Annotated in this window: 59 protein-coding genes and 1 tRNA gene (1 of these 60 running past the window's edge); 23 read left to right on the forward strand and 37 right to left on the reverse strand. The window is 68.1% G+C overall.

The genetic code is table 11. The annotated features are described in order from the left end of the window. From HDA44_RS17375 to HDA44_RS37260, 7 genes are all read right to left on the reverse strand, one after another. Positions 1–1,111, reverse strand: the 5' portion of a protein-coding gene (locus HDA44_RS17375; RefSeq protein ID WP_184835671.1) for a hypothetical protein. The gene continues 26 nt to the left of window position 1, outside the view; 1,111 of the gene's 1,137 nt are visible here — the first part of the coding sequence; its start codon is at positions 1,109–1,111; its stop codon lies beyond the left edge, outside the window. Continuing rightward, entirely contained in the window at positions 1,108–1,788 is a 681-nt protein-coding gene (locus tag HDA44_RS17380; protein WP_184835673.1) for a histidine phosphatase family protein, read from the reverse strand. Before HDA44_RS17380 ends, HDA44_RS17375 begins: the two co-directional genes overlap by 4 nt. A 12-nt stretch (positions 1,789–1,800) precedes the next feature. Further along, positions 1,801–2,727, reverse strand: a complete 927-nt coding sequence (locus tag HDA44_RS17385; protein WP_202887409.1) for a nucleotidyltransferase domain-containing protein — start codon at positions 2,725–2,727, stop codon at positions 1,801–1,803. Positions 2,728–2,830: 103 nt separating this feature from the next. After that, positions 2,831–3,634, reverse strand: a complete 804-nt coding sequence (locus tag HDA44_RS17390) for a phosphotransferase (protein ID WP_202887410.1) — start codon at positions 3,632–3,634, stop codon at positions 2,831–2,833. Between the two features lie 296 nt (positions 3,635–3,930). After that, positions 3,931–4,791: a helix-turn-helix domain-containing protein gene (locus tag HDA44_RS17395; protein WP_184835679.1), complete on the reverse strand. Its 861-nt coding sequence runs from the start codon at positions 4,789–4,791 to the stop codon at positions 3,931–3,933. A 133-nt stretch (positions 4,792–4,924) separates the two neighbouring features. Further along, on the reverse strand, positions 4,925–5,551 hold the full coding sequence (locus HDA44_RS17400; RefSeq protein ID WP_184835681.1) for a DUF2461 domain-containing protein: 627 nt from the start codon (positions 5,549–5,551) through the stop codon (positions 4,925–4,927). After that, complete coding sequence (locus tag HDA44_RS37260) at positions 5,548–5,727, reverse strand: hypothetical protein (RefSeq protein WP_238352479.1); 180 nt, start codon at positions 5,725–5,727, stop codon at positions 5,548–5,550. Before HDA44_RS37260 ends, HDA44_RS17400 begins: the two co-directional genes overlap by 4 nt. Before the next feature lie 62 nt (positions 5,728–5,789). Between HDA44_RS37260 and HDA44_RS37265 the strand changes: the two genes are divergently transcribed. Continuing rightward, positions 5,790–6,263 carry a zinc-binding dehydrogenase gene (locus HDA44_RS37265; protein WP_337906821.1) on the forward strand — a complete coding sequence of 158 codons (474 nt, stop codon included), beginning with the start codon at positions 5,790–5,792 and terminating at the stop codon, positions 6,261–6,263. Here HDA44_RS37265 and HDA44_RS17410 read toward each other — a convergent pair. The 3 genes from HDA44_RS17410 to HDA44_RS17420 all read right to left on the reverse strand — a co-directional run bounded on the left by HDA44_RS17410 (position 6,253) and on the right by HDA44_RS17420 (position 8,197). After that, positions 6,253–7,380 (reverse strand): alpha/beta fold hydrolase, encoded by a 1,128-nt coding sequence (locus tag HDA44_RS17410; protein ID WP_184835683.1) that lies wholly within the window; start codon positions 7,378–7,380, stop codon positions 6,253–6,255. The two genes, HDA44_RS37265 and HDA44_RS17410, sit on opposite strands and share 11 nt — an antisense overlap. Before the next feature lie 41 nt (positions 7,381–7,421). Then, positions 7,422–7,715, reverse strand: a complete 294-nt coding sequence (locus HDA44_RS17415) for a hypothetical protein (RefSeq protein ID WP_184835685.1) — start codon at positions 7,713–7,715, stop codon at positions 7,422–7,424. A gap of 194 nt (positions 7,716–7,909) precedes the next feature. Beyond that, complete coding sequence (locus HDA44_RS17420) at positions 7,910–8,197, reverse strand: DUF1905 domain-containing protein (RefSeq protein WP_184835687.1); 288 nt, start codon at positions 8,195–8,197, stop codon at positions 7,910–7,912. 69 nt (positions 8,198–8,266) lie between these two features. Between HDA44_RS17420 and HDA44_RS17425 the strand changes: the two genes are divergently transcribed. Then, the gene (locus tag HDA44_RS17425; protein ID WP_319039941.1) at positions 8,267–8,785 is read left to right on the forward strand and encodes a GNAT family N-acetyltransferase; all 519 of its coding nucleotides are present in this window, start codon (positions 8,267–8,269) and stop codon (positions 8,783–8,785) included. Here the strand turns inward: HDA44_RS17425 and HDA44_RS17430 are convergent. The 8 genes from HDA44_RS17430 to HDA44_RS17465 all read right to left on the reverse strand — a co-directional run bounded on the left by HDA44_RS17430 (position 8,739) and on the right by HDA44_RS17465 (position 16,703). Further along, entirely contained in the window at positions 8,739–9,899 is a 1,161-nt protein-coding gene (locus HDA44_RS17430; protein ID WP_337906078.1) for a cation diffusion facilitator family transporter, read from the reverse strand. The two genes, HDA44_RS17425 and HDA44_RS17430, sit on opposite strands and share 47 nt — an antisense overlap. Further along, positions 9,896–10,297 carry an ArsR/SmtB family transcription factor gene (locus HDA44_RS17435; RefSeq protein WP_184835689.1) on the reverse strand — a complete coding sequence of 134 codons (402 nt, stop codon included), beginning with the start codon at positions 10,295–10,297 and terminating at the stop codon, positions 9,896–9,898. Before HDA44_RS17435 ends, HDA44_RS17430 begins: the two co-directional genes overlap by 4 nt. Before the next feature lie 50 nt (positions 10,298–10,347). Then, the gene (locus HDA44_RS17440) at positions 10,348–10,986 is read right to left on the reverse strand and encodes a response regulator (RefSeq protein WP_184835691.1); all 639 of its coding nucleotides are present in this window, start codon (positions 10,984–10,986) and stop codon (positions 10,348–10,350) included. Then, positions 10,983–12,137: a sensor histidine kinase gene (locus HDA44_RS17445; protein ID WP_184835693.1), complete on the reverse strand. Its 1,155-nt coding sequence runs from the start codon at positions 12,135–12,137 to the stop codon at positions 10,983–10,985. Before HDA44_RS17445 ends, HDA44_RS17440 begins: the two co-directional genes overlap by 4 nt. Positions 12,138–12,144: 7 nt before the next feature. Beyond that, positions 12,145–12,630, reverse strand: coding sequence for a hypothetical protein (locus HDA44_RS17450; protein ID WP_184835695.1), 486 nt, complete (start codon positions 12,628–12,630; stop codon positions 12,145–12,147). Between the two features lie 120 nt (positions 12,631–12,750). Then, positions 12,751–14,349, reverse strand: coding sequence for an ABC-F family ATP-binding cassette domain-containing protein (locus HDA44_RS17455; protein ID WP_184835697.1), 1,599 nt, complete (start codon positions 14,347–14,349; stop codon positions 12,751–12,753). Between the two features lie 258 nt (positions 14,350–14,607). Continuing rightward, entirely contained in the window at positions 14,608–15,984 is a 1,377-nt protein-coding gene (locus HDA44_RS17460) for a sensor histidine kinase (protein ID WP_238353112.1), read from the reverse strand. Positions 15,985–16,019: 35 nt separating this feature from the next. Beyond that, a complete protein-coding gene (locus tag HDA44_RS17465; RefSeq protein ID WP_184835701.1) occupies positions 16,020–16,703 on the reverse strand; it encodes a response regulator in 684 nt (227 codons plus the stop codon). A gap of 206 nt (positions 16,704–16,909) precedes the next feature. Here HDA44_RS17465 and HDA44_RS17470 point away from each other — a divergent pair, with 206 nt between their 5' ends. The 7 genes from HDA44_RS17470 to HDA44_RS17500 all read left to right on the forward strand — a co-directional run bounded on the left by HDA44_RS17470 (position 16,910) and on the right by HDA44_RS17500 (position 23,979). Then, positions 16,910–18,664 (forward strand): ABC transporter substrate-binding protein, encoded by a 1,755-nt coding sequence (locus HDA44_RS17470; RefSeq protein ID WP_184835703.1) that lies wholly within the window; start codon positions 16,910–16,912, stop codon positions 18,662–18,664. Between the two features lie 4 nt (positions 18,665–18,668). After that, on the forward strand, positions 18,669–19,649 hold the full coding sequence (locus HDA44_RS17475) for an ABC transporter ATP-binding protein (protein WP_184835705.1): 981 nt from the start codon (positions 18,669–18,671) through the stop codon (positions 19,647–19,649). Beyond that, complete coding sequence (locus HDA44_RS17480; RefSeq protein WP_184835707.1) at positions 19,646–20,659, forward strand: ABC transporter ATP-binding protein; 1,014 nt, start codon at positions 19,646–19,648, stop codon at positions 20,657–20,659. The genes HDA44_RS17475 and HDA44_RS17480 overlap by 4 nt, the downstream gene beginning before the upstream one ends. Then, positions 20,656–21,582 (forward strand): ABC transporter permease, encoded by a 927-nt coding sequence (locus tag HDA44_RS17485; RefSeq protein ID WP_184835709.1) that lies wholly within the window; start codon positions 20,656–20,658, stop codon positions 21,580–21,582. The genes HDA44_RS17480 and HDA44_RS17485 overlap by 4 nt, the downstream gene beginning before the upstream one ends. 2 nt (positions 21,583–21,584) lie before the next feature. After that, the gene (locus tag HDA44_RS17490; protein ID WP_184835711.1) at positions 21,585–22,544 is read left to right on the forward strand and encodes an ABC transporter permease; all 960 of its coding nucleotides are present in this window, start codon (positions 21,585–21,587) and stop codon (positions 22,542–22,544) included. A 67-nt stretch (positions 22,545–22,611) separates the two neighbouring features. After that, entirely contained in the window at positions 22,612–23,076 is a 465-nt protein-coding gene (locus HDA44_RS17495; RefSeq protein WP_184835713.1) for a ketopantoate reductase C-terminal domain-containing protein, read from the forward strand. Between the two features lie 27 nt (positions 23,077–23,103). Next, positions 23,104–23,979 carry an NAD(P)/FAD-dependent oxidoreductase gene (locus HDA44_RS17500; protein ID WP_184835715.1) on the forward strand — a complete coding sequence of 292 codons (876 nt, stop codon included), beginning with the start codon at positions 23,104–23,106 and terminating at the stop codon, positions 23,977–23,979. On the opposite strand, the gene idi is transcribed toward HDA44_RS17500, so the two are convergent. Next, a complete protein-coding gene (idi, locus tag HDA44_RS17505) occupies positions 23,956–24,513 on the reverse strand; it encodes an isopentenyl-diphosphate Delta-isomerase (RefSeq protein ID WP_184835717.1) in 558 nt (185 codons plus the stop codon). The two genes, HDA44_RS17500 and idi, sit on opposite strands and share 24 nt — an antisense overlap. A gap of 223 nt (positions 24,514–24,736) precedes the next feature. Between idi and tyrS the strand changes: the two genes are divergently transcribed. After that, entirely contained in the window at positions 24,737–25,936 is a 1,200-nt protein-coding gene (gene tyrS, locus HDA44_RS17510) for a tyrosine--tRNA ligase (protein ID WP_184835719.1), read from the forward strand. Here the strand turns inward: tyrS and HDA44_RS17515 are convergent. Beyond that, complete coding sequence (locus HDA44_RS17515; RefSeq protein ID WP_184835721.1) at positions 25,920–29,093, reverse strand: DUF2961 domain-containing protein; 3,174 nt, start codon at positions 29,091–29,093, stop codon at positions 25,920–25,922. The two genes, tyrS and HDA44_RS17515, sit on opposite strands and share 17 nt — an antisense overlap. Positions 29,094–29,278: 185 nt before the next feature. Here HDA44_RS17515 and gndA point away from each other — a divergent pair, with 185 nt between their 5' ends. Continuing rightward, the gene (gene gndA, locus HDA44_RS17520) at positions 29,279–30,718 is read left to right on the forward strand and encodes an NADP-dependent phosphogluconate dehydrogenase (RefSeq protein WP_184835723.1); all 1,440 of its coding nucleotides are present in this window, start codon (positions 29,279–29,281) and stop codon (positions 30,716–30,718) included. On the opposite strand, the gene HDA44_RS17525 is transcribed toward gndA, so the two are convergent. Beyond that, on the reverse strand, positions 30,676–32,070 hold the full coding sequence (locus HDA44_RS17525) for an MFS transporter (protein ID WP_184835725.1): 1,395 nt from the start codon (positions 32,068–32,070) through the stop codon (positions 30,676–30,678). The two genes, gndA and HDA44_RS17525, sit on opposite strands and share 43 nt — an antisense overlap. A gap of 70 nt (positions 32,071–32,140) precedes the next feature. Between HDA44_RS17525 and HDA44_RS17530 the strand changes: the two genes are divergently transcribed. Then, the gene (locus HDA44_RS17530) at positions 32,141–32,758 is read left to right on the forward strand and encodes a TetR/AcrR family transcriptional regulator (protein ID WP_184835727.1); all 618 of its coding nucleotides are present in this window, start codon (positions 32,141–32,143) and stop codon (positions 32,756–32,758) included. Positions 32,759–32,798: 40 nt separating this feature from the next. After that, positions 32,799–33,260: a DUF6319 family protein gene (locus tag HDA44_RS17535; protein WP_184835729.1), complete on the forward strand. Its 462-nt coding sequence runs from the start codon at positions 32,799–32,801 to the stop codon at positions 33,258–33,260. 168 nt (positions 33,261–33,428) lie between these two features. Here HDA44_RS17535 and HDA44_RS17540 read toward each other — a convergent pair whose 3' ends face one another. Further along, positions 33,429–34,442: an alcohol dehydrogenase catalytic domain-containing protein gene (locus HDA44_RS17540; RefSeq protein WP_184835731.1), complete on the reverse strand. Its 1,014-nt coding sequence runs from the start codon at positions 34,440–34,442 to the stop codon at positions 33,429–33,431. 123 nt (positions 34,443–34,565) lie between these two features. On the opposite strand from HDA44_RS17540, the gene HDA44_RS17545 reads away from it, so the two are divergent. Further along, complete coding sequence (locus tag HDA44_RS17545) at positions 34,566–35,474, forward strand: LysR substrate-binding domain-containing protein (RefSeq protein ID WP_184835733.1); 909 nt, start codon at positions 34,566–34,568, stop codon at positions 35,472–35,474. Positions 35,475–35,484: 10 nt separating this feature from the next. Here HDA44_RS17545 and HDA44_RS17550 read toward each other — a convergent pair whose 3' ends face one another. After that, the gene (locus tag HDA44_RS17550) at positions 35,485–35,643 is read right to left on the reverse strand and encodes a hypothetical protein (protein WP_184835735.1); all 159 of its coding nucleotides are present in this window, start codon (positions 35,641–35,643) and stop codon (positions 35,485–35,487) included. A gap of 227 nt (positions 35,644–35,870) precedes the next feature. On the opposite strand from HDA44_RS17550, the gene HDA44_RS17555 reads away from it, so the two are divergent. From HDA44_RS17555 to HDA44_RS17565, 3 genes are all read left to right on the forward strand, one after another. Continuing rightward, complete coding sequence (locus HDA44_RS17555; protein WP_184835737.1) at positions 35,871–36,407, forward strand: DUF6817 domain-containing protein; 537 nt, start codon at positions 35,871–35,873, stop codon at positions 36,405–36,407. A 21-nt stretch (positions 36,408–36,428) separates the two neighbouring features. Continuing rightward, complete coding sequence (locus HDA44_RS17560) at positions 36,429–37,358, forward strand: alpha/beta fold hydrolase (RefSeq protein WP_184835739.1); 930 nt, start codon at positions 36,429–36,431, stop codon at positions 37,356–37,358. A 375-nt stretch (positions 37,359–37,733) separates the two neighbouring features. Beyond that, positions 37,734–38,141: a hypothetical protein gene (locus HDA44_RS17565; RefSeq protein WP_184835741.1), complete on the forward strand. Its 408-nt coding sequence runs from the start codon at positions 37,734–37,736 to the stop codon at positions 38,139–38,141. 105 nt (positions 38,142–38,246) lie between these two features. On the opposite strand, the gene HDA44_RS17570 is transcribed toward HDA44_RS17565, so the two are convergent. The 9 genes from HDA44_RS17570 to HDA44_RS17610 form a co-directional block, all read right to left on the reverse strand. After that, positions 38,247–38,969: a PIG-L deacetylase family protein gene (locus tag HDA44_RS17570; protein ID WP_184835743.1), complete on the reverse strand. Its 723-nt coding sequence runs from the start codon at positions 38,967–38,969 to the stop codon at positions 38,247–38,249. 54 nt (positions 38,970–39,023) lie between these two features. After that, positions 39,024–40,322: a D-arabinono-1,4-lactone oxidase gene (locus HDA44_RS17575; RefSeq protein WP_184835745.1), complete on the reverse strand. Its 1,299-nt coding sequence runs from the start codon at positions 40,320–40,322 to the stop codon at positions 39,024–39,026. After that, positions 40,319–41,473, reverse strand: a complete 1,155-nt coding sequence (locus HDA44_RS17580; protein ID WP_184835747.1) for an amino acid deaminase/aldolase — start codon at positions 41,471–41,473, stop codon at positions 40,319–40,321. The genes HDA44_RS17575 and HDA44_RS17580 overlap by 4 nt, the downstream gene beginning before the upstream one ends. 61 nt (positions 41,474–41,534) lie before the next feature. Then, a complete protein-coding gene (locus HDA44_RS17585; RefSeq protein WP_184835749.1) occupies positions 41,535–42,179 on the reverse strand; it encodes a hypothetical protein in 645 nt (214 codons plus the stop codon). Positions 42,180–42,289: 110 nt separating this feature from the next. Continuing rightward, positions 42,290–43,543, reverse strand: coding sequence for a M15 family metallopeptidase (locus HDA44_RS17590; protein ID WP_238352480.1), 1,254 nt, complete (start codon positions 43,541–43,543; stop codon positions 42,290–42,292). A 70-nt stretch (positions 43,544–43,613) separates the two neighbouring features. Then, complete coding sequence (dapC, locus tag HDA44_RS17595) at positions 43,614–44,714, reverse strand: succinyldiaminopimelate transaminase (protein WP_184843793.1); 1,101 nt, start codon at positions 44,712–44,714, stop codon at positions 43,614–43,616. A 217-nt stretch (positions 44,715–44,931) separates the two neighbouring features. Next, positions 44,932–45,270, reverse strand: a complete 339-nt coding sequence (locus HDA44_RS17600) for a GroES family chaperonin (protein WP_184835751.1) — start codon at positions 45,268–45,270, stop codon at positions 44,932–44,934. Beyond that, on the reverse strand, positions 45,267–45,530 hold the full coding sequence (locus tag HDA44_RS17605) for a DUF3618 domain-containing protein (RefSeq protein WP_184835754.1): 264 nt from the start codon (positions 45,528–45,530) through the stop codon (positions 45,267–45,269). The genes HDA44_RS17600 and HDA44_RS17605 overlap by 4 nt, the downstream gene beginning before the upstream one ends. A 76-nt stretch (positions 45,531–45,606) precedes the next feature. Beyond that, positions 45,607–46,650, reverse strand: coding sequence for a glucose 1-dehydrogenase (locus HDA44_RS17610; protein WP_184835756.1), 1,044 nt, complete (start codon positions 46,648–46,650; stop codon positions 45,607–45,609). 114 nt (positions 46,651–46,764) lie between these two features. On the opposite strand from HDA44_RS17610, the gene bcp reads away from it, so the two are divergent. The 4 genes from bcp to HDA44_RS17630 all read left to right on the forward strand — a co-directional run bounded on the left by bcp (position 46,765) and on the right by HDA44_RS17630 (position 49,516). Beyond that, entirely contained in the window at positions 46,765–47,232 is a 468-nt protein-coding gene (bcp, locus tag HDA44_RS17615; RefSeq protein ID WP_184835758.1) for a thioredoxin-dependent thiol peroxidase, read from the forward strand. A gap of 358 nt (positions 47,233–47,590) precedes the next feature. Beyond that, complete coding sequence (locus HDA44_RS17620) at positions 47,591–49,192, forward strand: substrate-binding domain-containing protein (protein WP_319039237.1); 1,602 nt, start codon at positions 47,591–47,593, stop codon at positions 49,190–49,192. 51 nt (positions 49,193–49,243) lie between these two features. Further along, positions 49,244–49,324 (forward strand) — tRNA-Leu (locus HDA44_RS17625). Between the two features lie 24 nt (positions 49,325–49,348). Further along, on the forward strand, positions 49,349–49,516 hold the full coding sequence (locus HDA44_RS17630; RefSeq protein ID WP_184835762.1) for a hypothetical protein: 168 nt from the start codon (positions 49,349–49,351) through the stop codon (positions 49,514–49,516). 34 nt (positions 49,517–49,550) lie between these two features. Here the strand turns inward: HDA44_RS17630 and HDA44_RS38085 are convergent, their stop codons facing one another. Further along, positions 49,551–50,786 carry a PEP/pyruvate-binding domain-containing protein gene (locus HDA44_RS38085; protein WP_184835764.1) on the reverse strand — a complete coding sequence of 412 codons (1,236 nt, stop codon included), beginning with the start codon at positions 50,784–50,786 and terminating at the stop codon, positions 49,551–49,553. Between the two features lie 72 nt (positions 50,787–50,858). Between HDA44_RS38085 and HDA44_RS17640 the strand changes: the two genes are divergently transcribed. Together HDA44_RS17640 and HDA44_RS17645 are read left to right on the forward strand one after the other, a co-directional pair. Beyond that, positions 50,859–51,320 (forward strand): DNA-binding protein, encoded by a 462-nt coding sequence (locus HDA44_RS17640; RefSeq protein ID WP_184835766.1) that lies wholly within the window; start codon positions 50,859–50,861, stop codon positions 51,318–51,320. Between the two features lie 182 nt (positions 51,321–51,502). Beyond that, complete coding sequence (locus HDA44_RS17645; RefSeq protein WP_337906082.1) at positions 51,503–52,039, forward strand: transcriptional regulator; 537 nt, start codon at positions 51,503–51,505, stop codon at positions 52,037–52,039. 160 nt (positions 52,040–52,199) lie between these two features. On the opposite strand, the gene HDA44_RS17650 is transcribed toward HDA44_RS17645, so the two are convergent. The 4 genes from HDA44_RS17650 to HDA44_RS17665 are packed head-to-tail and all read right to left on the reverse strand — an operon-like array spanning position 52,200 to position 55,080. Continuing rightward, positions 52,200–52,790 (reverse strand): hypothetical protein, encoded by a 591-nt coding sequence (locus HDA44_RS17650; protein ID WP_184835770.1) that lies wholly within the window; start codon positions 52,788–52,790, stop codon positions 52,200–52,202. Between the two features lie 2 nt (positions 52,791–52,792). Next, positions 52,793–53,398 carry an RdgB/HAM1 family non-canonical purine NTP pyrophosphatase gene (gene rdgB / locus HDA44_RS17655; protein ID WP_184835772.1) on the reverse strand — a complete coding sequence of 202 codons (606 nt, stop codon included), beginning with the start codon at positions 53,396–53,398 and terminating at the stop codon, positions 52,793–52,795. Beyond that, positions 53,395–54,111: a ribonuclease PH gene (gene rph, locus HDA44_RS17660; RefSeq protein ID WP_184835774.1), complete on the reverse strand. Its 717-nt coding sequence runs from the start codon at positions 54,109–54,111 to the stop codon at positions 53,395–53,397. Before rph ends, rdgB begins: the two co-directional genes overlap by 4 nt. Before the next feature lie 9 nt (positions 54,112–54,120). Next, positions 54,121–55,080, reverse strand: coding sequence for a GDSL-type esterase/lipase family protein (locus tag HDA44_RS17665; protein WP_184835776.1), 960 nt, complete (start codon positions 55,078–55,080; stop codon positions 54,121–54,123). Positions 55,081–55,097: the final 17 nt, after the last annotated feature.

Below are 55,097 nucleotides of genomic sequence, written 5' to 3' on the forward strand. Positions count from 1 at the left end.
CCAGCAGCACGGCGTGCGCCAGCTTGACTCTGCTCGTGACCCAGCTCGGATCTCCGGCGACGACTGCCTGTCGAAGCTCCTGGAGAACAGCCTCGTCACAGTGGGCCGGAAGCGACATCAGCGTACGAGCGAAGTACCTGAACAACGCCACCAGCTGCGGGGCCGGTATCGCTGTCTTCTCCTTGAGCGTCATCAGCGGCAGGAACCAGCGCTCGAACGCGGATCGGGTGCCGGCGTCGGCGCGGTACGCGGGGTAGACCTGACTCAAGGTTCCCGCGACGTCGTCGTACGGCGCATGCCCGTGCAGCGCGTACTGCAGCCGGGTGCCCTGATGAGCTCTGAAGTACTGGCCGTAGGCCGCGATGTTCCGTGCGGCGTTCTGAGTGGTTGTCATCACCGCGACGTCGGCCTGCAAGGCCCGCGCGACGGACAGCACCGCGACGTGGAGACCGGCGCGGGGGTCGAGAACCAGGCCGTCGAGTCCCAGCGGCGACAGCTCGATTCCGTACTGACGAGTCCGCGACAGGATCAGGCGCGGAGCACCAATCGGAGCTGTGCGCTGTAGGTGCAGCGGCTGCCGGCGATGCGCGGCGTGAATATTCGAGCGATCCAGGACCGCTCGGCTGTCACCCGCTTCCGCAACCAGGTGCAGAGCGGATTTGGCGCCGATCCGCAGACTGCCGCAGGCACGGCACGCGTGTCCTCCGGCCCCGGTCAGGTGACCGCATTCCCGGCAGGTTCGAACTGTCTCACGGCTCAGCCGCAGGTCTCCCCGCCGGAGCTGCTCCTCGATCATGGCCAACGCCAGTTGGGCGACCTCGGCGTCGGCATCCGTCACGACACCACCAACTGGCGGAGCGCTCGGCAGATACTTCGCGGCGATGAGGTCCGCTTCGAGGTCGCGGCGTCGAGTGGTCGCCGCAGCTGCCATCCGCCGGTGGCGCAGGTCGCCTGCCAGCGTCACCGTGTTCCACAGGTGCGGCACCGGCCGATGACCGAGGATGTCGTTCAGCGTGGCCGCGATCCTGATCCCCACCGCCTTGCCCGGACGGCCCTGAAAGTCGAAGGACCCGTTCTGGACCGGGCCGTTGAGAAACACCGGGCCGTTCATCCGTCGTCCACCATCGGCGTGATTGTCGGGAGCTTGACGAACCTGTAGTTCCGCAGCTCGTAGCGGAGAATGGCCGCGTTGGGCGTTTTGGCCTGCTTCTCCTCAGCGAGGATCTCCGGCAGCGGCCGGCGTTCGAGCAGCGACCTGGCGGCGACGACCGCCGTCTGGTGGGTGAAAGCAACCACGGAACTGGCACCCGCAAGGTCACTTCTGGCTAGGTCGATGAACTCGGCGGCGCGATGAGTCACTCCGTCGGCCAGCGACTCACCGCCCGGGGCGACCCACTGATGCTTACGTAGCCTGCGCTCCGCCGCGAGCTCGGGATAGGCGACGTACAACTCGTCCTTGGTCATGTAGGTGGCGTCGCCGTAATGCTGCTCATCCAGTAGCGACGTACGCCGCGGCCAGGGCGCGCACAGGTCCGGGAACGCGATCAGCGCGGTGTCGATGGCCCGGCGGTAGGTTGAGGTGTAGACGTTCCGGCGGGCCCGGCCAAGCGTCGGCAGGACGGCGCCGAGCCACTGGGCCTGCAGGAAACCCCGGGGCGTCAGCCCGACGACCTGCCGCGAAATCAGCTGGGCAGCGAATCCGTCGTACGGGCGCGGATCCTGGTAGAAGCCGTTGTACTTGTCGGCATTTTCAACGGACTCGGCGTGCCGGACGATGAGAAGTACCATTTCGCCGCCGCCTCAGGTCACCAGGTTGGCAACATACAGCGCGCTGACGTTCCACGGCGTCAGCTCGATACCGAATCCGTTCAGGATTCCGCCTTGGGTGTGGACCAGCTTGCCGGACAGGTGGACCGTGTCGCCAGCCCGGAAAGCACCGGTGTACGCGCCGAGGTACGACCTGACAAAGCCGATCCGGCGCGCGAACGATCCTGGTTCGTCGATGCTCGAACGCAGGATGGCCGTCACTCTGATCCCGTACACGGCCGGCGTCGTCAGTCCTTCGGTGTGATCCGTGATCGTCGCGAGCAACGACATCTCGCCGACTTCCTTCGACGACACCCGCGCGAAGGTCCGGTCGTCATCGGCCCGAAGCGGCTCGCAGTTGACATGTGCACCGGAACCGGTGGTCAGGCCCTGCAGCTTGCGGCGTTCCTGCTTGATCAGCGCGTCGAACGAACTGCCCTCCAGGTACTTCGCCCGCCGCAAGTACAACTGGTTGAGGTCGCTGTCCTCGTAAGGCCTGATCAGGTCCCGCTGACCGAACAGTTCGCGAGCAGCTTGATACCCCTCCGCGCCGTAGCACACCAGGTCGATGTCCGACCGCTCGTTGAAGCAGCCCACCAGGAACGAGCCCGTGACCCCGATGTCCTTCTGGGCGCCAAGGTCGGCGACGCCCTCCACGATCGCCAGCAGGTCCTTGCCCACCGCGTTGTCGGCCACCGATCCGGGGACATCCTGGATGGTGCTCAGCGCGCGCCGGCACGAGTAGTGCACGGCGACGTCATCGCGGGGCAGCCCGGTGATGACGCAGCCCAGGGTGTCGGAGTAGACGTAACACTCGGGGCGGTCGGCGAGAATCCCGAAGGACTTCGAGACGACGCTGTTCTGCCGGTAGCGGCGATTGAAAAGGCGTCGATCCCCCTTTTCGTCGGCATGATATTTCACGTACCCTAGATAATGGCTGCCCGGATGACTGTCCCCGATAACCTTGAAGATGATGCCGTCCCGGTTCATCAGATAATCGCGGTCCCGAACCGATGGGACGGCATTACCGGTAGCCAGTGCTGAACTGCTCCAGTGCGGGGAAGTTTCCGGTGTCGATAGTGCCGGTTGAGTCATATTGATCAAGTCCCAACGTGAAAAGAGCACGGCGGTACTGCCACTTGATGTACTTGTCGTGCCGGCCTGGGCCCGACGGCCGCATCAGGGCCAGGAAGAAGAAGCATTTGACCAGCAGGAACTCCCCCAGCCAGGTGCTGAGCGGGGGCCCGTCCACTGCGGTGCTCGCGGCGTCGAGCGCGGCCAGGTACGCGGCCCGCTGCTCAGCGGTCACGGCGTACCCCTTGCCGCCGCCCTTGAACGCGATGATGTCGAGTGCCGGACAGACGTCGTACCCGAGTGGTATCGGGCCGTGGTGCTGCCAGTCGATGATGCCGCCGGGCAGCATGTTCGGTAAGCCGTAGTCCAGATGCCCCAGGCAACCCGGTAACTGGTCAAGGCGTCCGACGGCGCGGGCGACGACTTCTCGTACGCGCGGAGTGTCCAGATCAGGATTCTCGGCAAAGACCGCAGTGGCGAACGCTGCCTTTTCGAACCAGTCGGAGACCAGCCGGGGATTTCCTGCCTGGGCCACCAGGAGTCGTCCGGAGATGTCGGCCGCACCGGCGATGACTCCCGACCCCACCGCTCCATCGACGCTCGCGTCGGCGAGTGCCTGGTCATGGAACGTGACATCGCCCAGCGAACGCTCGATGACGTAATAGCCGTTCTCATCCGAACCACGGGACACGATCTCCGAAACCGGATACCCAAGGTCCCGTACGGCTGTCTGAAAGTCCGCCTCGACCGCCAATTCACCACCACCGGTCCGCTTGTACAGCGCACCGTCGGTCGACCGCCAGACCGCTCCCGTCGCTGAGGCGGTCCGGGCTTTCACATACTCCCAGCCGGTCATTCGTCAGCCCCGGATCTGCCGTGTTCGTCCATGAGACGACCGTACGGAGAGTGAGCTGTCGAGCACCATCCGAATACCGGAGGTGGCCGGGTACGCCCAGGAGACGAAACGTGCGGTTGCCGACGTGATTCAGCGTTCCGGCGTACCGGACGGAGCCGGAAACGCGAGGTTGTGGATAACGTGCAGCTGAGCTGTCAGCGGGTGGTCAGAGTGGCGATCAGGGCGCGCGAATCGCGAGGGCTGAGGGCCATGGCGCGGAGGTGGTCGAAGACGAGACCGTATCGGTCGATCTCAGCTTCGGTTTCCAGGAAGATGTCGCCGGCCAGGCTCTCGACGTACACGATGTCGGGGACGGTGGGACCGAAGTTCAGCCGGACGAACGCGCCGGTCATGCCGGGGTGGGCGCCGCGATCGAACGGGATCACCTGGAGCATGATGTTCGGTTGCTCGCTCAGCTCCAGCAGCCGGGCCAGCTGCGCTCGCATGACTGCCTGTCCGCCGACCTCCCGCCGGAGAGCCGCCTCGTCGATCACCGCCCAGAACTCGAGTGGATCGCGGCCTTCGCGCTGCCGGCTCAGAACGATCTGGCGCTCGAGCCGGGTGCGGACGTTCTGCTCGACCTCGTCGGCGTCCATCGGCAGACCGTCCAGTACAGAGGCGCGAGCGTACTCCTCGGTCTGCAGCAGCCCAGGGATGTAGAGCGACTCGTAGTTGTGCGCCGCCTTCGCCTCCGACTCGAAGCTGATGTACGCGGCATACCCGCGGGGAATGACGTCGGTGAACTGCCGCAGCCAGCCGGGTTGCTTCGCGCCTCTGGTCAGTTCGATGAGCTCGGCGCGGCGGGTCGGGGTGACGTTGTAGAGGTCGAAGAGGGTTTCGAGGGTGCCGAGGTGGGGTTTGGCCTGGCCTTTTTCGATTCGCCAGAGGGTGCCCTGGTTTACGCCGGTGCGGTCCTGGACCTGTTCGCGGGTGAGGGCGGCCTCGGTGCGGAGGATGCGGAGTTCGGTGGCGAGACGGCGGAGCCGCACCGTTGGCGGGCCGGCTGGTCTCGGCATGTCCACAACCTCGCGTTCTCGACTCCGGCGATGCGTACGGCCCGGCGATCGGCGATGTCGGCGGGCAGCCGGCACCCAGGTTCGAATGGTACAAGAATCGTCACGCTGCGTAGATCCTTGTCAGGTCAATCGGCTAGGTGTTGTCGGTGAGCCAGGTGATGAGCGGGTTGGTCGCTCGCCAGTCGGTGCGGATCTGGGTGGTCAGGGATGCGGTGTGGATGACCGGTTCGAAGCCGTAGTTCTTGCCGACGGTGAGGGTCTTGTGGCGGAGGAGGTCGATGCGGGGGTGGTCGGGGTCGTAGCCGCGGGGGGTGGTTTTGAGTTTGTCGCCGCCGATCGTCCAGCCGGCCTTGGTGAGTTTGGCGAGGATCTTCTCGAGTTGGCGGCCGCGGCGGTCTTCGGCGATGGCGGTGCGGAAGCGGGCCAGGCGGTCGGAGGTCGCGTCGTAGAAGCCGGCGCCGACGCGTACGCCGGGGGCTGACACCTGCACGTACCAGCCGGTGGCCGGGGCGACCGCGACGTACGCGCCCTGATGGGTCTTGTACGGGGTCTTGTCCTTGGCGAAGCGCACGTCCCGGTACGGGCGGAACAGTTTCGCGGCGCCGAACTCCTCCTCGAGTTCGGCGGCCAGCTCCGTCATCGGCGCCCGCACCGACTCCTCGTAGACGTGCTTGTGCGCCGTCCAGAAGGACTTGGTGTTGTCCATTTCGAGATCGTCGTAGAAGTCCAGCGCCGCCGCCGGGAAACCGGTAAAACTCATGTCGACACGATAGTTCCCCGGCAGCGAACGGACGGACCCCCATGCGCGCGATCCAGGTCGCCGAGCTCGGCGGCCCCGAGGTACTTGTCCCGGCCGAGCTCGATCCGCCGGTCGCCGGGCCGGACGAGCTGCTGGTCGAGGTCAGCGCGGCGGGGGTGAACTTCGCCGACACCCACCGCACCGACGGCTCGTACCGCGGTGGTGTCACGCTCCCGTTCGTACCCGGTCGCGCCGGCGGATCGCGACCGCGTCCACTCCGGCCAAGCGTGAGCTCGCGCTGGAGCTCGGCGCGGATGTTGCCGTTGACAACAACTTGGACGGGTACGTCGATCGGGTGCGGGCCGCGACCGACGGGCGCGGCGCCGACATCGTGCTGGATCCGGCTGGTGGGCAGGCGATGCTGGCCGGGATCGACTGTCTCGCCGACTTCGGCCGGCTGATCAACTACGGCAACGCAGCGCGTACCGGACGGCCCGCTGTCGATCCGAGTTCGCTTGCCCAGCGCAACCTTTCGGTCGGCGGCTTCTGGCTGGTGCCGGCGCTCCGCCGGCCCGGGATGTACGTGCATCCGCTGACCGCGATGCTCGAACTCACCGCCGAGAAGAAACTGCACCCCTTGGCCGGCGCCGAGTACCCACTCGAGGAGGCACGCCGTTCACACGAGGACCTGCTGGCCCGGCGCAGCACCGGAAAGCTGATCCTCAAGCCCTGAGCGTCGCGAAGAACTCGCGGATGTCGGCCGCCAGTACCTCCGGCTGTTCGAGCGCGGCGAAATGACCCCCGTGCGGGTGGCTGGTCCAGCGGACGACGTTGTCGGTGGCCGCGACCTTGTGCCGCAGCGGGATGAAGTTCTCGTGCGCGAGATCCAGGAGCGCGGTCGGCGTACGCGACGGCTCGGCCGGCTGACCCCAGTACGACGCGTGCGCGCGCTCGTAGTAGATCGCGCCGGCCGATCCCCCGGTCCGGGTCAGCCAGTAGAGCATCACGTTGGTCAGCAGTACGTCGCGATCAACCGCGTACGCCGGGTCCGTCCAGGTCGCGAACTTCTCCGCGATCCAGGCCAGCTGCCCGACCGGTGAATCGGTGAGCGCGTACGCCAACGTCTGCGGGCGCGTCGACTGCAGATCGGCGTACCCCTGCTCCTCGGTCGCGAACTCCCGCGCCCGCCGCCATGATGCCCAGGTACGTTCGCGCTCCGCGTCGTCGAGCGGCGCGAGTTCGGCCGGCGTCGGCTCGGACGTCGCGCCCGCGCCTGGGATCAGGTTCAGGTGTACGCCGACCACCCGCGCGGCATCGATCCGCCCGGCCTCGCGCGAGATCGCCGCACCCCAGTCGCCGCCCTGCACTCCGTACCGGTCATAGCCGAGCCGAGTCACCAGCTCGGTCCAGGCCCAGGCGACCCGCTTGTACTCCCAGCCGGGTTCGTGGAGCGGTCCGGACAGCGTGAAACCTGGGATCGTCGGGAGGATGAGGTGGAAGTCTCCGAGCAGCTTCACGAGTTCGGTGAACTCGACGATCGAGCCCGGCCAACCGTGCGTGATCACCAACGGGATCGCGTCCGGCGACGGCGAGGGCAGGTGTACGAAGTGGACGTTCGCGCCGTCGATCGTGGTGGTGTACTGCGGCCACTCGTTCAGGCGCGCTTCAGCCGTACGCCAGTCGTACTCGTCCCGCCAGTACGCGACCAGGTCCTGCAGGTACGCCAACGGAACGCCCCGCGACCAGGCGGCACCGGGCAGCTCGGACGGCCAGCGTACGAGGTCCAGCCGCCGGCGTAGGTCGTCCAGTTCGCTGTCCGGCACGTCCAGCCGGAACGGTTCGATCGTCACCCTGGCACGATCGCGTACCAGGAGGTTCGGCGCATCCGAATTCAGGCGCTGACCTTGGCGCGGTCCCGGAGGACCTTGATCGCGATCGCGCCGATCAGGCAGAGCACCCCGACGATGATCACCACGATGGTCAGCGTGCTCGCGCCGTTCAGCGCGTTGTCGCAGGCCATCGGCGTGATGCCGCCGGCCGGCTGGAAGGCCGAGCCGCAGTCCGTACCGCCGGCCGACACGGACCGGAAGCCGAGCAGCGCCCCGGCAAGCAGCAGGACCGCCCCGGCGGCGCCGAGAATCTTGTTCAGTGTGATCACGGCCGGACCCGGCCTGATCCCGGACATGCCGACGGCACGCCCCGTGAGCCCCGTAGCACCTCGTTCACTCCTGACTTCGACGGACCACCCAAGCATCGAATTTACGGTCAGGTAAACGACGATCTACAGCGTAAGGGCCGGTCAGGTGCGATTCTTCACGCACTCCTTACTCGCGACCTGACCCGCTGTGACGGTGATCTCAGATCAAATGGAAGTCACTGTCATCCGATCCGTTCTTCCAGATGAACGGTGACCTCGTCCCCCGGCTGCTTGCCGAGCAGGTTCTGCAGCGCGGCCTTCACCGGCAGCTTGTGGGTACCGTCGCCGAGCGCCATGAACGAGCTCTCGAACGGATGCCCGTCCATCGTGCCGCGTACCTTGACCAGGCCGCGAGTGCCGAAGAACTCGGCCGAGTCCGGCATCTTCAGGTACGTCCAGCCGCCCTTCGCGTCGCTCTTCAACAGCGGCGCGGTGAACGTCCGGTCCAGTTTTCCGGTCTTGCTGCTCATCGTGAGCTCCTCGCTACACCCCTTGGTAGAGACCGCCGTCGCGATTTCGACATCCCTATTCTGGATCTTGTGCAGATCACGATCCGGCCGGGCGCGCGGGACGACGTACCGGCGGTGCTGGCCCTGCTTGACGGGGCGACCGAGTGGCTGGTGTCACGGGGCCAGGTAGAGCAGTGGGGGACGGCGCCGCACTCCACCAGTCCACGCCGGGTTGCCCAGATCAGCGGGTTCGCGGCCGACGGGGAGCTTTGGGTCGCCGAGCTCGACGGGCGAGTGGTCGGCGCGCTCGCGGTCGGTGCGGCGATGGAGTACGTGCCGCCGGCCGATGAGCCAGAGCTGTACGTACGGCTCCTGGTCACCGACCGTGCTTCCGCCGGGCGGAACCTGGGTGGCGTACTCCTCGACCATGCCCGCGACCTGGCCCGGGCCGCGGGCGTACGACTGCTCCGGGTCGATTGCTTCGCCGGTGGCGACGGCGCCCTCGTCCGGTACTACGAGAAGCAGGGCTTCACGCGGGAGGCCGAGTTCGCCGTCAGCCGGGTCAATGAGCCGGACTGGCCGGGTCAGCTGCTGACGCAACACCTGTAGCAGCACCCGCCGCACCGGCAGCACCGGCAGCACCGGCAGCACCGGCAGCTGTCGAGCTTGTAGCGCTTGTGGCTGCGTCTGTGGCCGCGCGGTGTACGACGCCGTGGGAGTCGCTGCAGTGTGCCGCGCGGGTGTCCGCGGTGGCGTGATCGACCTGCAGCGTCGAGTGGGTCAGGTGGTGGCGATCGGCAAGTACCTGCTCGATCTGAATCCGGATCTGGTGGCAGTCCAGGCCCTCCGCGACCAGGATGTGTGCTGACGCGGCCGGCTCGCCGGAGGTGATCTCCCAGACGTGCAGGTCGTGTACCTCGACCACGCCCGGCACCGCGCACAGCTCGGCGCCGAGGGCCTGCGGGTCGATCGCGGCCGGCGCCGCCTCAAGGAAGATGCGGCCGGACTCGCGGACCAGGGAGATACCGGCCTTGAGCATCAAGGCGGCGACGACCAGCGCGGCGATCGCGTCGGCGCGGGCGAAACCGGTGAGCAGAACGACCAGACCTGCGATCGCGGTCGCGATGAAGGCGAAGAGGTCGTTCAGGATGTGCTGGAAGGCGCCTTCGACGTTCAGGCTGGAGCGGTTCGCCTTGCTGATCAGCCAGGTGGCGAGGACGTTCACCGCGATACCTACGACACCGGTGATCAGTACCAGCGCGCCCTTTACTTCGGGCGGGTGGATCATCCGGTTGACCGCTTCGTACACGAAGTAGACGGCCAGCAGGAGCAAGGTGATGCCGTTCGCTTGCGCGGAAAGGATCTCGACGCGTTTGAAGCCGTACGTGAAGCCGCCTCGCGGTGGTTTCGCGGCGAGCCGGATCGCGAGCAGGGCGAGCGCGATGGCGATCGCGTCGGTGAGCATGTGCGCGGCGTCGGTGACGAGTGCCAGCGAGCCGGCCGCGAAGCCGACGATCACCTCGGCGATCATGAACCCGACGATCAGCGCGAGCGCACCACTCAACAGCTTCCGGTCGGCATTCGCGCTCACGCCGTGCCCATGCCCGTGCCCCGCACCCGCAGCACCCGCGGCACCGGCACCCGCGGCACGACCGGCAGCGTGACCGTGACCGGACACCTCGGCCGGTTCGCCTACGCGCGGTTCACCGCTCGGGGCGCTCACGACTCGGTCCGTTCCGGGTGCATCGCGTCGGTGTGCTCGGTGTGGGCGACGGCGAGGTCGACCAGCATGCGTACGTGGGCGTCGTCCAGGCGGTAGAACGCGTTCCGGCCGTCGCGGCGGACCGTCACCACCCGGTGCGCCCGCAGCAGCCGGAGCGCGTGCGAGGTGGCCGACTCGCTCAACCCGGTGATCGCGGCCAGATCGCAGACGCACAGCTCCCCGTCGAGCAGCGCGACCAGCAGCTTCAGCCGGCGCGGGTCGCCGAGCAGGCTGAAGACATCGGCCGTGTCGACGATGTCCTCCGCGCCCGGCATCCTGGCATTGACGCTTGCCACCCGCTCCGGATCGACCAGCCGGACGTTGCACGCATCCGGCTGCACATCTGCAGAACTGTTCATATATTCAAGGTAGAGCACCCACCTCACCCTCCGCAACCGGACAGGTCAGCTCAGGTCAGGCCGAGGCGGTACGCGTAGGCGACCGCCTGCGCCCGGTCGCGGAGGTTGGCCTTGGCGAAGAGATGGTTGATGTGGGTCTTGACGGTGGCTTCGCTGACCACCAGGTGGCGGGCGATCTCGGTGTTGGACAGGCCTTCGGCGATCAGGCGAAGTACCTCCAGCTCGCGCGGGGTCAGGCCTGAGTCGGCGACCTGGACCGGCTTCGGCGCGGTCGCGGTGCCTTCGATCAGGCGGCGCTGGACGTCGGCGTCGACGATCGACTGGCCGGCGGCTGCTGCCTCCAGAGCCCGGCCGATCGACTCGGCGTCCGCGTCCTTCGTCAGGAAACCACGGGCGCCGGCTCGCAGCGCGGACAATACGGACTCGTCATCGCTGTACGTGGTGAGTACGACAACCTCGGTACGCGGATGCTCCGTTCGCACCAAACGGGTCGCCTCGACCCCGTCCATCGTCGGCATCCGCAGATCCACGAGCAGTACGTCCGGGTCGTGCTCAGCGACCAGCTGGACCGCCTGCTGACCGTCCGATCCGGCCGCGACCACGTCGATCCCGGGCAGCAGTTTCAGCAAGGTCACCAAGCCGTCGCGAACCACGGTCTGATCGTCCGCGACCACCACCCGCACACTCATACCGCCACCTCGAGCTCGACTCGCCAGCCCGTTGCGGTCGGGCCGGCTTCCAGTGATGCGCCGACCAGGTCGGCACGTTCGCGCATTCCGAGCAGACCATAGCCACCTGGCGCCGCGTTCGCCGGACGCGTACCCGGCTGGTCCTCGATCGTCAGCCGGACCTTCTCGGCGTACGCGAGGGTGACCCGTACCGGTGCCTGTGGAGCGTGTTTCCGGGTGTTCACCAGCGACTCCTGCACCGTGCGGTACAGCGCGCACATCACCTCGCCGGACAACTTGCGCACCTCCCCCTCGACCACGAACTCGGCCGGCGCGCCACTCTCCAGCCGGTACGCCGTGACGAGATCGCCGAGCGCCCGGACATCCGGCACCGAATCCTCCCGCAGCGCCGCGACCGCGCGCCGCGCCTCGGCCAGTCCGTCGGCCGCGAGACCCTGCGCCCGGGTGATCTGCTCGATCGCCTCCGCCGACGCGCCGTCGCGGACAAGCATCAACCGCGCACCCTGCAGACTCAACGACAGACCGGCGAGTGAGTGGGCGAGTACGTCGTGCATGTCGCGCGCGATCCGCGCCCGCTCGGCCAGAGCGGCGGCCCGCCCGTGCTCCTCGATCGCCGCCTGTTTGCGGGCCAGCGAGACCTCGAGCTCCTCCATCTGCTGCTCGCGGTTGCGCCGGTTGACCGACGACAACGTCAGCGCCAGCACCCCGAACGCCGACCCCAGCGCGGCCGCCTCGGACCGGGTCGTGGCGTACAGCGGCAGGCTCGCGCCCAGCATCCCGGCGCCGACGATCACCCATGCCAGCGGCGTCGGCCGGTAGTACCGGACCGCGGCCCGGGTGGCCCAGAACGGGGCGACGATCATCGCGCTCCCCGGCAGCGCGTACCAGAGCAGCGACCCGGCGAGCGCGAAGACCAGCAGGCCGTACCCGGCCCGCCCGAGCGGATCGCCGTAGCGCAGCCAGAACAGCGAGATGTTGCTGACCACAACGATCCCGGCCACGACCAGGATCAGCGCGTACGGCAGCCGCCGTTCGGAACCGGGCCGGGCACCGATCACCACCGAGATGACGGTCAGCACGCTCGGCAGCGCGCGCAGCAACAGACCAGGTACGGAGTTGCCCCGTACCTGGTCCGCGAGCGTCCATCTCATTCGTTCATCATGCCCGCTCGGCGACCGCGAACGGGATGTGCAGCGCCTGCGAGCGGCGGAACACCATCGCGTTCTGGGCGGCGATCGTGACGCCGATGGTCAGTACCAGCGTCGCCTGGGCGAAGGTGCCGTGCGGCCAGAGCGCGCCCGCGGCGAAGGACGTACCGATCCGGAGTCCGATGGTCAGCAGCCAGAGCACCAGCGTCGCGGAAGTGCCCTTCTGGAAAAGACCCTGCTCGGTCTGCGTCAGCCGAATGCTGGCGCCGCGGGCCAGACCGAGGCCGAGCAGGACCACGCAGTCGAGGACGAGGAAGGCGAGCTCGCCGGTGGTCGCGGTGTGCAGGACCGAGGACAGCGAGAGTACGCCGGCCCCGAGCAGGATCGCGGGCATCAGGACCAGCGAACGCTGCGTGACCAGCGAACCGGTCACTTGCCGGCCGATCACGCGTACCAGCACCAGCAGGCCCACCAGGATTCCGATCACGGCCGACATTTCAGTGTCCTTTCGAGGGGTTGTTCTGTTGAGAACAACACTCCTCGGATCGAGCGATGGACACGTCAGCCCGGAGGTGAGACCCGGGTTGAAGCGGGTCTCAACCCCAGGGTTGATCCGTCAGGCCAGTGACACCAGATCCAGGTAGTCGTCCGACCAGAGGTCCTCGCTGGCGTCCGGCAGCAGCAGTACCCGGTCCGGGCGGAGCGCCTCGATCGCGCCCTCGTCGTGGGTGACCATGACGATCGCGCCCGGGTACCCGCCGACCGCGCCGAGCACCTCGTCCCGCGAAGCTGGGTCGAGGTTGTTGGTCGGCTCGTCCAGCAACAGCACGTTCGCGCCGGAATGCACCAGACCGGCCAGCGCCAGCCGGGTCTTCTCGCCGCCGGACAGCACGCCCGCCGGCTTGTTCACGTCGTCGCCGCTGAACAAGAACGATCCCAGCACGTTGCGTACCTCACCGTCGGTCAGGCCGGGCGCGACCGACGCCAGGTTCTGCTGGACGGTCCCGGCCAGGTCCAGGGTGTCGTGCTCCTGGGCGAAGTACCCGAGCCGGAGACCATGGCCGGGTACGACCTGGCCGGCGTCGGGCTGTTCGCGGCCCGCCAGCAGCCGGAGCAGGGTGGTCTTGCCCGCGCCGTTCAGGCCGAGGATGACCACGCGGCTGCCGCGGTCGATCGCGAGGTCGACGCCGTCCAGCACCTGCAGCGCGCCGTACGCCTTCTTCAGGCCGATCGCGGACAGCGGCGTACGGCCCGAAGGCGCCGGATCGGGAAGGCGGATCCGGGCGACGCGTGCCGCGCGGCGGACCGGCTCGAGATCCGCGAGCAGCTTGTCCGCGCGCCGGGCCATGTTCTTCGCCGCCACCGCGGTGCTCGCGCCGGCCTGCATCTTCGCCGACTGGGCATGCAGGACCGCCGCCTTGCGTTCCGCCGTGGCGCGTTCGCGGGCGCGGCGGCGCTCGTCCAGCTCCAGCTGTTCCAGGTACTTCTTCCAGCCGGTGTTGTGCAGGTCGATCGTGCGCCGCTGCGGGTCCAGATGGAAGACCCGGTTGACCGTTGCCCTGAGCAACTCGCGGTCGTGGCTGATCACGATCAGACCGCCGGAGTACGCGAGCAGGAACTGCCGCAGCCAGAGCACCGAGTCGGCGTCGAGGTGGTTCGTCGGCTCGTCGAGCAGCAGCGTGTCGTGCTCGGCGAACAGGATCCGGGCCAGCTCGACGCGGCGGCGCTGACCGCCGGACAGCTCGCCGATCGGCTGCTCCAACGCGCGGTTGGGCAGGCCGACGCCGGCCGCGAGCCGCGCCGCCTCGGCCTCGGCCGCGTACCCACCGCCGGCCTGGAACGCGGTTTCGGCGCGGGCGTACGCGGCCATCGCCTGCTGCTGCGCCTCGCCGGTCGCCGTACTCATCGTAGTTTCGGCCTGCCGGAGCCGACGGACCGCGGTATCCAGGCCTCGGGCGGACAAGATGCGGTCGGTGACGGTGATCGCCGGGTCGGCGGCACGCGGGTCCTGCGGCAGGTAGCCGACCGAACCAGTGACGGCGATGTCACCCGCCGCCGGGCGGTCCTCGCCGGCCAGGGTCTTCATCAGCGTGGTCTTGCCGGCGCCGTTCCGGCCGACCAGACCGACACGATCCCCGGCGCCGACCGTGAACGCCAGCTCACCAAGCAGAAGCTGAGCGCCGACGCGAATCTCTACACCGCGAACGGTGATCATAATGGTTACTCTCCGTGATAGCTAGTGGACACACTTCACCCGTAGATGCGGTGCGTGCAGCTAGACACAGAGGCAAGTAGCCATAACCCCACCGTAACTGAACTGCTCAACCCCCAGCACCTGAATTACCCGGCTCCGCCCGGCTGACGCCGGGCGGAGCCGGGAAGAAGAACACGGAGATGCCGCCTGGGGCGATCCCAGCAAGTGCTCGGCGGGGTGCACCGCAGGTGCCGGGTGGGACTGCACCGTAGGTTCCTGTTAGCCGGATTTGGCGGGGAGTTCGACGGTGAAGCGGGCGCCGCCGCCTGGGCGGTCGGTTACTTGGATGGTGCCGTGGTGCCATTGGACGTGGCGGGCGACGATGGCCAGGCCCAGGCCTACGCCGCGGCCGCGGCCGGAGGTTTCGCCGCGGCCGAAGCGTTCGAAGATCCGGGTTCGGTCCTCGGCGGCGATGCCTGGTCCGGCGTCGTCGACGGTGATGATCACGCCCAGCCCACCGGCCCGTACGCCGACGCCCTTGCACCCGCCGGCGTGGTCCTCCGCGTTCTCGACCAGGTTCGCGATCACGCGTTCCAGCCGCCGCTTGTCCGCCTGCAAGGTGAGATGCTCGGCATCGGACTCGACCGTCGTCACCTCCCGCCCGGCGGCCGCGTCCGCCGCGGCCCGGACCAGGTCGGCGATCCGGACGATCTCCCGGCTCCCCCGGTCACCACCGTCGTCCCGCGAGATCTCCAGCAGGTCGATCACCAGCCGCCGGAACCGCTCCAGGTCGTCACCGAGCAGCTCGACCGGCTCCCGGACGGCCGCCGGCAGCTCGGCGCGGTGGTTCTGGATCAGCTGCATCGAGTTGAGCATCGTCATCAGCGGCGTACGCAGCTCGTGGCTGACGTCGCCGGCGAACCGCGCGTCCGCCGCCACCCGCCGTTCCAGATCCGCCGCGGTCTGGTTGAACGATCGCGCCAGTCCCCCGAGGTGCGGATCGTTCTCGGCCTCCAGCCGCTCGTCCAGCTTCCCGGTCGCGACCGCCCGCGCCACCCGCGTCAGCTCGGCCAGCGGCCGCAGCGCGACCGTACTCGCCAACCGCCCGACCGCGAGCCCGATCAGCGCGGTCGCGAACGCCGCGCTGATCAGCGTCAGCTTCAAGGTCCGCAGCGTACTGTCCAGCGTTGTCAGCGGATGCCATTCGAAAAAGGCGTCGCCCTGTCGCCCCAGCGGTACGCCGACCGCGAGCACCGGCTGCCCGTTCACCTCGATCCGGCGTTGTACGACGCTGCCGCCGAGCGCGCCCTGGATCACGTCGGGCGGCAGATCCGACGGCTTCCCGGTCAACGCGTACCAATGGTCTTCGAGGTACATCATCGTGGCGGCCGCGTCCGTGGAGGGCAGGCTGTTCAGCACGTCCATCGGCCGTACGCCGGGCAGCAGCGTCGGGTTGTCACACTCGGCCTGTTCATGCCCCGGCCGGCAGGACGCCGGCGCGCCGAACAGCCCGTACCGCAGCGCGGCCGCGCTGTCGGACGTCACCACCACCGCCGCCGAATCACGTTGCTCGGTCAGGTAGTCGGAGACCACGCTCCAGGTCACGATCGCCAGGACGGACGACAACCCGAGCGCCAGCAGGCCGTAGGCCAGCATCACGCGGCCTCGCAGGCTGACCCGTCCCAGCAACGTCAGCTCACCAGTCGGTAGCCCAGGCCACGCGCGGTGACGAGGTGTGTCGGGCTGGCCGGGTCGCGCTCGATCTTCAGCCGCAGCCGCCGGACATGCACGTCGACGATCCGGCTGTCGCCGAAGTAGCCGTACCCCCAGACCTTCGACAGCAGCTGTTCCCGGCTGAGTACCTTGCCCTCGGCACCGGCCAGCTCGGCCAGCAGCTTGAACTCGGTCCGGGTCAGCGGCAGCGTCTCGCCGTCCCGGGTCACCTCGGCGCCCGGTACGTCGATCCGCAGGTCACCGACCTCGAGCAGCTCGGCCTGCCGGGCGTTGGCCGGCTCGACCCGCCGCAGCAGCGCCCGGATCCGGGCCGACAGCTCCTTCGCCACCAGCGGCTTCGTCACGTAGTCGTCCGCGCCGGCCTCCAGACCGGCGACCACGTCGTGACTGTCCGTCCGCGCGGTCACCATGATCACGGGTACGTCGCTGGCCCGGCGGATCTCCCGGCAGACCGTGAAACCGTCGCGGTCGGGCAGCATCAGGTCCAGCAGAACCACGTCCGGCGGCTCCCGGCGCAGCGCGGCGAGCGCGTCGTACCCGTTCGCCGCCTCCGCCACCTGGTAGCCCTCGTCCTCCAGGGCAAGTCGCAGTACCCGCCGGATGCGCGGTTCGTCATCGACCAGCAGCAGGCTGTGTGCCACGGGTCCAGTGTCGCGCACCAGCGGGCCTGCTGGTTGTTACGACTGTCATGAATCCGACATCTCCGGGCGGGCGCCGGGTGACAACCTCTTGACGGTTCGGTGCAGGCACGTTCCGGACCGGCCCACAAGTCCTAACTTCGGCGCTATCGAGTCCCGGAGGAGGACCAATGGCCAGAAGACGGCTGGCGGCATTATCCCTTGCCGCCGTGGCGAGCATTCTAACGCTCGCGGCTTGTAGTAATGGCGGCGGAACACCGTCCGGATCCGGAGGGTCGGCCGGCACCCCGGTCACCGGCGGCACCCTGAACATGCTGGGCGCCGGCGATGTCGACTACATGGATCCCAACGTCAGCTACTACTCGGTCGGCTACCTGAACCTGCGGATGTGGAGCCGCCAGCTGTTCACGTACCCCGCCGATCCCAACAGCGACAACACCAAGCCGGTGGCGGACCTGGCCACCGACATCCCGACGGCCGCCAACGGCGGGATCAGCGCCGACGGCAAGACCTACACGATCAAGATCCGGCCGGGCGCCAAGTGGGACACCACGCCGGCCCGCCAGGTGACCGCGGCGGACATGGTCCGCGGCGTGAAGCGGACCGCGAACCCGGTGCAGCCGTTCGGCGGCATCCCGGACTTCGCCAACCTGATCGTCGGGTACAAGGCGTTCGCGGACGGTTTCGCCAAAGTGGCGAAGACACCGGCCGCGATCGAGGCGTACATCGAGAAGACGCCGCTGCCCGGCGTGGTCGCCAAGGACGACACGACGATCGAGTTCCATCTCACCCAGCCGGCCACGTACTTCGTCGACATGCTGACCCTGCCGGCCTTCTCACCGGCACCGATCGAGGCACTGAAGTACCTGCCGGCCAGTACCGAGCTGGGCAACCACTACCCGTCCGACGGCCCGTACAAGGTCGACTCCTGGGTACCGACCAAGTCGATCACCTACACGCGCAACCCCGCGTGGGACGCCGCCACCGACCCGGTGCGGAAGGCGTACGTCGACAAGATCGTGGTGAACGAGACCGTCAGCCAGGACTCGATCCAGCAGCAACTGCAGACCGGTACGCCGACCGCGGACCTCGAGTTCGACGTCGGCCCACCACCGTCGCAGCTGCCGGCGCTGATCTCCAAGAAGGACCCGAACCTGAACCTGGGCATGACGGCGTCCAGCAACCCGTACGTCGTCTACAACACCGCGTCGCCGAACAACAACAAGGCGCTCGCGAACGTGAAGGTACGGCAGGCGATCAGCTACGCGATCAACCGTGACAACGTCCTGCAGGTCCTCGGCGGAAAGACCATCAACCCGCCGCTGACCCACGTACTGCCGGACAACATCGTCGGTTCGAAGCAGATCGACCCGTACCCGTACAACCCGGACAAGGCGAAGCAGATGCTGGCCGCGGCGGGCTTCCCGCACCTGACGCTGAAGTTCCTGTACCGGAACGCGTCCGAGGGCAGCAGCAAGGCGTTCCAGACGATCCAGCAGGACCTGTCCAAGGCAGGGGTCACCGTGGTCGGCGTACCGTCGCCGAACGCTGACTTCTACGTGAAGTACCTGCAGGTACCGACCGTCGCCCAGCGCGGTGTCTGGGACCTGTCACTGGCCGGCTGGGGAGCCGACTGGTACGGCAACGCGGCGCTGTCGTTCTTCAACCCGCTGTTCTCCGGCGAGCCGTCGTTCCCGCCGATCGGCAGCAACTTCGGGCTGTACAACAGCCCGGCGACCAACAACCTGATCGACCAGGCGGTCAAGGCACCGACCGAGGACCAGGCGTCCACGCTGTGGGCCCAGGCCGACGCCCAGGTGATGGCCGACGCGCCGTTCTTCCCGTTGACCAACCCGAAGAACGCGAACTACCACGCGGCGCAGGTACACAACGCGAACTACGTACCCGCGATGCAGATGTTCGACCCGACCAATGTCTGGCTGGACAAGGACAAGCAGGGCTGACCTGATGGCACTGCTTGAAGTAAGGGACCTCCGGGTCTCCTTCGACACCCCGGACGGCACCGTCCGTGCCGTCCGGGGGTTGTCGTTCGACGTGGAAGCAGGGCAGACGCTCGCGGTGGTGGGCGAGTCCGGCTCCGGCAAGAGCGTCGCCACCCAGACCATCACCGGCCTCACCCGCGGCGCCAAGGTTTCCGGTACGGCGTTCTTCGACGGCACCGACCTGATCACGGCCGAGCAGTCGACGCTGCGGCGGCTGCGTGGCGACCAGATCGGGATGATCTTCCAGGACCCGCTGTCCAGCCTGCATCCGCAGTACCGGATCGGCTGGCAGATCGTCGAGATGATCCGGGCGCACGACCTGGAGATCAGCAAGCAGGCGGCCCGGAAACGGGCCGCCGACCTGCTCACCCTGGTCGGTATTCCGCGGGCGGCGGAGCGGATCGACGACTATCCGCACCAGTTCTCCGGCGGGATGCGGCAACGGGTGATGATCGCGATGGCGATGGCGCTCGACCCGGCGCTGCTGATCGCGGACGAGCCGACGACCGCGCTGGACGTGACTGTCCAGGCGCAGGTGCTGAACGTGATGCGCCGGCTGCAGGACCAGTTCGGTACGGCGATCATCCTGATCACCCACGATCTCGGCGTGGTGGCGGAGATGTCCGACGAGGTGGTGGTGATGTACGCCGGCGCGGTGATGGAACGGGCGCCCCGGCGGGACATCTTCTACCGCAACCACCACCCGTACACGCAGGGCCTGCTGGCGTCGCTGCCGGCCCACAGCGGGGACCGGCTGACCCCGATCCCGGGGACTCCGCCGAGCCTGATCAACCTGCCGAAGGGCTGCCCGTTCGCGCCCCGCTGTCCGCACGTGTTCGACAAGTGCAGGACCGAGGCGCCGCCGCTGGCCGACGTCGGCCGCGACCCCCGGCACCAGTCGGCCTGCTGGTTACCGCACGAGACGGATGAGGCGATGGCTTCATGAACGACGAAGTGCTGCTGAAGGTGGAGGACGTCCGCAAGGAGTTCCCCACCCACGCCCGGGAGGTGGTCCGGGCGGTGGACGGGGTGTCCCTCGAAGTGCACACCGGTGAGACCCTCGGCCTGGTCGGCGAGACCGGTTGCGGGAAGTCCACGCTGGCCCGGTGCATGGCGCACCTGTACGACGTGACGTCCGGCTCGGTCTGGTTCGAGGGCAAGGACATCACCAAACTGTCCCGGAAGGCGATGCGGCCGTTGCGCCGTGACGTCCAGGTGATCTTCCAGGACCCGTACGGATCGCTGAACCCGCGCCGCCGGGTCGGATCGATCATCGGCGACCCGTTCGCCATCCACGACATCTCGTCCGGGGCCGAACGGAAGAAGCAGGTCCAGGACCTGATGGAGCTGGTCGGGCTGAACCCCGAGCACTACAACCGGTTCCCGGCCGAGTTCTCCGGTGGCCAGCGGCAACGGATCGGGGTGGCGCGGGCGCTCGCGCTGCGGCCGAAGCTGGTCATCTGCGACGAGCCGGTGTCCGCGCTGGACGTGTCGATCCAGGCGCAGATCATCAACCTGCTGGCGGATCTGCAGAAGGACCTCGGACTGACGTACGTGTTCATCTCGCACGACCTGTCGGTGATCCGGCACGTCAGCAACCGGATCGCGGTGATGTACCTGGGCAAGATCGTCGAACTCGCGCCGACCAAGGAGTTGTTCGGGCAGACCCGGCACCCGTACACCCGGGCGCTGCTGTCGGCGCTGCCGGCGCCGGACCCGGACACCGCGGACAGCCGGCAGCAGATCATCCTCGGCGGCGACATCCCGTCCGCGACGAACCCGCCGGCGGGGTGCAGGTTCCACACGCGGTGCCCGAAAGCCCGCTCCGACTGCGCCGCATCCGAGCCGCCGTTGATCCCGATCCTCGACGACACCGACGGCCACCGAACCGCGTGCTTCTATCCACTCACCGTCGGCGAGGACCTGTCGACGGCCGTACCGGACCTCGCGTCATGACCGCCTCGATCGAGATGGTCGACGTTCTGGACGAACCCAGGACGATCGAGGGGCGGAGTCCGTTCGTACTGGCGATGCGGCGGCTGCGCAAGGACAAGGTCGCGATGATCTCACTCGTCGTGATCCTGCTGATCGTGCTGATGGCGATCTTCGCCCCCGTGTTCGCGGCGGTCACGGGGCATCCGCCGAACGAGCAGTACCGCAGTATCGGACTCACCCCGGACGGGTTGCCGCGCGGGCCGAACGGCACGTTCTGGTTCGGCACCGACGACCTCGGCCGGGACATCCTGGTCCGGATCGCGTACGGCGCGCGGATCTCGCTGCTCGTCGGCGTGATCTCGACGGCGATCACGGTCGCGATCGGAGTCGTGCTGGGACTGGCGGCGGGGTTCCTCGGGGGGATCACCGACACCGTCCTGGCCCGGCTCATCGACGTGGTGCTGTCCGTACCGTTCCTGCTGGTGGCGATCGCGCTGGTGTCGATCACCGGACCGAGCCTGACCGTCACCGTCCTGGTGATCGGTTTCTTCAGCTGGGCCTCGGTGGCCAGGATCGTCCGTGGCCAGGTGCTGTCGCTGCGCGAACGCGAGTTCGTCGAGGCCGCTCGGTCGCTCGGCGCGAGCAACAGCCGGATCATGTTCGTCGACGTACTGCCGAACGTGATCGCGCCGGTGATCGTGTACACGACACTGCTGATCCCGGTGGTGATCGTGACCCAGGCGACGTTGTCGTTCCTCGGGCTCGGGCTGCCACCACCAACCGCCGACTGGGGCGGCATGATCAGCGCGTCGCAGAACTACTACACGACCGCGTGGTGGTTCATCCTGTTCCCAGGTCTGGCGCTGCTGATCACCACGCTCGCGTTCAACCTGTTCGGTGACGGGGTCCGGGACGCCTTCGACCCCCGCGCGGATCGGACCTGACCATGGGTATGTTCCTGATTCGCCGGCTCGGGCACGGAATCCTGGTTCTGTGGCTGATCAGCGTGGCCGTGTTCGGCCTGTTCTTCATTGCTCCGAGCAACGTCGCGCAGACGCTGGCCGGCCGGCAGGCGACCCCGGAGACGATCGCGCTGATCAAACACCGGCTCGGTCTCGACCTGCCGGTCTGGAAGCAGTACCTGCATTTCCTCGGCAACGCGCTGAAGGGCAACCTCGGGTACGACTACTACCACCAGGTGCCGGTGACAACGATCATCGGACAGGCGTTGCCGATCACGTTGTCGCTGGCGCTCGGCGCATCCATCTTGTGGCTGCTGCTGGGTGTGTTCAACGGCGTCATCTCCGCGGTGCATCCGCGTTCGCTGGCTGATCGCGGGCTGACACTGTTCTCGTTGTTCTTCTACTCGTTCCCGTCGTTCCTGCTCGGACTGCTGCTGCTGTACTTCCTGTACTTCCGCCTCACGCTGGCCGGGTTCAACTGGTTCCCGGCCGGCGGGTACGCGCCACTCACCGGCGGCATCGGGCCGTGGTTCCAGCACTTGTTCCTGCCGTGGATCGCGCTGGCGTTGTTGCTGGCGGCAACGTACACGCGGTTGACCCGTGGCTCGATGCTGGACGTCCTCGGCGAGGACTACATCCGGACCGCACGGTCGAAGGGCATCCGGGAAAGTCGAGTCATCGTCCGGCATGGGTTGCGTAGCGCGATGACGCCGGTGGTCACCCAGTTCGGCATCGACCTGGGCCAGCTGATCGGCGGCGTGGTCGTGACCGAGACGGTGTTCAGCTTGCCGGGTCTCGGTCAGACGGCGGTGGTCGCGATCAATCAGCAGGATCTGCCGGTGATCATCGGCATCGTGCTGTTCGCATCGGCGGCCGTGGTGGTGGCGAACATCTTGGTGGATATCGCGTACGCGGTGCTGGATCCGCGCGTGCGGCTGCATTAGCTCCGGGGTCGGGGATGCACCGAAGGACAGGTAGTGGTTGGCTTCGGATGGTCTGCCGGAACAGATCATGCGTATCAGCGCCGACCACCTCCTGTCCTTCGGCGACGCGCCGTCGAATCTGCCGGTGCGGGACGAGCTTTCGCAGCGGGCCTACCGGCGGTGTTTGGCGGCGGCGCAGAGCGAGACGCTCGCGTTGCTGGCTGCGGCTCAGGTCCGGCCGGCGCGGTTGCTGACGCTGCCGATGCAGCGCTTGCCGTCCGTTCTGCGGTTGCCGGACTTCGTCTTCCGGCGGGTGGCGGGGGCGATGCTTGCGATCGATCCGTTGGCGCGTACGTCGATGTGGGAGGACCTGGAAGCCGGACGGCCGACCGAGATCGACTACCTGAACGGCGAGGTGGTCCGGCTGGCTGCTTCGCTCTATCGGTCGGCGCCGGTGAATCAGCGGCTGGTCGAGCTGATCCACGCGGGTGAGCAGAGCCGGCGGTCATGGTCCGGTGCCGAATTACTGGCCGAAATACGTCTTGTTATATGAGATGAATGGTCTCGTATAATGGTCGGCATGGATTTCGACGTGGCGGTCGTGGGTGGCAGTGTGGCGGGGCTTCAGGCGGCGCTGACGTTGGGTCGCGCCCGGCGACGGGTGGTGCTGTTCGACGACGGGCGGGCGCGGAATCGGGCGGCTGAGCACGTACACAACTATCTGGGCGTGCTGAATCCCGCTCCAGGCGAGCTGCTCGGGGTGGGGCGGGAGCAGGTGGCGGCGTACGGCGTCGCGGTCAGAGAGTCACGGGTCACGGACGCGCGCGCGGTCGACGGCGGGTTTGTGGTGGGTGGCGAGCGCGTACGCGCGGTGGTGCTGGCGACTGGGTTGTGGGACGAGTTGCCGGAGGTGCCTGGAATCGCGGACGGGTGGGGGCGGTCCGTGGTGGCTTGCCCGCACTGTCACGGGTGGGAGGTACGGGATCAGCCGCTGGTGCAGGTGGGCATGCGTGGGTTCCCGGAGCGATCGGTTGCGCGGGCGTTGTTGCTGAGCCGATGGAGCGACGAGGTGGTGCTGTGCACCGACGGGGACGAGCTCACGTCCGAGCAGTTGCAGCGACTGGCGGCGGCTGGGGTGGGGGTGCGCTGCGAGCGGATTGCGGAGGTTCGAGGGACTGAGGTTGCGCTGGCCGGTGGGGAACGGTTGAGTGCGCGGCGGGTGTTTGTGGTTGTGCGGCAGCACCAACAGAGCAATCTGGCGGAGCGCCTCGGATGCGAGGTGGTGGACGGCGCGGTAGTGACGGTTGGTGGGCGTACCAACGTTCCCATGGTGTACGCGGTAGGTACTACGACCGAACCAGCGCTTCTGGCAATAGGTGCGGCCGGGCAGGCAAGTACGGCAGCTGTTGCCGTACACAATGATCTGCTCGACTCAGACCTGCGCGGCCGCGGGTAGGTCTGCCGAATGGCCGAGCGGCCAATCGTCCGGTGCGGCGGTGAGCTGGGCCAGTTGCTCCAGACACCATGGGGACAGGTCGGCGCGGGCGCGTAGTTCGTCCCACTCGACCCAGCGGTAGTCGACCACCTCGGACGGCACCGGCGTCGGGTCACCGCTCCAACGCACGCGGTACACCGGACACATCTCGTTCTCGACGATCCCGTTCGGCATCTCCGCGCGGTACCGGAACTTGGGCAGCACCAGCTCGGCCGACGCGACCGTGATGCCGAGCTCGTCGGACAGTCGGCGGCGTACGGCTTGCTCCAACGGCTCGTCCGGAAGTGGATGCCCGCAGCAACTGTTGGTCCAGATGCCCGGCCAGGTCGGCTTGTCGAGGGCGCGCCGGGTCAGCAGCACCCGCCCGGCCGCGTCCACGACGTAGCTGGAGAACGCGAGATGGAGCGGTGTCGCCGCGTGGTGCACCGTCGCCTTCGGCTCGGTCCCGATCGCGTGCCCACGCTCGTCCAGCAGTACTACCCGTTCCTCGGTCACCCCCAGATCCTATTCCGGTTCCGCCAACCGCGTACGGACTGCTAACCTGAGCCCGTGATCAGGCAGCGTGTGGCGTATCGACCGGCTCTGGGAGGAGCCGGCGCTCGGTAGTACCCGCACCAGCTGCACCCAGAGCCTCAAGGCAGGAACCGTTCGGTTCCTGCCTTTTCCGTGTCCGGAGGCACTGGGCGATCGGTGGTGCCTCCTTGCCGAGAGGAGACCCATGAATTCCGTGATCGAGCGATTACGGCGTACCACCGACACCATCGTCGGCGCGGACGACCTGCGCGAACGCCTGGCGAGCGGGAGGCAGCTGCGGATCAAGTACGGCGTCGACTGCACCGCGCCGGACCTGCACCTCGGGCACGCGGTCAACCTGTGGATGATGCGCCAGCTGCAGGACCTCGGGCATCGGGTCGTGTTCCTGCTGGGTGATCTCACCACCCGCGTGGGTGATCCGACCGGGCGCTCCGAGACCCGGCCGGTGCTCACGCCCGAACAGATCGATGCCAACGCCGCGTCGTTCCTGGAGCAGGTCTCGCTGGTACTGCGCACCGATCCGGACGTGTTCGAAGTACGCCGCAACTCGGAGTGGTACGACGCGATGTCCATCGCCGAACTGCTCGGGCTCTTCGGGCAGGTCACGCAGGCACAGCTGATGAGCCGCGACATGTTCCGGGAACGCGTCGCGGCCGGGCGCGAGATCGGCGTCCACGAACTGGTGTACCCGGTGCTGCAGGCGTACGACAGTTTCGCGATGCGGAGCGATCTGACGATCGTGGGGTCGGATCAGCTGTTCAACGAGCAGCTCGGACGGGTGTTCCAGCAGCGGCTGGGGTCGCCGCCGCAGGTCGTACTGACCACGACCATCACCCCGGGGATCGACGGCCGGGCGAAGCAGTCGAAGTCGCTGAACAACTACATCGGGCTGACCGACAGCCCGCGGGACAAGTTCGGCAAGTTGATGAGCATCCCCGACGAACTCGTGGAGGCGTACGCCCGGGTCTACACCGAGCTCCCGCTCCCGACCGTCGCCGCCCTGGCCGCCGCCGGTGGTGGCCGCGCGGCCCGCGACGCCAAGCTCCGGCTGGCCGCCGCGGTCGTCACCCGCTACCACGGTGCCGGCGTGGCGAAAGCCGAACTCGACAGCTTCCGCCACACCTTCACCGATCACGGCGAACCGGCGAACATTCCAGCCGTCACGTACGCGGCCGAGCGGGCCACGATCCTCGACCTGCTCCAAGCGGCCCGCCCGACCGAGAGCAACTCCAACCTCCGCCGGCTCCTCCGCCAGGGCGCCGTAACGCTCAACGGCGAACGCCTGACCGACCCCGCCACCCCGGTCTCCTTGACGACCCCACTAACTCTCAAGTCCGGCCCTCGAACCTGGCATCGCATCACGCCGGTCAGGAGTTCAGGTTGAGGTTGAGTACGTCGAGGCCGACCAGGTACCCGGTGGCCGCGGCGTTCTTGCCGGTCAGCGTGATGGTCAGTTGGTGGTCGCCCGCGGTGAGTTGTGAGGTCCCGAAGTCGACCTGTTGCGTACCGACGCCGGCCGGCTGATAGCCGTCGAAGGCCACCGGGGTGCCGTTGTCGATCTGTACGTTGACGATGCCGTAGTCAGCCGCCTTGGTGAGAACCGTCGACAGCTTGTACGACCCGGTGGTCGGCACGGCGAACTTCAGGACTGTCTTGTCACCTGCTTTCGAGCCATGAATCCACGCCTGCGCGCCGCCGGACCAGCTCACGCCACAACAGTTGCCCTGCGCATCGACCGCGACCGTAGACGACACCGGCGGCAACATCGACTCGCCCTCGATCCGGAGCGTACTGCCGGTCGTCGCCTGGACCGTGGCCGACTTCGCGCCGAGATGACCGGCCAGGTCCACTGCGGCGATTCGGTACGTCCACGCCTCATGCAGACCGAGGTTGCGATGCAGGAAACCGGGCAGTGGCGTGGTTCCGAGCAGCTTCTCCGCGCCGCCGTCCTTCGCACCGTACACGTTGTAGTACGCGATCCCGCTGTCGTCGCTGACATCGTTCCAGGTCACGTTGATCGCGTTGTCCGTACGCCCTGCCGCGTTCACGCCGGCGACCGCGCCGGGCGCCTTGCGGTCCGGGTACGGGATGGTCAGCGACTGCACTACGTACGCCGAAGCTGTCCACGCCGCCGAACCGGTCGGCCGGAGCTCGATGTCCAGCCGGGTCCTGCCGAAAGTGATGGCCGAAGGCAACTGGTAGTTGTCGTCCAGCCAGCGTTGATGGGTGTTGCCGAGCGGCTGCAACCAAGTCCCGGCAACCTTGCCGTTGACAACGACCGTGGCCGATTGTCCGGCTGCGTTCTGATCGCTCGTACGCCGCAAGGTCACGCCACGGTTGGCGGGATCGATCTTGACGCTGAACTTGACCGGCTGGGTGCTCGAACGGACCTGGTCGGCCAGGGTGATGTCATCGTGATCACCTTCGTACACGGCGCTCAGATCCGCCTGCGTACCACCATCGGCGAACCCGTGCCGCGCGCGACTGACAGCCGATCCGGTGTCGATCCGGTCGGTCTCGCGGGCACCGAACTTCGCTGCCGTGTAGAGGAACGCGGTCGACCCGTAGATCGCCGGGTGGTCGTCTTGCTGACCGTGCTCGATCCCGAAGTTCAGCTGGTTCTCGAACCCGACCGAGTCGGTGATGTGCAGCCGCCACGCGCCATCACATTCGTTCGTACAGAACCCGGCCCGGACCTCGTGCGCCGAGTTGCCGTGGAACGGCGTCGAGTAGGTGCCGGCGTTGAAGTACCAGCCGGACTCGTAGTAGTCCTCGGTACCGGTGCCGTGGATCGCGGGCGTCCGCTCACCATCGGCGTACACCCGTTCGTCGCCCTCGAGGTAGCCCCGGGTGTTGCCGTCGGCAAGCAGTCCCTCCATCGTCTGGGAGACGCCAACGAACTTGCCCCGGCCGGTGACGTCGGCGAAGTTCCAGTCACTGCCCTGCGTCGTCTCACCGCGTTTCGAGATCGCGGTGAAGTAGCCCGTCTTCCCGGTCGCCAGCTCGGCGGCCACGCGACCGTCCCGCGCCGCGGTCACCTCAGCCTGTCCTTTCAGCGCGTACGACGTGGGGTTGACCAACATAACGGTGGCGCGGCCAACGTACGGCATCGGCCACCAGGACGAGTACCAGCCGTCGGGGTCCATCGCGAAGAACAGCGAGTGCACCGGGTTCTCGCCGAGACCGGAGCCGAAGAACTCGCCGAGTGGTGCGTCGACCCGCTTCTGGCCGTCGATCGTCACCTGGACCCGAACTCCGGCCAACAACGTGTCGGACGGCTTCACCCGGGCGGCGTCCGCGTCGGTCGCGGCGTACGTCATCGCGTGCTCGCCGCTCCAGTTCTGCTTGGTGATCGTGTAGCCGTGCGCCTGCTCGTCGGCGAGGTGGTTCGGCCCGACATCGAGGGTGTCGGTGCGCTTGAGCTGCCCGCCGACGGTCGAGCCGGCCCAGTACGCGAACTCGTTGAAGTCGAGGTCCGATGACACGAACTGATTGGTCACGGTGATCTGCGACTTGCCTGCGGTCAACGCCGCGGGCAGCTCGACGGACTGGTCGTGCCACTGCGCGCCCTGCGCCTTGAGTGGCGCCCACTCGCCGGCCGGTGCGCCGTCGACCAGGATCTTCGCCCGCTGGTTGCCGATCCGCAGGTCCATCCGCCGGGTCAGCGTCACGCCGGTGCTGGCCGGGTCGATCTTGACCGTGAACGAGCTGCCACCGACGAAGGCGCGGCCGTCGTCGGCAATGCTCTTCAGATCCAGGCCGACGATCTCCGGCAGCTTCAGCCGGAGCGCGCTGAGCTCACCCGGGCCGGACACGTCGGCCAGCTTGACCTGCTTGCCCGGGGCAAGGTTCAGCGGCGTACTGGTGGTGCGCGCGTTCGGCTGTACCGGCTTGGGATCCTTGGTTCCGGCCGCATTCAGCAGCGCGAGTACATCCTCGGCCTGGTCACGCGGATCGAAGGTCTTGATGCCGTTCGCGTCCGGGAACTGGCGGTAGCCGACGTGATAGAAGTACGGGTTCGTCTGCGTGGTGATCCGCATCGAGGAGCGGTACGGCATGGGTACGCGAATGTAGACGCCGCCACTGGTCTGTACGCCGTTGGCGACCAGCGGATAACTGAACGGCGCGCCGATTTTGCCGTCGACGATGTCCTGCAGCGAGCCGTGCAGGACCTGCTTGCCGTCCAGCTCGACCGTGATCGTCCCGGTCTTGCTGACGTTGCCCTCGTCCCGGGTGAACCAGATCGAGGCGACCTCGCCGGGACCGGAGTCCTCCGCGATCACACAGCCGGCGGCGGTGGTCCGCAGGCAGGAGTACGTGCCTTCGAAGCCGTCGTTGTTGGTGCCGTCGCGGCCGAAGCTGGAGAACTGCTTGGTGCGTACGCCGGTCTGGAGCTCGGGCAGGCGGTCCAGGTTCCGGTAGACGTCCCAGCCGACCGGACCGTTGTCGTTCCCGGTTACCGGTGGGCCGGCTGATGCTGCGGCCGAACCGGTCAGCAGCAAGACCGAACAGACGAGTAGAACGACGGCACGACGGAGCATGGGCGGCCTTTCTCCGTGATGGCGGGAAATCGATTTCTGAGATGTCTACCATCGATCCGGCCCGGTTGAGAAGGGCTGAGGCGGTCCGACTTCGCGCCGTCCACGGGTCGGCCCGGGGCACGGCCCGGTTGCCGGGCGCGGGAGACTTGGCCCGCACACCTACTTTGAGATTGCAGGAGATTGCGATGAGCTCTGAGAAAGCCCAGATCGGTGTCACCGGCCTCGCGGTGATGGGCCGCAACCTGGCCCGGAACCTGGCGCGCAACGGGTTCAGTGTGGCCCTGCACAACCGGTCCCAGGCGCGTACCGACGCGCTGGTCGCGGAGTTCGGCTCCGAGGGCACCTTCGTCCCGTCGACGGACCTGGCCGGCTTCGTCGAGTCACTGGAGCAGCCGCGCAAGGTGATCATCATGGTCAAGGCCGGCGCCCCGACCGACGCGGTCATCGACGAGCTGGTGCCGCTGCTCGACAAGGGTGACATCGTCGTCGACGCCGGCAACGCGCACTTCGCCGACACCCGGCGCCGCGAGGCCGCGCTCCGCGACCAGGGCCTGCACTTCGTCGGGTCCGGCGTCTCCGGTGGCGAAGAGGGCGCGCTGAACGGCCCGAGCATCATGCCGGGCGGATCACCCGAGTCGTACGCCGCGCTGGAGCCGATGCTGACCAAGATCTCGGCGCACGTGAACGGCGAGCCGTGCTGCGTACACGTCGGGCCGGACGGCGCCGGGCACTTCGTGAAGATGCTGCACAACGGCATCGAGTACGCGGACATGCAACTGATCGCGGAGGCGTACGACCTGCTGCGCCACGTCCTCGACCTGTCGCCGGCCGAGCTGGCGGACGTGTTCCGGGACTGGAACACCGGCGACCTGGAGTCGTTCCTGATCGAGATCACCGCCGAGGTGCTCAGCCAGACCGACCCGACCGCCGGCGGGCCGTTCGTGGACATCGTGCTCGACCAGGCCGAGCAGAAGGGCACCGGCCGGTGGACCGTACAGTCCGCGCTCGACCTGGGCATTCCGGTCAGCGGGATGGCCGAGGCCGTGTTCGCGCGGTCGCTGTCCGGCGACGTGGTCCGCCGGGAGGCCGCGGCCGGCGTACTGCCCGGACCGGCTTCGCCGAAGGCCGACGTCGATCGGGACGCGTTCATCGAGGACGTCCGGCACGCGCTGTACTCGTCGAAGCTGGTCGCGTACGCGCAGGGGTTCGACGCGATCCGGGCGGCCAGCGAGGAGTACGGCTGGAACATCGACCTCGGCGCGATGGCGACGATCTGGCGCGGCGGCTGCATCATCCGGGCGCGGTTCCTGGACCGGATCAAGGAGGCGTACGACCGGAACGCCGACCTGCCGTCGCTGCTCGTCGACGACTACTTCCGAGACGCCGTCGCGAGTGGGCAGGAGGCCTGGCGCCGGGTAGTAGCGACAGCGGCGACCGTCGGCGTACCGGCTCCGGGCTTCTCGGCGGCGCTGTCGTACTACGACGGGCTACGGGCGGAGCGGCTGCCCGCAGCACTGATCCAGGGGCTGCGGGACCTGTTCGGCGCGCACACGTACCGGCGGGTCGACCGTGACGGCAGCTATCACCTGGAGTGGTCGGGCGACCGGTCCGAGAGCACCCAGTAGACGACGAACGCCGCAACAACCAGGAAGCTCGCCGCTCCGACGCCTGCCACGTTGAACCCGTGGACGGCGTCGGAGTGCGCGGCTACTGTCCCGGCGACTGTGCTGAGCAGCGCCGTACCCAGTGAGGCACCGACCTGCTGGGACGTCATCACCATGGCGCCGGCCACCGCACTGTCGGGCCCGGCGCCGAGCGTGGCAGTGCTGTTGGCGGTAACCAGCACCCATCCGGCGCCCAGGCCGACCAGCAGGAACACCGGCATGACCTGCAGCCAGTAGTTGGACTCTGGGCGTAGCAGGCCGAGCAGGGCGAGACCGGCCGCGATGGTCAGCAGTCCAGGGCAGATGAGCGAGCGGACGCTCGCTCTGGCCAGCAGTCGGCTTACTGCACGTACTCCGACCATCAGGCCGACCGTCAGCGGCAAGAAGCTCAGACCGGCCTTGATCGGTGAGTAGTGCCGGACTGTCTGCAGGTAGAAAGTCAGGAAGAACAGGGCGGCGAACATGCCGATAGCCAGGCTGAACACCGCCAGGTACGACCCGCCTCGCTTACGGTCCCTCACCACGCGCAGCGGAAGCAGTGGGGACGCTACGCGGGCCTGCACCGCCAAGAACGTGACTAGTAGAACCACGCCGGCAGCCAAAGACGCGTACGTCGCCGGTGCACTCCACCCGTCCGACTCCGCGCGGCCGAATCCGAACACCACCGCCATCAGGCCGGTGGTGGCAAGGAGTGCGCCTAGTACGTCGATCCGTACGCCGCTGGTGCGCTCTACCGGAGGTACGGCGAACAGGACGCCTGCCGCCGCCAGTGCCGCGATCGGGAGATTGACGTACATGGCCCAGCGCCAGTCCAGGTATTCCGTGAGCACGCCGCCGGCCAGGATGCCCAGCCCGGACGCACTGCCCATGACAGCGCCGTAGATCCCGAACGCCTTGCCCCGCTCGGCAGGCGACGGGAACGAGGCAGCGAGCGTTGCCAGTACCGCTGGAGTCAGTAGTGCGCCGAAGACGCCTTGCAGTGCTCGTCCAGTGAGCAGCATGGCTCCACCGGTCGCTGCACCACCCAGCGCCGAGGCCAGCGCGAATCCGGTCAGCCCGACCAGGAGCGCCCGGCGCCGCCCGATCAGGTCACTCATCCGCCCACCGAGCAGCAGCAACCCGCCGTACCCGAGGGCGAAGAGTGTGATCACCCATTGCCGCGACGAATCCGGCATACCCAGATCCGTCTGCATCGACGGCAGCGCGATGTTCACGATCGTCAGGTCGATCCCCACCATCAACTGCGCCGTCGCCACCGCTCCGAGCGCCCACCATCGCCGCTCCACCTGCGGCGTCAGGTCCGTCTGCGTCATCCTCATCCTTAAGTGAACAGGTGTAGTGCTACGAATGTAAGGCAACGAGCGTTGCAATACAATCGGCGGCATGGACGCAGGGACGACACGGAGCCGGAACCGGCGCGGGCAGGGTGAGCTGCTGCGGCGCGAGATCATCGACGCGGCGCTGCGGATGCTGAACGAGCTCGGCGACGACGAGGCGCTCTCGCTGCGGGCAGTCGCGCGCGAGGTCGGGATCGCGGCCACCTCGGTGTACATCCACTTCGCCGATCGCGACGCTCTCGTCTTCGCGGCGCTCGAGCAGTGCACCGCCGACCTCCTGCGCGACCTGGAAGCGGCCGAAGCCCAGGGCGGCGCCGATCCGGTCCGGCGACTCCGCGCGCGGCTGCTCTTCCTCGGCAGCTGGACGCGCGAGTACGCCGGCCTCTACAAGGTGCTGCACGAGAGCACGCTGAACCGGCGCATGCAGCTGGTCTTCAAAGCGGAACTGGCGGTCCGCGCGGTCGCGGCGGTCCAGGCGTGCATGGACGCGGGGCTCGTGCCAATGGACGACGCGGCAGCCGTTGCGCTCGACCTACGGTCAGCAGTGCACGGCGCGGTCTCGATCCGGATCAACGAGCCGGAAGCCGAGCTGCCGCCGCTGGAGGTGCAGGTGGATCGCTTCCTGCGCAGGCTGGTTGGCGTGCCAATCGAACATGTGTTCTAATAGACATCAAGCGCCAGTCCCGAAGGAGATCGCCGCAACGATGACTGTAGACACTCTGGCAGTAGAAGCGCCGTCCGACCTGGCCGACACTCCCGATTCGGCGAACCTGTCGGCGGCCGCCCCGGTCAGCACCCCTGAGCCGGTCGAGGCCGCGCAGCCCGACGGCGTGCAGCCTGAGGGAGGCCTGGCGCCGAAGCCGAAGAAGGCACCGGCCAAGAAGGCGGCCGCGAAGAAGTCGAAGACGATCGAGCTCACGCTGACCGTCACCGGGACCGCCGACGGTGAGTGGCGCGCCGAGCTCAAGCAGGGCAGCACGTTCCTGGCTCGTGATCTCGCGGTTGCCGCGGCGGCCGTGTCCCGGGCGGCCAAGGAACTGCACGAGGACCTGTCCACCCCGATCGACGAGGTGATCGAGGAGGCCCGCTCCCAGCAGGCCGCCAAGGTCGCCGCCCTGGAAGCCGAGCTCGAGGCGGCCCGCGCCGCGCTCGCCGAGCTCGACTGAAAACACCCCCGACGTCCCGTGGCCGGTCAACTTCCCTGATCGGCCACGGGTGGTCAGTGCAGGGCCCGTCCGCAACCGTGTGAGGTGGCTGCGGACGGGCCCTGAGTACCTTGCCTGATGCTTGCTCCGGCAGGGCTTGCTTCGGTTGGGCTCGCTGGGGCTGAGGGCTTACTTCGGCTGGGTTGTGAGGACCAGGCGGAGGTTGGCGGTTGGCTGGTTCTGCCAGGCTGTTTCGGCTTGTTCCAGCGGGTACGTCTCGATGATCGGGCGGATGTTCTTCAGGACGGCGAAGTTCAGTGTGTCCTCGGAGTCCTGCGCCACCCCGGAGTACCAGCCGGACACCGACAACCGCCCATCGGTCAGCGCATGCCCGGTGACCTCGATCGGGTCGCCACCTTCCAGCACGATCAGCTGACCGTTCGGCCGCAGTCCCTTCACCAGCTCCGACTGCAGCTCGGCCCGAGACACCGTCGCGAGCACCACGGCCGCGCCGCCAAGCGCCTTCAACGCCGCGCCCGCGTCGCCGTCCGTACTGTCGATGTACTCATCCGCCCCGAGCTGCCGTGCAAGCTTCTCCTTCGCCCGCCCGCGATTGATCGCCACGGTCCGGAACCCGAGCTTGTCCGCGAACTGAATCGCCAGGTGCCCGACCCCGCCGACCCCTTGAACCGCGACCGTGTCTCCCGGCCCGGCCTGCGCGTGCCGCAGCGCGTTGAACGCGGTGATCCCACCACACATCAACGGCGCCGCCTCCTCGAACGACAACCCGACCGGTATCCGTGCCACCGCATCCTGCGGCACGACCACGTACTCGGCATACCCACCGTCGTACGAAGTGCCGACGATCTTCCGGTTCACGCAGTTCGTGAAGTCGCCGCGCCGGCAGAACTCACAGGTGAAATCCACTCCCCCGGACCAGCCCACTCCGACCCGCTGCCCGACCTCCCAGACCGTCACGCCGGCACCGACCGCGTCCACGACTCCGGCGATCTCATGCCCGGGAATCCGCGGCAGCACCGTGCCGAGCAGCGCGTTCCGCGGGATCGCATCACCGCCGCAGATCCCGCAGGCGTGCACCCGGATCCGTACCTGGCCTGGCCCCGGTTCCGGGATCGGCACGTCGGTCACCACGAACGGACCACCCGCCTGCTGAACCTGAGCCGCCCGCATGGTTCCACTCATCCTTGCTCTCTCCCTCGTCCAGCGCGTCCAGCTGTCTCTCCCCAGGCTCTTCCTGTACTCGCCGGAGCGGAAACAGAAACTTGCTGGCGGGGGTACAAGCAATCGTTGTGGCACGATGGACGCGTGGACCTGAGCTTGCGGCTGCTGCAGGCGCTGGAGGCCGTGGCGGCGGAGGGCAGCATGACCCGGGCCGCCGGAGTTCTGAACCTGACCCAGCAAGCAGTCAGTGGTCAGATCCGTCAGCTCGAGCGCGTGATCGGTACGCCCCTGGTCGAGCGGCGCTCCACGGGAATCGAGCTGACCCCGGCCGGCGAGGTCGTACGCAAGCAAGGTTCGGCGCTGCTCTCTGCCGCGCGGGTGATGGTGACCGAGGCGCGGCTGACCGCGACGGGCCGGCCGGAGCCGGTGCGGGTCGTGTTCAAGGCGCAGAGCACGGCGCACTTCATGCCCGCGGTCGAGGCGGCGATGCGGCTCGAGGCGCCGGAGGCGGAGATCCGGCCGATCGCCGCGCATACGCTCCCGGACGAGCTCGATGCGCTGGTCGAGGGCCGGGCGGATGCCGCGTTCCTCTGGCTGCCGATCGGCGACGATCCTCGGTTCACCGTGCACCCGCTGCTCGACGAGGAGCGTTGGGTTGCGCTCCCACCGGGACATCCGCTCGAGTCACGGACCGAGCTACGGATCGCGGACCTGGCCGGCGTACCCGTGGTTGGCCCTCGGGACGGGATGCCCCGCGCGGTGGTCGACTTCTGGTTCATCGACCCGCGCCCGGACGGCAGTCGCGCGGTCCTCGGGCCGCAGGCGCGGACGCCCGAGGAGTGCCTGCACCTGGTAGCTGCCGGCCACGGCTGCTGGATCGCGCCGGCGTCCACCGTCACGTACTTCGCGCATCCGCGGCTGACCTGGCTGCCCTTGGTCGACGCGGAACCGAACACGCTCGCACTGATCTGGCCGCGGCATTCCGCGAACCCGATGCTGCACCTGCTCCTCGATCAGACCCGCCGTACGCTCTTGCCCGCGGCAACCAATTGACCGTTGGAAACTACTGCTTGTCCGTAGTCACGACCGCCTGCCGGACCCCGTTCGGGGCCGGCTCGGGCGCGTGCCCGGCCGAGCCGAGCGCGGTGGTGACCGTGACGGTGAGCAGGGTGGTCGTGGCGAGAGCGGCGACGAGGGTCCAGCGGGCTGCGGTGTTGCTCATGGCTTAATCGTCGCGCGGCCCGCCGTCGCCGGGAACCGTTTCGCGCCGGAATCAGGGCGTACTCCGGGGTCCGCTCCGGTGGAGTCCTGACCCGGTGAACCGGGAATGAACGGGATGTGACCGAGACGGCACGCCGCAGGTCTGGGCGGGCGTAGTGGGTTGGCCTTACCGTGGGTGACCTGGGCCGGTCCGAGGGCCCTGACCGCTCCGCGTCGAGAAGGGGTCAGATGAGCACTTTCCAGGACTTGGGTTCGCTGCTGATGGTGCGCGGCGCCGACGAGCTAGATCATGCGGGCGGAAGTCTGTACGTCCATCTGCACCGGGTCGCGAAACGGCTCGGTTCGCTGGCTGCGTCGGACACACTGATCCTGGCCGGGCTGGCGCACGCCGCGCACGGGACCGACGGGTACCCGACGCACTTGTTCGACTGGCGGACCGAGCGTCCGGTGCTGGAATCGGTGATCGGGACCGACGCCGAGCTGATCGTCTACCGGTACGGCGCCTGCGACCGGGAGACCACCTGGCGCGACCTCGCCGAGCACCGCACCGTCACCGACCGGTTCACCGGCACCTCGGAGGAGCTCGGCAACGCGGAGCTCCGCGACTTCGTCGATCTCAGCATCGTCAACGAACTCGACGTCCTCGACCACGACGCGGACCGGGCCGACGAACTCCGCGCGTTCCTCCGCGATCAGATCCCGCGCTGGCAGTCGCTCGCCTCCCCCGCCGTACTGACCGAGGCCCACCGCATCCTGCAGTTGTAGCGGTTGGTCACACTTGGGGGCGTGAAACGGTTCTTGCGGCGGGTGCTGGTGGGGATCCTGGCGCTGTGGCTGGTGGTCACGCTGGCGTCTTTCGGCTACAACCTCGCCACCAACGGGGACGCCGCGCCGCCGCCCGGGCTGAAGTTCGTCGAGGCCGGCGGGATCGACACCAGGTACCAGAGTTGGGGTACGGCGGGCACGCCCGTCGTCCTTGTTCACGGGGCGGCGGAATCCGTCGACACCTGGTCCCGGTTGGTGCCGCTGCTCGCGAAGAACCATCGCGTGTACGCGTACGACCTCACCGGGTACGGGTACTCCGAGCGGAAGGCGCCGTACACGATCGAGGAACTCGCCGGGCAGTTGCTCGGGTTCCTGGACGCGATGCACCTTGGCGGGACGGGACAGCCGAAACCGATCCTGGTCGGGCATTCACTCGGTGCCGGGGTCGCGGCCGAGGCGACGCTGGAGGCGCCGAGCCGGATGGGCGGGATCATGTTCCTGGACGGCGACGGGCTGCCGCTCCCGGGCGGGAACGCCGGGCCGCCGCGCTGGCTGATCATCCCGCCGTACCGGACGTCGCTGTTCCGGTTGGTGCTTGATCAGGGGTGGCTGCTGAAGAAGATCTACAACAGCGTGTGCATGCCGGGTTGTCCGCCGATGAACGTCGACGAGTGGACCCGCCCGTTCCGGCAGCCCGGGGCCGAGAAGGCGCTGTGGGAGATGACCGCGAACGGGATTCCAGCGGTCGCCCCGGACCGGCTGGCGAAGCTACGTGAACTGCCGCTGCCGAAGTCGGTGGTCTTCGGCGATCTGGACACCAACGGCGGCAACCCCACCGAAACCGCCACCCGAATCGGCGCCCCACCCCCGACCCTGATCCCCAACGCCAACCACCTCACCCCCATCTCCAGCCCAGAACAGGTAGCCGCCGCAATCAACACCCTCCACTGACACCAGCCCTCCACACGGGTGGATATCCACCCGTGTGGAGGGTTCTCCACTGGTATACGAGTGGAGAACCCACCACACCAGTGGATAAGTCCAACGGTGGGCGGGTGGGCGTGAGATGGGGTCGGGTGGTGGGGTCGGGTGGGGTGGGCGGGTTGGTTGGTGGGGTGGGCGGGTTGATTGGTGGGGTGGGCGGGTTGGTTGGTGGGGTGGGCGGGTTGGTTGGTGGGGTGGGCGGGTTGGTTGGTGGGGTGGGCGGGTTGGTTGGTGGGGTGGGCGGGTTGGTTGGTGGGGTGGGCGGGTTGGTTGGTGGGGTGGGCGGGTTGGTTGGTGGGGTGGGTGCTGGAAAACGGGTGGGGGGCGACGGATGATCGGGGTATGGCCCGTTATGAAGTGGTTGCGCGTGCGATGACCGATCGGCGGCTGGCCGACTCCGACTACCTTGAGCTTGCCCTGAAGTCCTGGTCGCTGGACAAGGGGATGCGGTTCCAGCGGATCGAGGATCTGCCCGACGGGTCGATCGCGATCGTGCTGCAGCAGAAGTTTTCACCGCGTCACCACGACGCGGCCTGCGCGATGGCGAACCGGAGCCTGGCTCAGCTCGGCATCCCGGCCGGCCAGGTCCAGCAGATCGACCTGCACCGGATGACCCGCAAGGGCGGCCGCGCACTGGTCCGCTCCTGGCGCGGCCCGAACAACCCACCCACCGCGGGCGACCGCGAACCCCGCCGCCCCAAGCCCAACCCACCGCACCTGAACGCGTCCCTGGACCTGCCTGCTGAGTGACCGGACCTGTGGCACTCACCAACCGCGCCCGACCGGCGTGGTCGGCCACCTCTTGAGCGTGCCGCCCGGGCGGTTGTCGAGGTTGGTGAGTGCCTCAGGTCCGCGCTACGGCGTGAAGACCTCGAAGCGGGTGCCGTACTTTGTGCCGAGCTGGGTGCCGGCTGGGCGGGAGGTGCCTTCCAGGAACTCTTCTGGGTCGAAGTCGGGCCAGCCGAGGCCGTCGATGTACGCCTGGTGGGCCTTCAACGACTGCACTCCCAGGTCGAACGTGTCGGTGGTGTCGACGCCGTGCCGGGCGGCTGGTGACCCGGACGCCCACACCTGGCGTACGCCGTCCCACTTGTCGCCCGCGTCCGGGAAGATCCACCGGTTCGCGGCGTCGCGGACCGCGTCCAGGGTCGCGCGGCCGGTGTTGATGTGGTCGGCCTGGTTGAGCAGGACGTCGCCGTCCCAGCTGTCGCGGAAGTTGTTGGTGATGACGATCTCCGGCCGGTGCCGGCGGATCGCGGCGGTGATCACCCGGCGGAGCGCGACGCCGTACTCGATCGTTCCGTCCGGCTGGCCGAGGAACTCGACCGTCGAGACGCCGACGATCCGGGACGACTCGATCTGCTCGGCTTCCCGCAGCGGGCCACACTCGGCCGGGTCGACGCCGTCGATCCCGGCTTCACCGGAGGTCAGCAGGCAGTACGTGATCTGCTTGCCCTGCCCGGTCCAGCGCGCGATCGCGGCCGCGGCGCCGAATTCCAGGTCGTCCGGGTGCGCGACCACGGCCAGTGCCTGCTGCCAGTCCTCGACGACTGGTTCGAGCGGTTCCAGAGCATTCATGCTCGCAGGCTAGCCCTGCGGCCAAGCACTGCACCAGGACACACGTGCCGTGGATCAGCCGAAGACCTGGCGGGTGTACGCGTTCTCGAACACGCGCTGCGGATCGAGCCGATCGCGGACGGCGACGAAGTCGTCGAAGCGCGGGTACCGGGCGCGTAGCTCCGATGCGCCGAGGGTGTGCAGCTTCCCCCAGTGCGGCCGGCCGTCGTAGTCGGCGACGATCCGCTCGAAGGCCTGGAAGTACGGATCGTGTGGCAGCTGGTGGTACTGATGGATGGCGACGTACGCCGTCTCCCGCCCGTGCGCTGTGGACAACCAGATATCGTCCGGCGCGGCCACCCGGACCTCGATCGGGAACGGAATCCGCGACCCCGACGTGTCGATCCAGTCCCGCAGCCGGCGGATCACCTCGATCACATGCTCGCGCGGCACCGCGTACTCAGACTCGCGGAAGACCACGTTGCGCTCGGTACAGAACACCTTGTACGACGCGTCGACGTACTCCCGGGCCGACAATGCGCGCGACGCGATCCGGTTGATCCGCGGCACCATCGCGGGCTGCCGGACAGCGAGCCGGTTGGTCAGCTCGAAGACCTTGTTGGACAGCAGCTCGTCGTCGACCCAGCCGCGAATCCGCCCGACCGGCGCCGCCTCGACGTCCGCGCCGACCCGGTTGTTCCGCTTGGTCAGCGCCAGCTCGGTGTGCGGGAACCAGTAGAACTCGAAGTGATCGTTGCCGTCGGCAAGCTCATCGAAGCCGTCCAGTACGTCTGCCAGCGGCATCGGCATTTCCTGCGCGCGGAGCAGGAACGCCGGTACGCACTGCAGGGTGAGCGAGCTGATCACGCCGAGCGCGCCGACCGAGATCCGGGCGGCGGCGAAGACGCCCGGGTTCTCCTCGGCCGAGCAGTGCAGCACCGAGCCGTCCGCGGTGATCAGGTCGAGCCCGACGACCTGGGTGGCGAGACCGCCGAGCCGCGCGCCGGTGCCGTGCGTGCCGGTCGAGATCGCGCCGGAGATGGTCTGTTTGTCGATGTCGCCGAGGTTCGCCAGTGCCAGGTCGAACGCGGCCAGGCCGAGGTTGAGCTTCCGCAGCCCGGTGCCGGCGCCGACCGTGACCCGGCCGCTCTGCTGGTCGGCATGGGTGATCGACGACAGCCGGTCGAGCCTGATCATCACCTCTTGCGGCACCGAGCAGCCGGTGAACGAGTGCCCGGCGCCGACCGCCTTGAGCTTCTTTCCTTGCTCGGCCGCGGACTTGACCGCGGCGGCCAGCTCGTCGGCCGAGCCCGGGCGCAGGGTCTCGATGCCGGTCGCCGACTCGGTACCGGACCAGTTCTGCCAGCTGCTCATCCGAAGTTCTTCCCTTCGCCGCGGTAGGTGACCAGCTCGGTCACCTGCTCGCCGTCGACCGCGTGGACGACGTCGAACCGCTCAAGCATCTCGCCTGCCTTGGCGTAGCGCATCCACACTCTGTCTCCAAGACGCAGCCGTTCGGACGATTGTCCCTGCACCGGAGTCTGCACCTCGCCAGCACCTTCCGCACCGACCAGTTTCAGACCGGATGGCCAAGCCGGCGACGGCAGCCGGGACTTCTTCGCCGGGCCGGAAGCCACGTACCCGCCGCTGAAGAGGGTGGCAATCCGCGGCGCGGGCCGGCGGACGACGTCCAGCGCGTACGCCATCGCGGGCTCGGGCCGGAAGATGTCGTATTTGTCGAACAGCGTGGGTCCGTACAGCCCGGAGCCGGCGGTGACCTCGGTGACGACCGGGTCCGCGCTGCTCACCTCAAGGCTGCCGGTGCCGCCGCTGTTCACGATCCGGAGCTGGGCGATCTGCTTGACCGCGTCGACGACCGCGCCACGACGGTCGGCGAGCTCGGCGGCTGATCGGCGCTTCACCCACCGGATGGCGGGCGAAGTGTCGGGCAGCCCGGCGATCTGCGCCTCGTAGAACATCACTCCGGCCAGCTCGAACGCATCGTCGGCGGCCACCGTACGAGCCAAGGCGGCGACGTCGGCCGGAGTGCGCAGCGGCGAGCGGCGGACGCCGAGGTGCTGGCCGAAGACCCGCAGCGACGCGTCGACGTCGAGGCAGAGCTGGATCCGGGCGTCACCGACAGCGGTCGCCTTGATGAACGCCAGGTGTTCCGGGGAGTCGATCATCAGCGTGATCCGCGCGGCCGCCTCCGGGTCCGCGGAGAGCTCGCGGAGCGCCGTCCGGTGCGTGGTCGGGTAGCCGAGCAGGATGTCGTCGACACCGTTGCGCGCCAGCCAGAGCGCCTCCGGGAGCGCGTAGCTCATCACGCCCCGGAAGCCCGGCTGTGCCAGCGCGGCCTCGATCAGGGCGCGGCAGCGCACCGACTTGGACGCGACCCGGATCGGTGTCCCCGCGGCGCGCCGGACCAGGTCGGCGGCATTCCGCCGGAACGCGGCCAGGTCGATGACCGCGTACGGCGCGTCCAGCCCCGCGGTCAGGCGGGCATACCGATCAAAGTCACCCATGATCGGAGTGTAGGACACAAAATACTGAAAGGTAATACAACTTTTCGCTCAGTTTGGGGGTCTATTCGATGACAGCCTCCACAACCGGTACGAGGGCGCGCGCCCAGTCGGCCTGCTGATCCGGTTCAGCGGAGGTGGTGGCGAGCAGCGCGACAGTGGACCCGCGAAGTACGGACAGGTCGACGTACGACTCCGCTCCCGCGTACGCCCGTACTGCCGCGGCAGCGGACTGGTCAGTCCAGAGCTGCCTGACACTCAGATCGCCACCGGTGCCACACGCCCGCATGCGCTGCCCGTAGCCCTGGTAATACGCGGTTGCCTGGTCTGAGTTGCTGAAGCGAAGCAGCAGCGCTGTAGCCGGTAGCGCGGAGGCGGTGCGGTAGCTGCCAGTCAGCGCGTACGCGGGCACCGGCAGCGCGCCCTTAGCCGGACTGCCCGCGCAGCCGGAAGGCAGGGCTTCGTACGACGCCTGGTGCGGATCGCGGCGTCGGGTCCAGGTGTTGTTACCGACAAAACCGGCCTCTGCACCGCCTGGGTCGGTGTAGGTCTTCCAGCCGGGTCCAAGCTTGTCCGGCGCCGGCAGGTTGCGTTCGGTGAGCGGTCCGGCGTTGGCCGGCGGCGGAGCGGTCGCCTGCTCGGGTACCTGTGGTGGCACGCCCGCGTCTGTTGCTTTGGTCGTACTCAACGTGTTGGTCGGCACCGGCACTGTCCCGCCAACCGTACTGGGGACTGGTGTTGGAGTAGATGGTTGAGCGACCGGCTTCGCACTGCAGCCGGCCAGCACCACAGCCAGTACGCCAGCAGCCGCTACGCCTCTCACTTCGGCTCGAAGTGCTGGTAGTCGGGTTTGGCCCAGCGAGCGCCCCAGAAGTAGCCCTGTCCGACCAGTGCCTTAGTGGTGGCGCTGTTGGCGAACAACATCCCGGGGCGTACGACCGACCGGTTGCGATACGCCAGACCGTTAGACGGGTACCAGACACCGTTCGCCGCCAGGTACGGGTTCTCCACGGTGTTGACGTCGATCGCCCACCCGTACGAGTGCGGCGACAGCGAGTACGGATCGCCCGTGACCCGGCGGCAGTTGAACGCAGAGGTGTTGTCGGCGGCCATCGCCTTCACGTCGCTGCCACCGAACACGTCCACTCGCCGCATCTGCCGAATCGGGAACTTGGCTGCGAGCGTAGAAGTCCAGACCGTGATCATCTTCGCCACGGCCGCGTCACGGAGGATCAGCTCGCCGCGGTGCACCCGGCCGTCAAAGCCCCAGTAGTTCAGCTGCAACAGCCGTAGCGAGGATGGCGCGACCGGACAGCCCGCTCGGTACGTGTACCGGACCATCGCGGCGGACACGGCGTACACCTTCGGGTTCAGCACTGCCTTGATCACGATGGTGGCCAGACCGGAGTACTCCATCGCGGACTGGCTGACCTTCCGAGTCACTACGCGTACAGTCCGGGTGGCCGGTAGGTCGTCCGGCACCCGGAACCGGAAGTTGCCCTTGGCATCCACTGTGGTGACGCCGAGCAGCTGCCACTTGCCGCTACCGAGGTACGACTGCAGCGCGAGCTCCTGGCGCGGCTCGGCCGGTACTGTCCGGCCGGTGACCGAGACGCCGGTGAGTGTCGCGTACCAGGACGCCGGTGGGTTGATCACGATCTTCCGGTCCTGGATCGGCACGGTCCGGTACGGCGAGATCGCCAGCGCTGTCTCGGCTTTGACACCGATCATGGTGCGGAACGCCCACGTACCAGTAGACGGCGACACGTAGTTGAACCGGTACGCGCCACCGGCAGTAGTACGAGTCGAAGCGCGTAGTACCCACGCACCGGGTACGCGCTGCCACAGGGTGACGTACGACCCGGTGATCGGCTTGCTGAGCTTGCCGGTGAAGACGGTCGGCCTGTCCTCCCAGGACACGGCCGGCTGGTCCAAGCTGATCGACCACTCCGGCGCCGGAGTGGTCGCAACCGGCGCCGGCGTACTCACAGCCGGCGTCGGCGTAGGAGAAGTAGTTGGAGCAGGTGTAGGTGTAGTGAGCAGCACTGCGACAGCCATGACGAAGCGCTTCATCCGCTTCTCCCTCCCTGGACGTCAAATACCCCCTATAAGAGGCAGTGACGCCAGGAAGAAGTCACAGGTACTACTGCTCCAGTCGCTTGACCGCCGCGTCGATCCGCTCGTCAGTACCAGTCAGCGCGACGCGTACGTGCCGCTGACCCGCAGTTCCGTAGAAGGCTCCAGGCGCGACCAGGATGCCCAAGTCAGCCAGTGCAGCGACAGAGCCGTACGCGTCGTACGACGGATGGGATGCCCACAGGTACAGCCCACCGTTGGACAGCGTGATCTCCCAGCCCGCGCTGGTCAGCGCATCCCGCAGCACCGCGCGGCGGCGCAGGTACCGGCCACGCTGCTCCTCAACATGTACGTCGTCAGCGAACGCGGCAGCCATCGCGGCCTGGATCGGCGACGGCACCATCAACCCGGCGTGCTTCCGCACCTCAAGCAGTTCCGCCACGACAGTCGGATCACCAGTAGCGAACCCACCGCGGTACCCGGCCAGGTTGGAGCGCTTGGACAGCGAGTGCACCGCCAGCAGGTTGTCGAAGCTGCCGCCCGACACATCCGGGTGCAGCACCGACACCGGCTTCTCGTCCCAGCCGAACTCGGTGTAGCACTCGTCGCTGACCAGTAGTACGTCATTCGCACGAGCCCACTCGACCGCGCGGCGCAGATCAGCCGCCGGGGTGATCTCACCGGACGGGTTGCGCGGGGAGTTCAGGTACGCGACCCGCACCGCACCCTCGTACGCCGATGGGTCCGCGACCGGAACGCTGGTCGCCCGTGCAAGCGCGGCACCCGCCTCGTACGTCGGGTAGGCCAGGTCCGGGATCAGGACCGTGTCACCCGCGCCGATACCCAACAGAGTCGGCAGCATCATGATCAGCTCTTTGGTACCGATCACCGGCAGCACCTCGCGCTGCGGGTCCACTCCGGTCACACCGAGGCGCCGGTCCATCCAGTCCACCGCGGCCTGGCGCGCCGACGCCGTACCAAGGGTGGTCGGGTACGCCGGGGCGTCCGCGGCATCGGCCAGCGCCTTCTTGACCAGCTCCGGCACCGGGTCCACCGGGCTGCCGACCGAGAGGTCGACGATGCCGTCCGGATGCCCGGCCGCCTTCTGCTTGTAAGGGGCGAGCTTGTCCCACGGGAAGTCTGGCAGCCGGGAGGAGGTCTCGAAGATCACGCAGTCATTCTCCCCCACCCGCCGCGCGGGTCGGAGACAGTGTCCAGCTCAGAGGGCGTCTGGGAACTCTGTGCCGTAGCGAGGAGGTGCTCGGTGCGGTGGCTCGGTGCGTGGGGGCGAAGGTCTCGATGCGGCGCATCGTGGCCTTTGCACCCGTGCGGCGAGGTGCCGCGCCGAGTGCCCCGCAGTAGGTGCAGGGTTCTCAGACGCCCTCTCAGAGATAGAGCCCGGTCTGGCCGTCTTCCAGGCGGCCGGCCGCGACCGCGTGCAGGTCACGCTCGCGGAGCAGGATGTAGTCGTCGCCACGGACCTCCACCTCGGCCCGGTCCTCCGGGTCGAACAGCACCCGGTCGTCGACCTCGACGGTGCGTACGTTCGCACCGACCGCGACGACCTTGGCCCAGGCCAGCCGGCGGCCCATCTGGGCAGTGGCGGGGATCAGGATGCCCGCCGACGACTTTCGCTCGCCCTCCTGTTCGAGGGAGACCAGGACGCGGTCGTGCAGCATCCGGATCGGCAACTTGTCGTCGGAGAGCTTCTTGCGAGGAGTCACCGGCGACCCACCAGGCGACGGATCACCAGCAGTACGCCGACCACACCGGCCACCGCGCCGGCGACCGCGACGATCTTCTGGGTCCGCAGCTGCCCGTGCTCGTCGAAGACCTGCGACTTCGCCTGCTCGACCTGGCGCAGTGCCACGTTCTTCGGGTTCGCCCGGTCGACCAGCTCGTCCACGGTCGAGGCCAACCGCAACCGGGTGGCGGCGATGTCCGCCTCGATCTGCTCGGCGGTCCGAGCCTTCGTGTCCGACACCTGTCGAGCTCCCTTCCCTCGGCGGGGCTGCCCCGGGATGCCCGGGCCTGCCCCTCGTCACCACCATCCTCGCAGGTCATCCCCGCAAGTCCACGACCACCTTGATGTCATCCGGTTCCCGCACCAATGCGGCGGGCCAGTTCGACAGCGGTACGGTCCGCGTCACCAACCGCTCCAACCAGGCGCGATCAGCCTTGAGCAGCATGTCCACAGCGTCCGCGTAGTGCCGTTTGCCCGCATTGACCGTGCCCACGAGCGCTGCGTTGCGTACGACGAGCTGGCGGACCAGTGCGTCGAGCTGTACGTCCACGGTTGCCGGACCGGGGTGGATGCCGGCCAGACAAATCACACCGGCCGGTGGGAGCAGGTTGGCGCAGTCGAACACCACCTGTCCGACACCGGTCGCCTCTATGACCACATCCGGTACGACATCAAGCTGCTGGAGATCAGTCAGATAGGTACCGCCGAGTGCCCGGACCAGCTCCGGCTTGGGGCCGTCGGTGACCCGGTCCAGTACATGCACGTCGTACCCGCGCTGTTGTGCGATCAGTGTGGCGAGTAGGCCGATCGGTCCGGCGCCTGTCACCAGTACGTGCTTCGGGTCGAACCAGGACCGGGCACCTACCCGATCCACTTGTTCAAACGCCTTGGCGAGGATGCTGGTCGGCTCTACCAGTACGCCCAGGTGCCCCAGGACAGCCGGTACCGGTACGGCGAAGTACGGGTCGACGCGCCAGCGCTCCGCGCCATACCCGTCCATTCCGTTGATGCCGCGCTCTGTGTACTGGCCGTTGCGGCAGAAGTCCCATTCACCACGCGCACAGGCCGGACAGGGCACCGGGTCGGGTCGGCGCACCACTCCGGCGACCAGATCGCCCGCGGTGAAGCCGGAGCCTGCTGGTGCCTCCAGCACCTGCCCGAGTGACTCGTGACCTATCACCAGGTGATCCGACCCGGGCTGTACGCGGCCGAGTGCCCCGGCCAGCAGCTCCAGATCAGTGCCGCAGATGCCCGTCAGCAGGCCCTGTACCAGGATCGAACCGTCGGCGGCCGGAGGCTCCGCGACCGCGCCGACGCGCGCCGAGTCGGACTTGCCGGGAATGACTGTCATGGCCCGCATGACCTCAGGCTAACGGCGCCCACTGACCACTCCCGGGATACGGGCGCGACGTGGCCGGGACGCGGCCGGCGCGCACGTACGATGGCGGCAGCAGCCCTATCCGTGGAGGACCAGATGTCCGAACGCCTGTCCGTCGGCGACGCCGCACCCGACTTCACCCTGCCCGATGCTGACGGCAACGACGTGGCGCTGGCGAGCCTGCGCGGGAAGAACGTGATCGTCTACTTCTACCCGGCCGCGATGACCCCAGGCTGTACGAAGCAGGCCTGCGACTTCCGGGACTCGCTCGACTCGCTGCAGGCGGCCGGGTACGCGGTGCTCGGGATCTCCCCGGACAAGCCCGCCAAGCTGGCGAAGTTCCGCGAGCGGGACGGCGTGACGTTCCCGCTGCTCAGCGACCCGGACAAAGAGGTGCTGACCGCGTACGGCGCGTTCGGCGAGAAGACCATGTACGGGAAGAAGGTGACCGGCGTGATCCGGTCCACGTTCGTGGTCGATCCGGACGGGAAGATCGCGGTCGCGCAGTACAACGTGAAGGCCACCGGGCATGTCGCGAAGCTGCGCCGGGATCTCGGACTCTGACCCGATTCCGGACCGGAAACGCGATTCGGCGCAGGGAAACCTGCAACCGTTTCATTCGAGCGGTCCATAGAACGGTCGTTTGAGCAAACTGTTGCTGTGATTTGGATCACAGTCATACTTCACCGCATCGCAGCGGAACCGGCACACAGGGTGATTTTTTCAGCGTTCCTGTGAAAAAGCCGTACTCCCGGCCGGGTTCCGGTTCGGCGACGGGTGTGTCACGACCGTTGGTGGCCCCCACCGCGACCTGCCGAAACCGGGTAATCTGCGCGCGCAGTCAGCCTCTGGGAGGGAGGGACCTGCCGCGATGGGAAAACATTCCTCTGCGGTCACGCGAAGTAACAACAACCGTCGCTCGGTGTACATCACCGCGGTCGGAATACTGGTGCTGACCCTGGGCGCGGTCTTCGTGGTCCGGTCCTTCGGATCGTCCTCCGGCGCCGACGGGTTCCTCGGCGGCAACAAGGCCTGCGACGACCCGACCCAGATCCAGCTCGCGACCACACCCGAGATGCAGCCCTCGATCGACGCGGCGGCCAAGGCGCTGACCGCCAAGGGCGGCAAGGACGGCAACCCGTGCCTGCAGTTCACCATCAGCGCGGCACCGTCCGCCCAGGTCGCCCGGGACGTCGCGCACGGCAGTGACACCCGGCCGGACCTGTGGATCCCCGACTCCTCACTGTGGGTCGCCCAGGCCGACGACGGCCAGACCGTCCCGAACATCGCGGTCGCCTCGATCGCTACATCACCACTGGTACTGGTCGGCCGGCGGACCAACTTCGCCGACACCTCGTCCTGGCTGCGCAGCCTGTCCGGCGCGAGCCCGGCCCTGCTCGACCCGCTGAACACGTCGCCGGGCGCGCTCACGCTGCTGTCGGTACAGATGGAACGGCAGAAGACCTCCGCCTCCGACACCCAGGTGTCCCAGGTGATCGTGCCGCTGGCCCAGCGCCTCGGCTCGATGGCGAAGCCGTACACGGACGTCAACGCCCTGCTCGGTCGCGCCGACCAGGACGGCAGCACAACCGTCGTACCGGCGTCTGAGCAAAGTTTCGTGAAGTACCAGGACGCGCACCCGGACGCCCAGCTGAAGGCGATCCAGCCCGCCACCGGCACACTCGCCCTGGACTACCCGATCGTCGTCACCGCGAAGTCCGACACCGACCAGGCGGACCAGGCAGCCAAGGCGCTCGGCAGCGAGCTGATGTCCGACGCCAGCGCCCAGGCCCGCGACCAGGCCGGATTCCGGGACACCGCGCTGAGCGCGCTGAGCGGCGGCCGCGGCGTCGGCGACGTCAGCCAGCTGACCAAGCCGACCAGCGAAGCCATCGACACCACCCTGCAGAACTGGACCCGCCTGTCGCTGTCCACGCACTCACTCGCGGTCGTCGACGTCTCCGGTTCGATGGCCGAGAAGGTCGGCGCCAAGACCCGGATGCAGCTCACCGTCGAGGCAGCGACCAGCGGACTCGACCTGTTCCCGGACAGCGCGAAGCTCGGTCTGTGGACGTTCTCGACCCAGATCGGCCCGGACAAGGCCGATTACAAGCAACTCGTACCGATCGCGCCGCTGTCCAAGGTGCAACGCGCCAAGATCGTCGGGCAGCTCAAGATCCAGCAGCCGATCGCCGGCGGCGGCACCGGTCTGTACGACACCGCGATCGCCGCCGTACGCCAGGTCCGGCAGCAGTACGACCAGAGCGCCGTGAACACGATTCTGCTCTTCACGGACGGCAAGAACGACGATCCCGGCAGCCCGACGCTCGCGCAGGCCGTTCGTACGCTCCAGGGCCTGCAGGACCCGTCCCGGCCGGTCCGGATCATCGCGCTCGGCATGGGGCCCGAGGCGAACGCCGACGAGCTCAGCGCGCTGGCCCAGGCCACCGGCGGTCAGGCCTACGTCGCCCGCAACCCCGGCGACCTGAAGGGTGTCTTCATCGACGCGCTCCAAAGCCGCTGACGCGAAAGCCTCCCCGTAGGATGTCCCCGCGGGGAGGCAACAGCCCCCTCGGCCAGAGTGGTGGAATGGCAGACACACCGGCTTTAGGTGCCGGCGCCCCCGGGCATGCGGGTTCGACTCCCGCCTCTGGCACAACTCGCGCAGTAGCATCGAAGTATGGGTAAGCCGCTGACCACGGTACTGGTGGTGGCCTTGATGATCGTCCTCATTGTCGGCATGGACGTGCTGTTCTTCCGGCACCAGTTCTGGCTGCGGCTGATGGCGAACGTCGGGATCGTGCTGGTGTTCCTGGCCTTCTCATTGCGCTTCTTGAAGCGGTCCTGAGCTGGGGGCCGGCCTGTTGGGCTGAGGCTGCTGATCAGAGGTGTACGGCGCCGGTGGTGGCGTCGAGAGTGATCTGCTTGCCGTTCCGGAGCCGGGTGGTGGCGGCCGGGACACTGACGATCGCGGGGATGCCGCGTTCGCGGGCAACGATGGCGGCGTGGGACAGGACCCCTCCGACCTCGGTGACTACGCCGGCAACGATGCCGAGCAGTGGCGTCCAGGCCGGGTCGGTGCAGCGGCAGACCAGGATGTCGCCGGGGCGTACATCAGCGAAGTCCTGCGGGCCACGGACAACCCGCACCGGACCAGACGCCGTACCACGGCTGGCGGGAACACCGGTGAGCATCGAACCGGCATCAGGGGTTGATGCCACGCCGGGGAGTGCTGCGGCGGCGCGGGTGGTGCTGTGGGGTGCGGGGGCGCGGGTGGGGCTGGGGGGTGAGGTGGTTATTGGGCGGGACTGGAGGAGCCAGAGCTGGTTGTTGGCGATGGCCCATTCGATGTCTTGGGGGCCGCCGAGGAGGTCGGTGACTTGGTTGCCGAGGGCGGCCAGCTGGGTGGCTGTTTCGGTGCTCAGGGTGGGTGTACGGCGGAGGTCGGCGGGGACGTCCTGTTCGAGCACGTGAGAGCCGGTGCGGTACAAGGCAGTGGGTTTGTCGGCGATGGTGGCGGTGACGGAGCCGTCGGCGGTGATTTCGTAGCTGTCGGGAGTCAGGCGGCCCTCGACGACCGACGGGCCCAGTCCCCAGGACGCTTCGATCAGAGTGCTGCCGGTCGCGTCCGCGGGCGTGAACATGACGCCAGACACTTCCGCGTCTACCAGCTCCTGGATCACAACCGCCATCGCAAGGGCCTGCACATCTGTTGTGCGGTACGCGGTGGCTCGAGTGGACCACAAAGAAGACCAGCAGGCGCGTACTGCGGTGGTGACGGCGGCGAGGCCTTGTACGCCGAGGAAGGTGTCGTACTGGCCGGCGGCCGAGGTGGTGGCGGTGTCTTCGTTGGTGGCCGAGGAGCGTACGGCCACGGGTGGGTCGCCAATGCTTTCGAGCCACGCACCGAGCCCAAAGATCAGCACCTCAGACAACAAATCAGCACTGGAGCCGACGTCAACCGGGGCGGTGGGGCTGGTGTTGGTGGGTGAGGGGAAGGCGGTGGTGGGGACGATGGCGGCGTTGGGGACCGGGAGTCCGGCGTTGTGGAGGGTGCTGAGGGTGGCTGCTTTGGGGCCGCAGGTGGGGGTGGTGGCGGCGTGCAGCGGGATCAGCACCGGCGGCTCCTATCAACGGGACGTTGACAACATTATGTTGACAACGTTTTGTTGATGATCCACTGTTGCGGGATGAGAAGCAAGCGGGACGCGACCAGCACTGGGCACCCACAGCAGCCTCAGGCGGCACGGGACCAGGGGGCGCGAGATCAGGCGGCGCGGGATCAAGGGGCGCGGGATCAGGGGCGGGCGGGGCGGGAGGCGGGGGCCCGGGGGCGGCTGGTGGAGCGGGGGGCCGGGGAGTTGGCGGCGCGGCCTTGGCGGCCGGCGCCGGTGCCGTTGTCGGCGGTGGATTTCGTGCAGTTCGGGTTGTGGCGGTCGGGTGAGTTGGGGGCGGAGGATCTGCTCGCGGCGCTGACGTTGTTGCCGGCGGCCCGGGCTGAGGTTGAGGAGTTGGAGGCGGGGTTGTTCTTCGTGGCCAGGAGTTCGGGGCTGACGTGGGCGGAGATCGCGGACGCGATGGGGTTCAGTTCACCGCAGGCCTGTCAGCAACGCTTCAACCGACTCACTGCCCGGCAGGAGACCACCTCATGACAGGGCAGGATTCGGCGCCGGGGCGCCCGCCCAGGCCGGGGCGCGAGTCGGAGCCGGAGCACGGCGCGGGGCGTGGAGTGGGGCTGGGGTGGGTGGGAGGGGTACTTGGGAGGGTGTTGCATGGGGTGCGGTTGGTTGGGTTTGGGGAGACGGGGGTGGTTGCTCGGCGGGTGTGGCTCTCGGTGGATGAGGTTGAGGGGGAGCTGATCGCGGCGGCGGCGTGTGGGTGGGTGACGCGGAGCAGTTTCGCGGGTACGGGTGGGTGGGCGCTGACCGAGACCGGGCGCGCCGAGAACGAGCGGCTGCTTGCGGATGAGCTTGCCGAAGTCAGCGGTGAGGACGCGGTGCGGAAGGTGTACGAGGAGTTCCTCCCGCTCAACGCCTTACTGCAGCGCGCCTGCGCCGACTGGCAACTTCGGCCGACCGCAACCGATCCGCTGGCCGCCAACGACCACACGGACCCGGACTGGGACGCGGGCGTACTGCATGAGCTCGCGGTCATCAATCGAGCCTTGGAGTCCATCGCCGGCCAACTAACGGCCGTCCTCCCCCGGTTCAGTGGGTACGACACTCGCTTCGCTGCCGCGCTTGCGCGGGTGCGGGCGGGTGAAACCGGTTGGGTCGACCGCAGCGATGTGGACTCCTGTCACCGGGTCTGGTTCGAGTTGCACGAGGACCTGCTCGCGACCCTCAACCTGAACCGCGGCGACGAGCTCTAGCAACTGCAGCTCGACAGTACGTATACGTCCACTGCCCTTGCCCGCGGGCGGCTCCGACGCTCGCCGACCGCGCCAGCAGCCGTATACGTACTGTCGAACCGCCGACGCGGGCTCCACCTGGCCGGGGACGAACCGCCGACGCGGGCTCCAGATGGGCGGGTTAGTTGCCTAGGGCGTTCAGGTAGGCGGCACCGCGAGGGGAGATGCGGTAGCCGACCTCGAGGCTGTAGGTGAGGCCGAGGTTCTTCAGTTTGCGGACGTCCAGTTTGAAGGGGGCGGTGTCGCGGCCCAGGGAGGCGGCGAGGTCGCCGGCCCGGGTGGCGGGGGTGGACTGGATGAGCCGCAAGGTCTCGGTGGTCCACGGACCGTGGTTGCTGGCCTGGTCGAAACGCGCGAGCCGCTCTCGAAGGTCGGCCAGGTCCTCGGCGCTCAGCGTCGCGTCCGACGCGAGCTGCTCCCGCGGGTCCGGACCTTCGACCAGGTGGAAGCGGATCAGGAACGTCGGCTGTGAGTCGTCGCCGCGCAACCGCCGGCGGACGTCTTTCGCGTTCTGCCGATCGGCGAGCGCGACGTCCGGGTCGGTGTCCGTGATCAGGTCCGGGTTGACCTGCTTGATGCTGTCGATCGAGATCCGGCCCGCGTTGGTGCGGTAGATCCGTCCTTCGACCACCCGCGGCTCGGCCCAGCGCCGGTACGCGACGGTGATCTTTCCCTCCGCGACTCCGTCGCGATCCGATCCGGCGAACAGCATTCTTAGCTCCCCAGGGCTTTGGCGACGATCGGGGCGAGGGCGCGTAGCGCCTTGCCTCGGTGGCTGATGGTGTCCTTTTCCTCGATCGAGAGCTCGGCCGTGGTCCGGTCGTAGCCTTCGGCCTGGAACAGCACGTCGTACCCGAAGCCGCCGGTTCCACGCAACGAGCGGGTCACCGCGCCACGCATCTCGCCGAGGATGATCTCGTCCGGGCCGTCGGGGCGTACGAAGGCGACCGCCGCGACGAAGGACGCGCCGCGCCGCTCGTCCGGAACGTCCTCCAACTGACCGAGCAGCAGCAGGTTGTTCGCGTGGTTGTCCTTCGCGGGGCCGGACCAGCGCGCCGAGAGGACGCCGGGCATGCCGTTCAGCGCGTCCACGCAGATGCCGCTGTCGTCGGCGATCGACGGCAGGCCGGTCGCCTTCAGCGCGGCGTGTGCCTTGAGCAGCGCGTTGCCTTCGAAGGTCGGCTCGGTCTCGGCCGGTTCCTCGTACGGCGGGACGTCGCCGAGCCCGAGCACCTCGATCCCCGGCACGATCGGGGTCAGGATCCGGCGTAGTTCTTCGAGCTTCTTCTTGTTGTTCGAGGCCAGCAGTACGCGGCTCATGCCAGCGCCTCCTGCTGGAGCTTCGCCAGGTCGGCGCATCCGGACGTACCCAGCGCGAGCAGGCTGTCCAGCTCGGCGCGGTCGAACGGCGCGCCCTCGGCCGTACCCTGCACCTCGATGAACTTGCCGTCGCCGGTGATCACCAGGTTCATGTCCGTCTCGGCCCGGACGTCCTCCTCGTAGCAGAGGTCCAGCATCGGCGCACCGTCGATGATCCCGACCGACACCGCGGACACCGTACCGGTCAGTGGCTCGCTCTTCAGCAGCTTCCGCTCGCGCAACCAGGACACCGCGTCCGCCAGCGCGACGTACGCCCCGGTGATCGCGGCCGTCCGGGTGCCGCCGTCGGCCTGGAGGACGTCGCAGTCGAGCAGGATGGTGTTCTCGCCGAGCGCCTTGTAGTCGATCACGGCCCGCAGCGAACGCCCGATCAGCCGGGAGATCTCGTGCGTACGCCCACCGATCTTGCCCTTCACCGATTCGCGGTCGGAGCGGGTGTTGGTGGCGCGCGGGAGCATCGCGTACTCGGCGCTGACCCAGCCGAGGCCGCTGCCCTTGCGCCAGCGCGGTACGCCCTCGGTGACACTCGCGGCGCACAGCACCCGGGTCCGCCCGAACTCGACCAGCACCGAGCCTTCGGCGTGGTCCAGCCAGTTCCGGGTGATCTTCACCGGGCGGAGCTGGTCTGCGGTACGTCCATCGATACGGGCCATACGCAGACCCTATGCCTCCAACTGCCTCGCTTCCGCATCGGCAGAGGAAGGAGCAGAAGAAAGAGACGGAGAGAGGAGGCGCCGCACCTCCGCATCGGCGGTGGAGGGAAGAGACGGCGGAAGCGATAGGAGGCGTCGCACCTCCGCGTTGGTACCTACTGGAAGGGACCCGGCAGGTGGATGGAACTGGGTCAGGGCCATGCGGGCTGCCCAGGGCAGCAAGTCGTTGGCTCGGCGGCCTACCCACGGCACGCCCTCGCGGACCAGCCACATCGCGTCCGCCCAACGGCTCGGCGGGCGGTACGCGCAGTCCAGGTCGGGCGGTACGTCGATCCGTACGCCCCGAACCGCCAGCTCGTCCGCGAACGCCCGCGCCAGCTTGCGGTGCCCGCGCTCCCCCGGATGCAGCCGGTCGACGCTCCAGAAGTCCCGCCGATAGATCTCCGGGTACGCGGCCATGTCCAGCCGGATCCCCCCGTACCGGGCATGCAGGTCGTCGTACGCGACGTTGACCTGCTCGATCCGATGCCACAACGGCCGCCGCAACCACCGCGGCAACCCGAACACCTTGCCGTGGTCATGGAACCGCACGGTGAGCAGCAGCGCCCCGCGCGCGGTCAACTGCTCGGCACACAGCTGCAGGTGGTCCCGAATCCGCCCGGCGTCGAACGACGACCGCAAGGTGTCGTTCACGCCGACGATCAGCGAGGCGAGGTCGATCGGCCCGTCGCCGGTTTCGGGCAGTTGCTCGGTCGCGACCACCGGCACGGTGGCGCCGCTGGTCGCGAAGTTGGAGAACGTCACACGGTGGGAGCTGGCCAGGGCGGCCGCGAGCAGCGAGGCCCAGCCTCGCCACCCCTGACCCGGTCGTGCTCCGGCACCGGACAGGTCGGTCGTACTGCTGCCGTTCATCGGGTCCCCGACACCCACGGTGGTCGAGTCCCCCAGTGCCACGTAGTGGAGGCTCACATTCCGCCATGGTGTCG

The organism is Kribbella solani (genome assembly GCF_014205295.1).
Lineage (GTDB): Bacteria > Actinomycetota > Actinomycetes > Propionibacteriales > Kribbellaceae > Kribbella > Kribbella solani.

What these genes read in the sequence shown, in the direction of transcription:
- tyrS (WP_184835719.1), top strand. Translation starts at nt 24,737, where the DNA reads ATGAATTCCGTGATCGAGCGATTACGGCGTACCACCGACACCATCGTC.
- rph (WP_184835774.1), bottom strand. Translation starts at nt 54,111, where the DNA reads ATGGCCCGTATCGATGGACGTACCGCAGACCAGCTCCGCCCGGTGAAG.
- HDA44_RS17485 (WP_184835709.1), top strand. Translation starts at nt 20,656, where the DNA reads ATGACCGCCTCGATCGAGATGGTCGACGTTCTGGACGAACCCAGGACG.
- HDA44_RS17550 (WP_184835735.1), bottom strand. Translation starts at nt 35,643, where the DNA reads ATGAGCAACACCGCAGCCCGCTGGACCCTCGTCGCCGCTCTCGCCACG.
- bcp (WP_184835758.1), top strand. Translation starts at nt 46,765, where the DNA reads ATGTCCGAACGCCTGTCCGTCGGCGACGCCGCACCCGACTTCACCCTG.
- HDA44_RS17460 (WP_238353112.1), bottom strand. Translation starts at nt 15,984, where the DNA reads ATGCTGGCCTACGGCCTGCTGGCGCTCGGGTTGTCGTCCGTCCTGGCG.
- HDA44_RS17395 (WP_184835679.1), bottom strand. Translation starts at nt 4,791, where the DNA reads ATGCCGAGACCAGCCGGCCCGCCAACGGTGCGGCTCCGCCGTCTCGCC.
- HDA44_RS17455 (WP_184835697.1), bottom strand. Translation starts at nt 14,349, where the DNA reads ATGATCACCGTTCGCGGTGTAGAGATTCGCGTCGGCGCTCAGCTTCTG.
- HDA44_RS17650 (WP_184835770.1), bottom strand. Translation starts at nt 52,790, where the DNA reads ATGCTGTTCGCCGGATCGGATCGCGACGGAGTCGCGGAGGGAAAGATC.
- HDA44_RS17415 (WP_184835685.1), bottom strand. Translation starts at nt 7,715, where the DNA reads ATGTCCGGGATCAGGCCGGGTCCGGCCGTGATCACACTGAACAAGATT.
- gndA (WP_184835723.1), top strand. Translation starts at nt 29,279, where the DNA reads ATGAGCTCTGAGAAAGCCCAGATCGGTGTCACCGGCCTCGCGGTGATG.
- HDA44_RS17435 (WP_184835689.1), bottom strand. Translation starts at nt 10,297, where the DNA reads ATGAACAGTTCTGCAGATGTGCAGCCGGATGCGTGCAACGTCCGGCTG.
- HDA44_RS17490 (WP_184835711.1), top strand. Translation starts at nt 21,585, where the DNA reads ATGGGTATGTTCCTGATTCGCCGGCTCGGGCACGGAATCCTGGTTCTG.
- HDA44_RS17380 (WP_184835673.1), bottom strand. Translation starts at nt 1,788, where the DNA reads ATGGTACTTCTCATCGTCCGGCACGCCGAGTCCGTTGAAAATGCCGAC.
- HDA44_RS17450 (WP_184835695.1), bottom strand. Translation starts at nt 12,630, where the DNA reads ATGTCGGCCGTGATCGGAATCCTGGTGGGCCTGCTGGTGCTGGTACGC.
- HDA44_RS17495 (WP_184835713.1), top strand. Translation starts at nt 22,612, where the DNA reads ATGCGTATCAGCGCCGACCACCTCCTGTCCTTCGGCGACGCGCCGTCG.
- HDA44_RS17610 (WP_184835756.1), bottom strand. Translation starts at nt 46,650, where the DNA reads ATGCGGGCCATGACAGTCATTCCCGGCAAGTCCGACTCGGCGCGCGTC.
- HDA44_RS17530 (WP_184835727.1), top strand. Translation starts at nt 32,141, where the DNA reads ATGGACGCAGGGACGACACGGAGCCGGAACCGGCGCGGGCAGGGTGAG.
- HDA44_RS17555 (WP_184835737.1), top strand. Translation starts at nt 35,871, where the DNA reads ATGAGCACTTTCCAGGACTTGGGTTCGCTGCTGATGGTGCGCGGCGCC.
- HDA44_RS17590 (WP_238352480.1), bottom strand. Translation starts at nt 43,543, where the DNA reads ATGAAGCGCTTCGTCATGGCTGTCGCAGTGCTGCTCACTACACCTACA.
- HDA44_RS17475 (WP_184835705.1), top strand. Translation starts at nt 18,669, where the DNA reads ATGGCACTGCTTGAAGTAAGGGACCTCCGGGTCTCCTTCGACACCCCG.
- HDA44_RS17630 (WP_184835762.1), top strand. Translation starts at nt 49,349, where the DNA reads ATGGGTAAGCCGCTGACCACGGTACTGGTGGTGGCCTTGATGATCGTC.
- HDA44_RS17440 (WP_184835691.1), bottom strand. Translation starts at nt 10,986, where the DNA reads ATGAGTGTGCGGGTGGTGGTCGCGGACGATCAGACCGTGGTTCGCGAC.
- HDA44_RS17445 (WP_184835693.1), bottom strand. Translation starts at nt 12,137, where the DNA reads ATGAGATGGACGCTCGCGGACCAGGTACGGGGCAACTCCGTACCTGGT.
- HDA44_RS17575 (WP_184835745.1), bottom strand. Translation starts at nt 40,322, where the DNA reads ATGAGCAGCTGGCAGAACTGGTCCGGTACCGAGTCGGCGACCGGCATC.
- HDA44_RS17640 (WP_184835766.1), top strand. Translation starts at nt 50,859, where the DNA reads ATGAGAAGCAAGCGGGACGCGACCAGCACTGGGCACCCACAGCAGCCT.
- HDA44_RS17565 (WP_184835741.1), top strand. Translation starts at nt 37,734, where the DNA reads ATGGCCCGTTATGAAGTGGTTGCGCGTGCGATGACCGATCGGCGGCTG.
- HDA44_RS17535 (WP_184835729.1), top strand. Translation starts at nt 32,799, where the DNA reads ATGACTGTAGACACTCTGGCAGTAGAAGCGCCGTCCGACCTGGCCGAC.
- HDA44_RS17515 (WP_184835721.1), bottom strand. Translation starts at nt 29,093, where the DNA reads ATGCTCCGTCGTGCCGTCGTTCTACTCGTCTGTTCGGTCTTGCTGCTG.
- rdgB (WP_184835772.1), bottom strand. Translation starts at nt 53,398, where the DNA reads ATGAGCCGCGTACTGCTGGCCTCGAACAACAAGAAGAAGCTCGAAGAA.
- HDA44_RS17420 (WP_184835687.1), bottom strand. Translation starts at nt 8,197, where the DNA reads ATGAGCAGCAAGACCGGAAAACTGGACCGGACGTTCACCGCGCCGCTG.
- HDA44_RS17540 (WP_184835731.1), bottom strand. Translation starts at nt 34,442, where the DNA reads ATGAGTGGAACCATGCGGGCGGCTCAGGTTCAGCAGGCGGGTGGTCCG.
- HDA44_RS17580 (WP_184835747.1), bottom strand. Translation starts at nt 41,473, where the DNA reads ATGGGTGACTTTGATCGGTATGCCCGCCTGACCGCGGGGCTGGACGCG.
- HDA44_RS17480 (WP_184835707.1), top strand. Translation starts at nt 19,646, where the DNA reads ATGAACGACGAAGTGCTGCTGAAGGTGGAGGACGTCCGCAAGGAGTTC.
- HDA44_RS17500 (WP_184835715.1), top strand. Translation starts at nt 23,104, where the DNA reads ATGGATTTCGACGTGGCGGTCGTGGGTGGCAGTGTGGCGGGGCTTCAG.
- HDA44_RS17525 (WP_184835725.1), bottom strand. Translation starts at nt 32,070, where the DNA reads ATGACGCAGACGGACCTGACGCCGCAGGTGGAGCGGCGATGGTGGGCG.
- HDA44_RS17400 (WP_184835681.1), bottom strand. Translation starts at nt 5,551, where the DNA reads ATGAGTTTTACCGGTTTCCCGGCGGCGGCGCTGGACTTCTACGACGAT.
- HDA44_RS17570 (WP_184835743.1), bottom strand. Translation starts at nt 38,969, where the DNA reads ATGAATGCTCTGGAACCGCTCGAACCAGTCGTCGAGGACTGGCAGCAG.